Annotated in this window: 56 protein-coding genes (2 of these 56 running past the window's edge); 36 read left to right on the top strand and 20 right to left on the bottom strand. The window is 49.8% G+C overall.

Annotated elements, in window-relative coordinates; translation table 11 throughout:
• Positions 1 to 1,195: the 5' portion of an O-antigen ligase family protein gene (locus tag A5320_RS15530; protein WP_068066893.1), read on the bottom strand. Its footprint begins 164 nt before the window's first position; the window shows 1,195 of its 1,359 coding nt (coding positions 1-1,195); its start codon is at positions 1,193 to 1,195; the stop codon falls past the left edge of the window.
• Positions 1,196 to 2,137: 942 nt separating this feature from the next.
• Here A5320_RS15530 and A5320_RS15525 point away from each other — a divergent pair.
• The 7 genes from A5320_RS15525 (at position 2,138) to A5320_RS22375 (ending at position 5,155) form a co-directional block, all read left to right on the top strand.
• Positions 2,138 to 2,596, top strand: a complete 459-nt coding sequence (locus A5320_RS15525; RefSeq protein WP_068066614.1) for an SRPBCC family protein — start codon at positions 2,138 to 2,140, stop codon at positions 2,594 to 2,596.
• Positions 2,597 to 2,660: 64 nt separating this feature from the next.
• Positions 2,661 to 3,068: a YybH family protein gene (locus A5320_RS15520; protein ID WP_068066611.1), complete on the top strand. Its 408-nt coding sequence runs from the start codon at positions 2,661 to 2,663 to the stop codon at positions 3,066 to 3,068.
• 37 nt (positions 3,069 to 3,105) lie between these two features.
• Positions 3,106 to 3,483: a GFA family protein gene (locus A5320_RS15515; protein ID WP_068066607.1), complete on the top strand. Its 378-nt coding sequence runs from the start codon at positions 3,106 to 3,108 to the stop codon at positions 3,481 to 3,483.
• Positions 3,484 to 3,563: 80 nt separating this feature from the next.
• Complete coding sequence (locus A5320_RS15510) at positions 3,564 to 4,076, top strand: hypothetical protein (protein WP_068066604.1); 513 nt, start codon at positions 3,564 to 3,566, stop codon at positions 4,074 to 4,076.
• A gap of 64 nt (positions 4,077 to 4,140) precedes the next feature.
• Entirely contained in the window at positions 4,141 to 4,539 is a 399-nt protein-coding gene (gene fos / locus A5320_RS15505; RefSeq protein WP_068066600.1) for a fosfomycin resistance glutathione transferase, read from the top strand.
• A 57-nt stretch (positions 4,540 to 4,596) separates the two neighbouring features.
• The gene (locus A5320_RS15500) at positions 4,597 to 5,001 is read left to right on the top strand and encodes a GFA family protein (protein WP_197490133.1); all 405 of its coding nucleotides are present in this window, start codon (positions 4,597 to 4,599) and stop codon (positions 4,999 to 5,001) included.
• 19 nt (positions 5,002 to 5,020) lie between these two features.
• Positions 5,021 to 5,155 (top strand): hypothetical protein, encoded by a 135-nt coding sequence (locus tag A5320_RS22375; RefSeq protein ID WP_269454649.1) that lies wholly within the window; start codon positions 5,021 to 5,023, stop codon positions 5,153 to 5,155.
• A gap of 29 nt (positions 5,156 to 5,184) precedes the next feature.
• Here A5320_RS22375 and A5320_RS15495 read toward each other — a convergent pair whose 3' ends face one another.
• The 4 genes from A5320_RS15495 to A5320_RS15480 all read right to left on the bottom strand — a co-directional run bounded on the left by A5320_RS15495 (position 5,185) and on the right by A5320_RS15480 (position 10,355).
• Positions 5,185 to 6,507 (bottom strand): sensor histidine kinase, encoded by a 1,323-nt coding sequence (locus A5320_RS15495; RefSeq protein ID WP_068066594.1) that lies wholly within the window; start codon positions 6,505 to 6,507, stop codon positions 5,185 to 5,187.
• Positions 6,504 to 7,247, bottom strand: coding sequence for a response regulator transcription factor (locus A5320_RS15490; protein WP_068066592.1), 744 nt, complete (start codon positions 7,245 to 7,247; stop codon positions 6,504 to 6,506). The genes A5320_RS15495 and A5320_RS15490 overlap by 4 nt, the downstream gene beginning before the upstream one ends.
• Positions 7,247 to 7,636: a DUF3019 domain-containing protein gene (locus tag A5320_RS15485; protein ID WP_068066589.1), complete on the bottom strand. Its 390-nt coding sequence runs from the start codon at positions 7,634 to 7,636 to the stop codon at positions 7,247 to 7,249. The genes A5320_RS15490 and A5320_RS15485 overlap by 1 nt, the downstream gene beginning before the upstream one ends.
• Positions 7,637 to 7,742: 106 nt before the next feature.
• Positions 7,743 to 10,355, bottom strand: a complete 2,613-nt coding sequence (locus A5320_RS15480) for a TonB-dependent receptor (protein WP_068066586.1) — start codon at positions 10,353 to 10,355, stop codon at positions 7,743 to 7,745.
• Positions 10,356 to 10,625: 270 nt separating this feature from the next.
• Here A5320_RS15480 and A5320_RS15475 point away from each other — a divergent pair, with 270 nt between their 5' ends.
• The 6 genes from A5320_RS15475 (at position 10,626) to A5320_RS15450 (ending at position 15,631) form a co-directional block, all read left to right on the top strand.
• Entirely contained in the window at positions 10,626 to 11,252 is a 627-nt protein-coding gene (locus tag A5320_RS15475; RefSeq protein ID WP_068066583.1) for a c-type cytochrome, read from the top strand.
• Entirely contained in the window at positions 11,249 to 12,478 is a 1,230-nt protein-coding gene (locus tag A5320_RS15470; protein WP_068066580.1) for a cytochrome-c peroxidase, read from the top strand. The genes A5320_RS15475 and A5320_RS15470 overlap by 4 nt, the downstream gene beginning before the upstream one ends.
• Positions 12,475 to 13,971, top strand: a complete 1,497-nt coding sequence (locus tag A5320_RS15465) for a parallel beta-helix domain-containing protein (protein WP_068066577.1) — start codon at positions 12,475 to 12,477, stop codon at positions 13,969 to 13,971. The genes A5320_RS15470 and A5320_RS15465 overlap by 4 nt, the downstream gene beginning before the upstream one ends.
• A 146-nt stretch (positions 13,972 to 14,117) precedes the next feature.
• Complete coding sequence (locus tag A5320_RS15460; RefSeq protein WP_068066575.1) at positions 14,118 to 14,732, top strand: DUF6151 family protein; 615 nt, start codon at positions 14,118 to 14,120, stop codon at positions 14,730 to 14,732.
• A gap of 31 nt (positions 14,733 to 14,763) precedes the next feature.
• Positions 14,764 to 15,099: a 5-carboxymethyl-2-hydroxymuconate Delta-isomerase gene (locus tag A5320_RS15455; RefSeq protein ID WP_068066572.1), complete on the top strand. Its 336-nt coding sequence runs from the start codon at positions 14,764 to 14,766 to the stop codon at positions 15,097 to 15,099.
• A gap of 22 nt (positions 15,100 to 15,121) precedes the next feature.
• The gene (locus tag A5320_RS15450; protein WP_197490132.1) at positions 15,122 to 15,631 is read left to right on the top strand and encodes a GNAT family N-acetyltransferase; all 510 of its coding nucleotides are present in this window, start codon (positions 15,122 to 15,124) and stop codon (positions 15,629 to 15,631) included.
• Positions 15,632 to 15,731: 100 nt separating this feature from the next.
• Here A5320_RS15450 and A5320_RS15445 read toward each other — a convergent pair whose 3' ends face one another.
• On the bottom strand, positions 15,732 to 17,384 hold the full coding sequence (locus tag A5320_RS15445) for an amidohydrolase family protein (RefSeq protein ID WP_082971803.1): 1,653 nt from the start codon (positions 17,382 to 17,384) through the stop codon (positions 15,732 to 15,734).
• 227 nt (positions 17,385 to 17,611) lie between these two features.
• Between A5320_RS15445 and A5320_RS15440 the strand changes: the two genes are divergently transcribed.
• The 8 genes from A5320_RS15440 (at position 17,612) to A5320_RS15405 (ending at position 23,925) form a co-directional block, all read left to right on the top strand.
• Positions 17,612 to 18,037: a VOC family protein gene (locus A5320_RS15440; RefSeq protein ID WP_068066566.1), complete on the top strand. Its 426-nt coding sequence runs from the start codon at positions 17,612 to 17,614 to the stop codon at positions 18,035 to 18,037.
• 172 nt (positions 18,038 to 18,209) lie between these two features.
• On the top strand, positions 18,210 to 20,105 hold the full coding sequence (locus A5320_RS15435; protein WP_068066563.1) for a DUF885 domain-containing protein: 1,896 nt from the start codon (positions 18,210 to 18,212) through the stop codon (positions 20,103 to 20,105).
• Positions 20,106 to 20,235: 130 nt separating this feature from the next.
• Entirely contained in the window at positions 20,236 to 20,649 is a 414-nt protein-coding gene (locus A5320_RS15430) for a VOC family protein (protein WP_068066560.1), read from the top strand.
• A 160-nt stretch (positions 20,650 to 20,809) separates the two neighbouring features.
• Positions 20,810 to 22,276: a carbon starvation CstA family protein gene (locus tag A5320_RS15425; protein WP_068066557.1), complete on the top strand. Its 1,467-nt coding sequence runs from the start codon at positions 20,810 to 20,812 to the stop codon at positions 22,274 to 22,276.
• Between the two features lie 10 nt (positions 22,277 to 22,286).
• Entirely contained in the window at positions 22,287 to 22,661 is a 375-nt protein-coding gene (locus A5320_RS15420) for a gamma-glutamylcyclotransferase family protein (RefSeq protein WP_068066553.1), read from the top strand.
• Positions 22,662 to 22,835: 174 nt separating this feature from the next.
• Positions 22,836 to 23,243, top strand: a complete 408-nt coding sequence (locus A5320_RS15415; RefSeq protein ID WP_068066551.1) for a cupin domain-containing protein — start codon at positions 22,836 to 22,838, stop codon at positions 23,241 to 23,243.
• A gap of 25 nt (positions 23,244 to 23,268) precedes the next feature.
• Entirely contained in the window at positions 23,269 to 23,511 is a 243-nt protein-coding gene (locus tag A5320_RS15410) for a hypothetical protein (protein ID WP_068066548.1), read from the top strand.
• 153 nt (positions 23,512 to 23,664) lie between these two features.
• Positions 23,665 to 23,925, top strand: a complete 261-nt coding sequence (locus tag A5320_RS15405; RefSeq protein WP_068066545.1) for a hypothetical protein — start codon at positions 23,665 to 23,667, stop codon at positions 23,923 to 23,925.
• A 207-nt stretch (positions 23,926 to 24,132) separates the two neighbouring features.
• Here A5320_RS15405 and A5320_RS15400 read toward each other — a convergent pair whose 3' ends face one another.
• The gene (locus tag A5320_RS15400; protein ID WP_068066542.1) at positions 24,133 to 27,108 is read right to left on the bottom strand and encodes a TonB-dependent receptor; all 2,976 of its coding nucleotides are present in this window, start codon (positions 27,106 to 27,108) and stop codon (positions 24,133 to 24,135) included.
• Between the two features lie 361 nt (positions 27,109 to 27,469).
• Positions 27,470 to 28,330, bottom strand: coding sequence for a hypothetical protein (locus tag A5320_RS15395; RefSeq protein ID WP_157605923.1), 861 nt, complete (start codon positions 28,328 to 28,330; stop codon positions 27,470 to 27,472).
• A 240-nt stretch (positions 28,331 to 28,570) separates the two neighbouring features.
• Between A5320_RS15395 and A5320_RS15390 the strand changes: the two genes are divergently transcribed.
• The 4 genes from A5320_RS15390 (at position 28,571) to A5320_RS15375 (ending at position 34,779) form a co-directional block, all read left to right on the top strand.
• Positions 28,571 to 30,676 (top strand): S9 family peptidase, encoded by a 2,106-nt coding sequence (locus A5320_RS15390; protein ID WP_068066538.1) that lies wholly within the window; start codon positions 28,571 to 28,573, stop codon positions 30,674 to 30,676.
• 197 nt (positions 30,677 to 30,873) lie between these two features.
• The gene (locus A5320_RS15385) at positions 30,874 to 32,415 is read left to right on the top strand and encodes a sensor domain-containing diguanylate cyclase (RefSeq protein WP_068066535.1); all 1,542 of its coding nucleotides are present in this window, start codon (positions 30,874 to 30,876) and stop codon (positions 32,413 to 32,415) included.
• Between the two features lie 41 nt (positions 32,416 to 32,456).
• Positions 32,457 to 33,725, top strand: coding sequence for an MgtC/SapB family protein (locus A5320_RS15380; RefSeq protein ID WP_068066532.1), 1,269 nt, complete (start codon positions 32,457 to 32,459; stop codon positions 33,723 to 33,725).
• Between the two features lie 127 nt (positions 33,726 to 33,852).
• Complete coding sequence (locus A5320_RS15375) at positions 33,853 to 34,779, top strand: pseudouridine synthase (protein WP_068066884.1); 927 nt, start codon at positions 33,853 to 33,855, stop codon at positions 34,777 to 34,779.
• Between the two features lie 65 nt (positions 34,780 to 34,844).
• On the opposite strand, the gene A5320_RS15370 is transcribed toward A5320_RS15375, so the two are convergent.
• Positions 34,845 to 35,486: a DUF2799 domain-containing protein gene (locus A5320_RS15370; RefSeq protein ID WP_068066529.1), complete on the bottom strand. Its 642-nt coding sequence runs from the start codon at positions 35,484 to 35,486 to the stop codon at positions 34,845 to 34,847.
• A gap of 157 nt (positions 35,487 to 35,643) precedes the next feature.
• On the opposite strand from A5320_RS15370, the gene torT reads away from it, so the two are divergent.
• The 4 genes from torT to A5320_RS15350 all read left to right on the top strand — a co-directional run bounded on the left by torT (position 35,644) and on the right by A5320_RS15350 (position 39,522).
• Positions 35,644 to 36,681: a TMAO reductase system periplasmic protein TorT gene (torT, locus tag A5320_RS15365; RefSeq protein ID WP_068066526.1), complete on the top strand. Its 1,038-nt coding sequence runs from the start codon at positions 35,644 to 35,646 to the stop codon at positions 36,679 to 36,681.
• Positions 36,682 to 36,826: 145 nt separating this feature from the next.
• Entirely contained in the window at positions 36,827 to 37,756 is a 930-nt protein-coding gene (locus tag A5320_RS15360; protein WP_068066524.1) for a transporter substrate-binding domain-containing protein, read from the top strand.
• Positions 37,757 to 37,814: 58 nt separating this feature from the next.
• The gene (locus A5320_RS15355) at positions 37,815 to 39,059 is read left to right on the top strand and encodes a class I SAM-dependent methyltransferase (RefSeq protein WP_068066521.1); all 1,245 of its coding nucleotides are present in this window, start codon (positions 37,815 to 37,817) and stop codon (positions 39,057 to 39,059) included.
• Positions 39,060 to 39,081: 22 nt separating this feature from the next.
• A complete protein-coding gene (locus A5320_RS15350; RefSeq protein ID WP_231916745.1) occupies positions 39,082 to 39,522 on the top strand; it encodes an acyl-CoA thioesterase in 441 nt (146 codons plus the stop codon).
• A 31-nt stretch (positions 39,523 to 39,553) separates the two neighbouring features.
• On the opposite strand, the gene yjjX is transcribed toward A5320_RS15350, so the two are convergent.
• The gene (gene yjjX, locus A5320_RS15345) at positions 39,554 to 40,066 is read right to left on the bottom strand and encodes an inosine/xanthosine triphosphatase (RefSeq protein ID WP_068066518.1); all 513 of its coding nucleotides are present in this window, start codon (positions 40,064 to 40,066) and stop codon (positions 39,554 to 39,556) included.
• Positions 40,067 to 40,143: 77 nt separating this feature from the next.
• The gene (locus A5320_RS15340; protein ID WP_068066515.1) at positions 40,144 to 40,845 is read right to left on the bottom strand and encodes a YebC/PmpR family DNA-binding transcriptional regulator; all 702 of its coding nucleotides are present in this window, start codon (positions 40,843 to 40,845) and stop codon (positions 40,144 to 40,146) included.
• Between the two features lie 313 nt (positions 40,846 to 41,158).
• Between A5320_RS15340 and A5320_RS15335 the strand changes: the two genes are divergently transcribed.
• Positions 41,159 to 41,593, top strand: a complete 435-nt coding sequence (locus A5320_RS15335) for a cytochrome b562 (protein WP_068066512.1) — start codon at positions 41,159 to 41,161, stop codon at positions 41,591 to 41,593.
• A 61-nt stretch (positions 41,594 to 41,654) separates the two neighbouring features.
• On the opposite strand, the gene A5320_RS15330 is transcribed toward A5320_RS15335, so the two are convergent.
• The 5 genes from A5320_RS15330 to A5320_RS15310 form a co-directional block, all read right to left on the bottom strand.
• Positions 41,655 to 42,050, bottom strand: coding sequence for a ribonuclease E inhibitor RraB (locus A5320_RS15330; RefSeq protein ID WP_068066509.1), 396 nt, complete (start codon positions 42,048 to 42,050; stop codon positions 41,655 to 41,657).
• Positions 42,051 to 42,103: 53 nt separating this feature from the next.
• Entirely contained in the window at positions 42,104 to 42,706 is a 603-nt protein-coding gene (locus A5320_RS15325) for an acyl carrier protein phosphodiesterase (protein ID WP_068066506.1), read from the bottom strand.
• Entirely contained in the window at positions 42,703 to 43,422 is a 720-nt protein-coding gene (locus A5320_RS15320; protein WP_157605920.1) for a transporter substrate-binding domain-containing protein, read from the bottom strand. Before A5320_RS15320 ends, A5320_RS15325 begins: the two co-directional genes overlap by 4 nt.
• A 127-nt stretch (positions 43,423 to 43,549) precedes the next feature.
• Positions 43,550 to 44,434: a DMT family transporter gene (locus A5320_RS15315; protein ID WP_157605917.1), complete on the bottom strand. Its 885-nt coding sequence runs from the start codon at positions 44,432 to 44,434 to the stop codon at positions 43,550 to 43,552.
• Between the two features lie 81 nt (positions 44,435 to 44,515).
• Positions 44,516 to 47,014 carry a hypothetical protein gene (locus tag A5320_RS15310; RefSeq protein ID WP_068066495.1) on the bottom strand — a complete coding sequence of 833 codons (2,499 nt, stop codon included), beginning with the start codon at positions 47,012 to 47,014 and terminating at the stop codon, positions 44,516 to 44,518.
• Between the two features lie 310 nt (positions 47,015 to 47,324).
• On the opposite strand from A5320_RS15310, the gene A5320_RS15305 reads away from it, so the two are divergent.
• Positions 47,325 to 47,510: a DUF6435 family protein gene (locus tag A5320_RS15305; RefSeq protein WP_068066492.1), complete on the top strand. Its 186-nt coding sequence runs from the start codon at positions 47,325 to 47,327 to the stop codon at positions 47,508 to 47,510.
• Positions 47,511 to 47,544: 34 nt separating this feature from the next.
• Here the strand turns inward: A5320_RS15305 and A5320_RS15300 are convergent, their stop codons facing one another.
• Genes A5320_RS15300 through imuA form a run of 3 tightly spaced genes read right to left on the bottom strand, consistent with a single transcriptional unit; the run spans position 47,545 to position 53,115 of the window.
• A complete protein-coding gene (locus A5320_RS15300; RefSeq protein ID WP_068066489.1) occupies positions 47,545 to 50,808 on the bottom strand; it encodes an error-prone DNA polymerase in 3,264 nt (1,087 codons plus the stop codon).
• Positions 50,808 to 52,427 (bottom strand): Y-family DNA polymerase, encoded by a 1,620-nt coding sequence (locus A5320_RS15295; RefSeq protein WP_068066486.1) that lies wholly within the window; start codon positions 52,425 to 52,427, stop codon positions 50,808 to 50,810. Before A5320_RS15295 ends, A5320_RS15300 begins: the two co-directional genes overlap by 1 nt.
• 13 nt (positions 52,428 to 52,440) lie before the next feature.
• Positions 52,441 to 53,115 carry a translesion DNA synthesis-associated protein ImuA gene (gene imuA, locus A5320_RS15290; RefSeq protein ID WP_068066483.1) on the bottom strand — a complete coding sequence of 225 codons (675 nt, stop codon included), beginning with the start codon at positions 53,113 to 53,115 and terminating at the stop codon, positions 52,441 to 52,443.
• Positions 53,116 to 53,526: 411 nt separating this feature from the next.
• Between imuA and A5320_RS15285 the strand changes: the two genes are divergently transcribed.
• The 3 genes from A5320_RS15285 (at position 53,527) to A5320_RS15275 (ending at position 56,108) form a co-directional block, all read left to right on the top strand.
• A complete protein-coding gene (locus A5320_RS15285) occupies positions 53,527 to 53,910 on the top strand; it encodes a DUF3718 domain-containing protein (RefSeq protein WP_068066480.1) in 384 nt (127 codons plus the stop codon).
• A gap of 255 nt (positions 53,911 to 54,165) precedes the next feature.
• Positions 54,166 to 54,753 (top strand): HAD family hydrolase, encoded by a 588-nt coding sequence (locus A5320_RS15280; protein WP_068066880.1) that lies wholly within the window; start codon positions 54,166 to 54,168, stop codon positions 54,751 to 54,753.
• 95 nt (positions 54,754 to 54,848) lie between these two features.
• Positions 54,849 to 56,108 (top strand): HD-GYP domain-containing protein, encoded by a 1,260-nt coding sequence (locus tag A5320_RS15275; RefSeq protein WP_068066477.1) that lies wholly within the window; start codon positions 54,849 to 54,851, stop codon positions 56,106 to 56,108.
• A gap of 50 nt (positions 56,109 to 56,158) precedes the next feature.
• Here the strand turns inward: A5320_RS15275 and A5320_RS15270 are convergent, their stop codons facing one another.
• A complete protein-coding gene (locus tag A5320_RS15270) occupies positions 56,159 to 56,497 on the bottom strand; it encodes an MGMT family protein (RefSeq protein ID WP_068066474.1) in 339 nt (112 codons plus the stop codon).
• A gap of 42 nt (positions 56,498 to 56,539) precedes the next feature.
• Here A5320_RS15270 and A5320_RS15265 point away from each other — a divergent pair, with 42 nt between their 5' ends.
• Entirely contained in the window at positions 56,540 to 56,746 is a 207-nt protein-coding gene (locus tag A5320_RS15265; protein WP_082971800.1) for an oxidoreductase-like domain-containing protein, read from the top strand.
• Between the two features lie 86 nt (positions 56,747 to 56,832).
• On the top strand, positions 56,833 to 57,671 hold the 5' portion of the coding sequence (locus A5320_RS15260) for a GGDEF domain-containing protein (protein ID WP_068066471.1). Its footprint extends 394 nt past the window's final position; only the first 839 of its 1,233 coding nucleotides appear in the window; the start codon lies at positions 56,833 to 56,835; the stop codon falls past the right edge of the window.

Raw genomic sequence — 57,671 nt, 5'->3', positions numbered from 1 at the left:
GATAAAGCGCAATTAGAAACACCAACATCAATTGCGTTATTGGCATCACAATTACCCCGGACAACTGCGAGTAACACAACGCCGATAGAATTGAGAACAATACAACGGTATCCGTTTCCCGATGTAAGTCACTGTCGATTTTTTTCAGAGCAATGTGTAGAGCTCTCGTCACCCATATCAGCAACACTAAAAAAACCAAAAAGCCATATTCATAAAGTATTTGCAGCGAGGAGTTGTGAGGGTGTGCATTAAACAGCGGTTTTCCTTCTGCCCAAGCGAAACTCATAGGCCCTAAACCTAGCCAAAAATTATCCCGAATTGAATTTAGTGCGTATAGCCATAATTCGGCACGCCCGGAACTGCCAGTTCTAAACCTTAAATTGGTCTCGCCAATCAGCAGGTAAGGTATCACGACAATCAGAACAGCCCAGAGTGCTAAACCTACCAATATGGATTGTGCCAGGGGTTTTAATATGGTTTTTCGATCCGCTGCGCGGTTGAAATATAAAACAAGTGCTCCGGCAAGGGTTAACGACAAAATAGCACCTCTTGCTTCAGTCTGAATCATGGCCATCCAATGAATAGCCATTAAGAACACGGAAAGCCGCTGATATTTTGCTAAGGATAATGTGATAAAAGGCAATAGTAACAGTGGCAGTAACATGACTTGAAGTTGATTTAAGATCCGTGGATTGTCAAAACCCGAGATCAAACTAAACATGCCCGGCTTTTTTGCCTCCAGCATATGGATCAACAGCTTGATGACAAACTGCATTAAGAACAACAACGAAAATGCCGCCACAAAAATGTACACGCCACGAAACAGTGATCGTTTTGAGACATAATTCATACAGATACAACAAGTAAAAAATGCAATCAGCAGCAATCCGCAATTCGCCAGTTCGACCATCCCCCAATAAGGTTTCGCACTGTTGATTGCTGATATCATCCCAAGTATGAAGAACGTCAAAAGCGCCACAATGGATGTCGGTTGCAATCGAGCACCCCGCAGTTGTCGCGGGGATGCCAGAATCAACACTGAACTCAAAATAACGCTGATTGCCAGAAAGCGTTTGAAATCAAATAGATTACCAATATCAGTGATGCGGGAAATGCTGGACGCTAATAATGTACTGGCTAAAAATGCTGCGGCATAAAGGAACAAAGAAAAAACAGCATGTAACTTTAGAAACACCAAAAATCCCTTGCTGTGCAAAAGCACATCGATATCGTGAATAAAACAACCAAACAAATCGCCAAGCAGGAAGATTCTTTAAGGTTTTATGGATACGGTGACAAACCGCGGCAGCATTATACTATTGCTGCTGAGTTGCGAAACATAAATGTGATGAATTTGCAATTTTCGATGAAAGCAGTTAGCAGTTGAGATACAGAATCGACGTATAAAAACTAGCTTCGGGTACCTAACTTAGCGAGATGTAAATCATTAAACAGCAAAGTTTCGTCTGCCAGACATCATTGCCTGTAGCTAAATCGTCGCCAAAGTTTATTAAAGATGTACCAGTCAAGTAAGTCTGGATGTCTAGATAGCAAACAACTTGAAATATATGCAAACTGCATGTTACAACAGGTGTTGGAAGGCCTTTGCAACAAGGGAGTTGAGAAAAGGTTGTCTTATGTATTTGATTTATATAAATATTAATAAAAATTAAATTTCCTAAAAATCGTATTTTGTTTTGCTGTTTAAAAGTATTGGATATGGAATTTTGGCATTTTCTATCTTCATGGGAATTTTGTCATTATTTGGTTGTGAGACCGTGAACCGGAATGATGCGGCGGTTATCAGAGTCACCAGTTTGTTTGTTTCCGTTCCTATAGGTCTTTTGCAGTCCTTTTTACAGGGATGATGTGGTTATTCAGCATTGTGGGTTTAAGGATCAATCACTTTCCCAGCGAATAGCTATGGCTAAAATATCTGGTGTACACAGCACATTTTTAAGACAGTTTTGAGTGTTGTTCATTAAAAAGTTTAAGAGCTGTTGTCGATTCTACCCGAATCAATTCGATTATGGCCGTCGAAAATGCGTTGTATTAAAAACTCGGTATCAGTGCAACGGCATTCACCGCATGGTCGGGCTGACAACGAGAGTAAATATACCAAAATAAGGAGCATAAAATGTCGAATGAAACAGGTACAGTGCGGTTACACCGGGTGTTAAGAGCACCAGCAGCGCGGGTTTATAAAGCTTTTACCGACCGGGGAGCGTTGGAACGTTGGGTGCCACCTTATGGTTTTATCGGTACTATTCATGACATCGATGTTCGGGTCGGTGGTGGTTACCGGATGTCATTCACCAATTTTGGTACCGGTAGCAGCCATTCGTTTGCTGTGACTTATCTGGAACTGATTCCGGATACGCTGATCCGCCATACCGATGTGTTCGACGATAGCAATCTGCCGGGTGAAATGCAGGTCACGGTTCAATTGAAAACGGTGCTTTGCGGCACTGAAATCAGTATTGTGCAACAAGGGATCCCGGCCGTGATCCCAACCGAAATGTGTTATTTAGGCTGGCAGGAATCGTTGGAACAACTGGCTAAACTGGTGGAGCCGACCATTCCGGACCATGGTTGACGTTGCGGATTGTCGACGGCTGGATATATGAATCAGTTGATAGTTAGAAAAAGTAGGATCTGCCATGACCGCAAATTTTGACCAAGCGCTACATCAGCATTTTGCGGCTATTGCAGCGCGGGATATTGAAGCCTTTAAATCCCACCTGACCGACAGTGAAACGCTGTACACCATAGTCCAGAATGGTCACGCTTTTACCAGCGTTGCAGAAACTGTCGAGTTGCACCAGCAGTGGTTTTTGGACCCAAACTGGACCTGGGAAGCCAGCGTGGTGCATAAAGTCGTGGGGGAGGATGTGGCAATGGCACTGATTAATTACCACTATCGGCCTCATAAGGCAGCCGAAGGTTTTCATAGCTGGCTGACGTATGTTTTTCAGCTGCAACAAGGCCAATGGCGAATTGTCCATGACCAGAATACTGCGCTGAATTACGCTGCTTTTGCCCGGGCAGCTGGTATTGAAATGAAGTAGTCATCTTGTCACTCACCGCCAGGAAGGAACACCAATCATGTACCAGGGTAGTTGTTTATGTGGGCAAGTCCGGTTTCAGCTAACGACGCCAATTCGAGCCTCCCATTGTCATTGCCGGATGTGTCAGAAACAGCATGGCGCTGCTTTTGCAACTTACGTCAGTGTGAAACTTGCTGATTTTCAACTGCTTGCCGGTGACGACCTACTGGTGCAGTTTCAGTCATCTGCCGGGATTTACCGCGGTTTTTGTCATTGTTGTGGCTCCAGTCTGTTTTGGCGTGATAGCAGCAGCGACGAAATTGCTGCGGCGCTGGCTAGTTTTGATACGCCGTTGGTGCCCGAACATATTCCGGATATTTATACCCAAAGCCGCGCGCCCTGGTGTCCGGGCGCTCAGCGTGGTACGCCAGGTTGAATTCGTGCACAGCCGCTAATCATCAAACGCCAGCCTTAGGATTGTTATCGTTAACATAAAGTCCTCACCAAGGAACTCAAATGCGACAGTTTTTGTTATTGCTAGTACCTATGTTTGTAATGCCATTTTCCAGCGGTGCGGCAGAGAATTCACCAGCAGAAACGGTCGCGGCACTGTGGAACGCGATATCCAATGATGCCGGTGCCACAGCAGATGCGGCAACGCTACAACGTATTTTCCATCAGGACGCAGTGATTTTTGGTGGGCGTTACAAAGATGGCAAGCCAGTGGTGCGGCGCAGCTTGCTGCCAGATTTTCTGAAACCATTGGCAAAGGTGCAGGAAAAAGGCTTTTACGAGTGTGAAATTTCCAGAATGGTGCAGTCTTATGATCGTTTCGCCGTGGCCTACAGTGTGGTTGAATCCAGAACCGAAAAAACGGCAATAAAGCCAGATTTTGTCGGTGTGAACAGTGTGCAGCTGTACCAAGACGGTGACCAGTGGAAGATTTTATCATTGTATTATCATGTTGAAAAAGCAGGTCTGCCGATTGCTGAACAAGGGGCAGTTTCAGGCAAATGCCTTAACAAATAATGCCGTAACGAATAATCTCCTGTCTGTGGTTATCGAGCGTCATAGATTTTGTAAAGGTGGCAATGTGCTTAGCGGACTCAATCATATAACTATCGCCGTCAGCGATTTATCAACATCGTTGGCTTTTTACACTGAACTACTTGGGATGAAAGCGCATGTGCGCTGGGATGGCGGAGCCTATTTAAGTCTGGGCGGGTTCTGGTTCTGCTTGTCTTGTGATGAAGTATCACCAAGCCATGATTATTCGCATATTGCGTTTGATATAGCCAAACCGGATTTCCCGGCTTTGGTGGCGCGATTAAGGGCGTCCGGCGTCCGGGAGTGGCGACAGAATCGTAGTGAAGGCGAGTCCTGTTATTTTCTGGATCCGGATGGACACAAGCTGGAAATTCATTGTGGCAGTTTACAAAGTCGTTTAAATTCACTAAAAACAGCGCCTTACTCTGGACTGGTTTGGCTTTAACGGCAGCTGTTTAGTGCTAAAACCTTCGTCTGCACTTCGCTAACAGAGAGAATAATCATGTACTTCGGAAGTTGTTTATGCGGTGGCATTCGTCTGGAAATCACCGGGCCTATTACTTCGATTATCCACTGCCACTGTTCAAAATGTCGCAAAAGTAGTGGCACTGCATACGCCACCAACGGTTTTGTCGCGGTTAACGATTTGAACATAACTGCTGGTGATCAGCTATTGGCAAGTTTTGAAAGTGCCCCTGGCAAACATCGCCATTTCTGCAAAATCTGTGCATGTCCGGTATTCAGTACCAATGCTGCCGTTCCGGAGCAAGTTCGGTTACGGCTTGGTATTTTGGATTCACCGATCAACGAGCGGCCAATGTCACATAACTTTGTGTCATCAAAAGCAAACTGGGATGATTTGGATGCACAGCTGCCACGCTCCGATAGTTATGAGCCAGGGCGTTAACCCTATATAAGGATTTTTTATGCTGATTGTTGCGGCCATTTTACTGCTGTTATGTGGTGTGGTGCATTCGGTACTGGGCGAACGTTATCTGCTGAGCCGCTTGTTTAAGCGCGATAACATGCCGCATCTGTTTGGCAGTATTGTGGTGGCCTAGCTAGAGGATCTATCTTTAGTTTTAACTGCTTACCAGCTTTGGTCTGCCGCAGTATTTATATTAGTCGCTGTTTCTGATACCGAGTCCGATCCCACCGGCAGCCGTAACCTCGCGATAGCGCCGCCTTCTGGCCGATCGAGGCGAATAAACTCACCGCCGTGTTGATGCGCTACTCTGGAAACAATCGCAAGTCCAATGCCATGGTGCGAGACGCCATCGGTGTGCTCACTATTGGTTGAACTTGCGGCCGGACTTATCGGATTTATTAGATTTGCTGGATAAGCTGCGCTGCTTTCTTTTACCGGTGGCTGTTGCCAGCCACTGCCATCATCACAAATATCTATCAAAATATCAGTGCCTTGAATACTGAGTTCAATCCATACTTTATCGCGACAATAGCGCAGCGCATTACTAAGTAAATTCGAAAGCGCCCGTTGTAATAGTTTTTGGTCGGCCTGGATCATCAACATTGGGCCTGGCAATAAGGCCAACTGATGCTCGGAATTGGCGGCGAATTTATCAATCAGTTCCTGCACCAGTTGCGGTAAATCGAGCTGACTGAGCTGTAAATCTGCGCGAAAATCCTGTTGTGCCAGTCGCAGGTAGTCATACACATTCTCTTCAATTTCCAGCAGATTGCGGTGCACCTGGGCGTAATGCGCCGGGCTGATCTGCGCTTCGATGCTCAGCATAATAAAACGCAGCCGTGCCAATGGCGTTTTGATGTCGTGGCAAACCGTATCCGCCATTTCCCGCTGCAATGAATTTAAGTCGGTAATACGTTGATTCATCCGGCTTAATGAGCGGGCGAGCGGTTGCAGATAAGATTTGGCGCTGAGGCGAAATGCCGGTAAATGGCCGAGTTTAATTTCCTGCAATGCACTTTGCCGTAGCGTTTCAACATCGCGAAACACATTGCGGCTCAGCCAAAACATACAGAGCAGCAACAGCAGAATAAACACATGGGCAAGATCAATACTAAAATCGGTGCCGTCGGGTAGGTTGAGCTGACTTAAACACAGTAGCTCGCCGCCGGCTACTTCGCTGCACATCGAGGCATGGCCGCTGGCGTCACGCATCACTTCAATGGCGTAATAAAAACCCGGTTGCGGCTGCCACATGCCGGATGGGTAAGTGACAAATAACGCATCCAGGCAATCGTCGGTATCAGAAATGCGACAACTAAGCCGGTGCTGCGATGTATATTCATTGACGTGCAGCAGCATACTTTGTGCGGCATCGGCGATATCGTCACGCTGATAGACCCAGCTATAGAGCTGATTCAGACTGAAAAATAGCAGCAACACCACCAGCACGATGCCCAGATAAAACCGCAGCAGCGTTGATCTCATTGGCTTGGCTCCGCTGGGTCAGGCTTTTCTGTCTCAGTTTCCCTCACCGTCTCAGCGGGTGGGACATCGGCATAACTGATGCTATAACCCTGGCCCCACATCACCCGGATATTCCAATGCGGATCAATGGCTTGTAATTTACGGCGCAATCTTGAAGCGCGGCCGTCCATGGTGCGGTCTTCGCCGTCATATTCGCGGCCCAGTTGTTCGCGAAACAGCCGCTCGCGGCTAATCGCCATGCCGTAATTATCCAGCAGTGCCAGCAGTAACTGATGTTCGGCGTTGGTCAGGCAAATATTCTGACCAGCCATACTGACCAAGCCGCTGATCCGATCGACCGTCAGATTGTGGTTTTCCAGCACAGTGTTGGCTGCAATTGGATCCGTGGCGCTTAGAAATATTCTGATTTTTGCCAGCAAAATGCGTGGATCCAAAGGTTTTAACAGATAATCCTGTGCTCCCAATTCCAATCCCTGCAGCTGGGCACCGACCGAGGTTTGCGCCGTCATAAATAAAATCGGCCCTTTAAATTGCTGGCGGATCTGCCGCACTAAGTCAAAACCACTGCTACCCGGCAACATCACATCACAAACAATTAAATCAAAACGTTGCGCCAATAACAGCTTTTTGGCTTTTTGCGCATTACCACAGCTGGTCACCTGATAACCTTCGCTTTGCAGGAAATCGGCGACTAACTTTGCCAGTTCTAAATCGTCTTCAATCAACAATAACTGGTGCATTATGGGTTGCCCCAGCTGGCGCGGCTGCGTTTTAACAGCTGATCGCCGGCATTTAAATCGACCTGCAGCACTCGGATCAAACGCGAATCCAGCACAACGCCATCAGGTTGTGAACGTAGTTCAAATTGAGTGTGAGCGGTTAAATTGAGAGTGAGTAGCTGCTCTTTGCCATCACCACAAAGCAGTGGCTGTTGCGCGGCTTTTTGGTATAGACAAGCTGGCTCCTGTTGTTGCCAACTTACCTTGACCTTGAGTTCACACTGTTGTTGTGGATAGTGCAGGCACAATCTGGGCTGCAATTTAAACTCTGCGGCTGCAAGCGGCTGGCTGATACAACCAAGCGCCAACCACAGGCCAGCCGAAAGTACCATCAACAACCTGCCAATCATGGTTTGCTCCTGTGTTCAGTGACCCGGTATCACACCGGGCTTTGCCTGTAACAGATACTGCCGTGTTCCTTGCCAGAGGTAAAGCGCGGCAAAGCACCCCATTTGGTCAGAACTGATACCGCACTTCAGCGCCATAAGTGCGCGGTGGATTGAGCGAAGTGATAGGAGTACCTAACACATCCGCTGCCCAGCCACCAATACCGCCGGTGGTTTCACTGTCGGTCAGGTTTTTACCCCACAGCGCCAGCTCCCATTTTTGGTCAGCACTAGCCCAGCTCACTCTGGCATTGACGCTTTTGCTGTCGGCAAAATAAGCCGGAATGGTTTTGGCAACTTCTAATAAATCCGGGTCGTCCGCACGGGTATTTTCTTCAAATACATAATCCAGATGCAGTTTGATATCACCGGCCAGCCATTGCTGCACCGGAGTCCAGTCGGCACTGAGGGTATAAGAATCGGCGGTGGACGATTTTTCGACATCGGTCACTAAATTACCTTCGGCGTTGTAGAACTGCTGCCACTTGGATTCGGTACTGCGATATTCGGTCACCAGACCCAGTTTCAGCGTGTCGGTCGCCTGGTAGTCGAGGATCATTTCCACGCCGTTGATATCCTGATCGCCGTTAATCACCACCGGCACCGCCACACCAGAGCCCGGCTCTTTGCTATTCACCGAGCGCTGGCGGTTGGTTAAATCCATCTGAAAGCCAACCAGTTGCAGCCGCACTTTGCCCCATAAATCAGCTTTGTAGCCCAGCTCTAAGTTGCCGACTTCTTCCGGCGCAAAGGGGGTGAGCGCTGAACGTGGGTCTAACGAATCGTAACCTCCTGATTTATAACCGGTTGAATAAGACAGATACAGCATGCTGTCTTCATTCAGATGATAACGGGTCACCGCGCGGCCAGTGAGTTTGCTCCAGCTATGACCGGCATCGAGGCGTGGCATCACCGGAAATAAAAAGTCGGTCAGGCCAGGCATCGCCGCGCCAAAAGAACGCTCTTTAATTTCCCAACTGAAGTCTTTGTCATCGCGGCTGTAACGTAAGCCTGCGGTGAATCCCCACTGGTCATTGAGTTGATAATCGACGTCGGAATAGATGCCATAAGAGGTAAATTTGCCGCTGTTGATGATATCTTCCGCCCAGAGTTTTCCGGCATTGGATGGGCCAAAAATCTCGTTGATGCCAAGACCGGCACCGATTGCCTGATAGGTTAAATCGCCGGTGGCAGCGATTGCACCCACTAACTCCGGGCTAAAAGGCGCTGCGCCTAACATTTGCAATAACTCACCGACGCTGGGATCAACCATCGCCATCACACTTAAAATGCTGGCCCAGTCTTGTGGGTTCCACAGGTGATCGGCCGGCAGACCCATTTGCGCAATCATTTCATCTGGCAAGCCAGCACCCTGCAAAGCGCCGATCAGCATGCCATTGAGATTGGCGGTGGTAAGCCTGGCGACAGTGTCGGCCATAATATTCAGGCTGGTTTTCTGGTAGACATTTTCGGTGCTGTAGGTGATGCCGCCGACATAGCTCAGCCGATCTTTTTGATAGTTAATTTGCAGTTCGTTGTAGAAAATATCGGAGTCTTCAAAGTTGATGGTGTCCAAATAACGGGTTTTATCGGCAGTGCCGTCTGAATCATCACGGCCTGACACTTCCCATTGCCGTTTGCTGCTAATCAGTTTGCCCGACCAGTCGTCGTTAAAATCGTGGGTTATTTTCAGCGACAACGCGCTCATATCACGGCGTTCATGACCGTCAATCACATCGTTTTCAATGGTGCGATCAAGCGGGTTGGTGCTGTAAGCGTAAGGACTCAGGCCAATCGACGGTGCATAACCCTGATTCACATCGTCCCAGTCGTAACTAAATTGCACTTTGGTGGCGGAGTTCGGTTGCCACAAAGTGGCCAGGCGTGCTGCCTGATGATCGGTGTTACCAAGCTCTTCGCCCTGGTAGTTCTGATAAACGTTGTCTAAAAATGAATCACGCTGATTGCTCATTAAATTCAAGCGCAGCGCAAATTCATCACTCATCGCGGTATTGGCCATCGCTTCATAACGGCGCAGCGCATAGTTGCCGACCGTGGCTTTTAAAAAGGCTTCGTCTTCTTGCGACGGCGCATTTGGGATCATATTGACCACACCGGCAGCGGCGTTTTTCCCAAATAGCGTGCCCTGTGGGCCTTTCAGAATTTCAATGCGCTGCATATCGGAGAACATCACACTTTGCGCGGCGCGTGGCAGGTAAAAATCATCGAAAAAAATCGCCACCGACGGGTCGCCGCCGGTGCTGATATTGCTGCTGGAAATACCGCGCATAGTGGCACTGGCCTGAACCACCGCGTCTTTGCTGAATTTAAAGCCTGGCGTGTAATCGGCAATATCGCCGAGCAGCACCGAGTTGGTTTCTTTTAAATCGGTGGCGGAAATGCTGTCGATTGCCACTGGCACATCCATCACATTCTGCACCCGTTTTTGCGCGGTGACGGTGATGGTTTCGATGGCGGCATCTTTATTGTTATTGGTGCTGCTGGTTTGGGTGGCAGCGGCGCTTTCCTGCGCCAGCAATGGGGTGCTGTAACCGGCCAGCAGCAAGGTGATGCAAAGGGCTAATGGCTGCGCTTTGAATGTCAGCAGATTGCCGGTTGCATGAAATGCGGGTTGATTTGACCTGGTAGGCGCAGCGCTTCTGGACTTAGCTGTTGTTGACATCGCTCTCTCCGTTTTTAGTACCGGTTTTTTTACCGTTTGTTGTAATTATTATTCGTTGTTGGCCCTGGATCTGAATTTGGCTCTGCTCATTTGCAACCTGCTTTTTCGCAACCTGTCAGAGAGGGTCCTGGTCGCATTGATAGTAACAATGCAAAGCGCTAAAGAAAGCCAACTGGACAATTTTGCACACTTTTCGGTTTGAACCTTGAGTCTCAAAAAAGCAAGCTACAGCCCATGTCCAATAGCACGAGCAGCGTCTGCTGAAGTCTGATGCCAACACCAAAAGTTCTGCTGATCTCAGCCAGATTGTTGTTTTTATTGTGTTTATTATTTAACGCTGAACGAGTGTTTGCCGCGACAGCTGACACCTGCAACGCCTGTCATGCTGATGGAGTGCGCCAGGCGAGTAAAGCTCCACAACTTGCCGGGCAGTCGGCTTCGTACCTTAAAAAGCAACTTTTGCAGTTTCAGTTGGGCGAACGGGGTGCAGCCGCCAATGATCTGACCGGACAACAAATGGCCGCGATGGCCAAAACGCTGACGGCGGCTGAGATTGAAACTCTGGCGATTTTTTACAGCCAGCAAACGGCGACAGCTGAAACTGTAGCAGGCGACAAGCTTGATGCAGCGCAACTTGACCAAGGCCGCCGGTTATATATTGGTTCTTGTGGTGCCTGTCATGGCGCCAAAGCTGAAGGCAATCCAACGTTAAATGCACCAGCGTTGCAGCAGTTGGACGCTGGTTATTTACAATTGCAGCTGCAGCATTTTCGGGGCGGAGTAAGGGGAAGTAACAAAACCGATAAACCGGGCCGGCAAATGGCGTTGATGAGCCGCCAGCTGACGGATGCGGATATTGCCGCCGTGGCTGCTTATATCGGTGCGGGATTACCATGATGCTGACTTTGCTGTTGGCGCTGGCCACATCCGCTGCGGCTGCAGCTCCGATCACCCTGAATTCCAACTGTCCGCCCAGTTTTGAGCGCACCGCGGCCAATACTTGTCAGCTGGTGACTCGTTATGACGCTTATGATTCGCTGCATAATAAGGGAGTTGGCGGCACCCAAACCGCATTACCCAAAACACGTGATGGCTTTAGTCCACAGCAAATTGATTTGGGACGATATTTGTTTTTTGATCCGCTGCTGTCGGGTAATCATCGCCAGGCTTGCGCCAGTTGCCATCAGCCGGGGCAAGGGTTTACGGACGGTAAAGCGCTCAGTACCGGCACCCATGGTGACGTCGGGACGCGCAGTGCGCCCAGTTTATGGAATGTCGGTTTTCTAAAAAAACTATTCTGGGATGCCCGCGCTGATTCACTGGAGCAACAAGCCTTGATCCCGTTATTTGCCCCGCACGAAATGGCCAATACCGCAGAGCAGTTATTGACTGATTTAACGGCAAGTAGCGCATATCCGGCGTTATTTCGGCAAGCATTTCCAGAAGCGCAGCAGTTGGAGTTGTCGCAGGTGGCTACTGCGCTATCGGCTTTTCAAAGCTCGTTGATTTCGCTGAATAGCCGTTACGATCAATACGCCCATGGTTATCACGAAGCGCTTGATCCAGAAGAGATTAATGGGCTGAACGTATTTCGCTCTTTTGTCGCGCGCTGCGCCGAATGTCACACACCGCCGCTGTTTACCAATCAGCAAATAGCGGTGATTGGTACGCCCGAGCCGGCCGGTATGCCCTTTGATCAGGGCGCTGGCAACAACAGTGAAAAGACTAAATTACGCGGCGCCTTTAAAGTGCCGAGCTTGCGTAACGTGGCCCGCACCGCACCATATATGCACTCCGGCCGTTTTGCCACTTTGGATGAAGCCGCAGAGTTTTATACCAAAGGTCGCGGCCATGCAGTGGCGGATCAAAAACTGTTGTTGCACTGGCATATCTGGGAGCCAAAACTGACCCCGGAAGAGATTGGTCAAATCAGCAAGTTTTTGCACACCTTAACTGACGAAAGCCTGTTGCCGGCAGTGCCAACCAGGCTGCCTTCGGGTTTGCCGTTGCCAGCTGAAATTCAGGTGGCTGAATCGCCGACAGCCACAGTTCAGAACTCGGATATTAGCTCCACAACGACTACAACCTCAGCACCATCTAATAATCAAAGGATCCAACCATGAAAAAAACGACGATTGCGCTGGCGTTACTGGTGCCCGTGGCATTTTTTGCCGGTAAGTTTTTAAGCGCCAAAGCACCGGTGGCACCCACTTACGCACCGGAAGTCAGCTACAACGCCGGCGGTGCAACAACATCTGGCAATGTGAAAAAGTCGGTGATTAACGCCGCGCCTACCGGCAAAGTGCATCAGGTGAAAGACGGTCAGCTGATTATGGACGCGGTGAAAGCGGCCAATCCGGGCGATGTGATTGAGGTTTGGCCCGGTACTTATACTGAAACCGTGTATATCGATAAAAACAATATCCGGTTAAGCGGGGTGATTGTTGAAGGTAAAAGGCCAAAACTGTTTGGCGACGGTCACTTAAACGATGCCATTTTGTATTCGGGCAACAATATCGTGGTCGAGAACTTCCTGATCACCAAATACAAAGGCAACGGCATTATGGGCCAGGCCGGCAACAACTTTGAGATCCGCAACAACATCATCGAAGACACCGGCGTGTATGGCATTTTCCCGCAACTGGGCGAAAACGGCATCGTCGAACATAACGTGGTGTCGGGCATTGAAGACGCCGCCATTTATGTCGGCATGAGCGATTATATCCATGTCGCCAACAATGAAGTATTCGACAGCGTGGCCGGTATTGAAATTGAAAACAGCCGCCATGCTGTGGTCGAAAATAACTTCGTGCATCACAACACTGGCGGCATTCTGGCCTTTGTGACGCCAGGGTTGCCAATCAAAGACACCGTTGATGTGATTATCCGCAACAACTGGATCAGCGACAACAACACCAAAAACTTTGGTGCGTCGGGCAGTATGGTGGCGGGCATCCCGGCCGGTACCGGTATTCTGATTATGGCGGCGGATAAGGTCATCGTTGAAGACAACCTGATCCTCAACAATAAAACCGCCGGTATTATTATTACCGACCATCAAAATGCGCCGAATACCACCTTGGATCCGGGGTCTGATCCAACACCTGATGAAATCATGATTTTAAATAATATGATGTATAACAATGGCTATGACACCATTGCCGAAGCTAAAGTGCTGCTATCGACAGAGCTGAAACAAGGCAACCCGGACATCGTGCGGGTCGGTAATACCAACAACAGTTGTATTAATAATGCCCAGCAATATGTGACTGTCGGCGTCAGCAGCTGGCCAGCCTGTAGCTTTAGTAACACCGATTCAGTGGTCAGTTATTTGCTCGACACCCCAGCTGCACCACGTTCAGTGGCGGCAGCTGATAAAGGTAAATATGCCTATCTTGGCATCTGTACCGGATGTCACGCCTACACTGGCCGGCTGATTGGTCCACCAGTGCAAGTGATCCAGTCGTTATACATGGACGACCCGCAAGCACTGGCTGATTACATCGCCAATCCGGTGAAAAAACGTGAAGACTATCCGCACATGCCAAAACAAGATTACCTCGACGCTGAAACCCGGCTGGCAGTGGCGAAGTATTTGTTGGAAGTGAAAAACTAAGTAGATTGAGGCCGATGGCAACTGGAGTTAGTGACGCCATCGGCCACCAAATTGTTCCTGCTTAGACGAAATAAATAGATGACATAGCAAGGTACATTCATTAAATTATCGTTAACATCGGTAAGCTTAATGAATGAAGGCCAATCATGCATCAATTACAGTGTCAATGTGGTTTGGTTCGTGCTGAGGTCGATTGTCGCGGCACGCACAATCGGCTGATTTGTTATTGCACCGATTGTCGGGCCTTTGGACGGTTTGTGGTTGGATTACGCGAAACAGCTGCCAACTCAGGCTCTGACCATCCGATACTGGACGCACAAGGCGGTACAGAACTTATCCAAGTCGCGCAGTCAAAGCTCAGGTTCCTGCAAGGTGAAGATCAATTGCTGGCGGTACGACTCACGGAGCAAGGCATGATCCGTTGGTATACCCGCTGTTGTCACACGCCGATTGGTAACACGATGGCAAGTCGTGGCGGTGCTTTTATAGGACTGATCCACAGTTGTTTGACCCACCCGCAACTAAACGCCGATTTTGGCGACAAAGTTGCACAACTCAATACCAACACCGCATTGGGGACACCCAAGCCACAGCAACATGGTTTGTTCAGGGTCATTAGCAGCTTTTTGTGGTTACTCATCTCTGAGCGGGTGAGTGGCAGGTATCTGCAATCCCCTCTATTTAATGCTGATGGTTCGCCAAGATCGGTGCCGCGGGTGTTGAATGCAGCTGAAGTGACGGATTTGAAAAAACCAGTCTGATAACTGGTGATGTTTTTTAGCGGAGTTGTCTATGCCCCATTGTGTGATTGAACATTCAGCCGCCTTTGAAAGTGCTGTAGTGATGGACAAAGTCTTTGCCGGCGCTTTTCAGTCACAGCTTTTTGAAGAAGATGGCAGCGATATTAAAGTTCGGGCTAGGGTGTTTGAGCATTTTCGAACCGGCAACACGAAGGCCGATTTTATCCATGTGTCGTTAAACATTTTATCTGGCAGAAGCGCCGCGCAAAAAGCCCATTTGGCAGAAACCGTGCTGCAACAACTCGCAGTGCTTGCGCTAGCACCAAGCTCCATTTCAGTTGAAGTGATTGATATCGACCGCGCTAGTTATCGCAAAATAGTACGTTGAAATGTCTGCTCCAGAGAACCCTATGCTGCATAGCGAAAGATTAACCCTACGACGTTTTACCAGCGAGGACGCCGAGGTATTTTTCCGGATTAATTCCGAACCCGAGCTGGTGAAATATACCACCAGAGCGGCGTTAACTTCATTGGCTGAGGCCGCGACGACGTTGGAAAGTGCTGATTTTCGCGCTGATGAAAGCGTTGGTCTTGGCCGCTTTGCTTGTGTTGAAAAGTCGACCGGGCTGGTGGTTGGCATTGCCGGATTAAGACCAGCGCCGGAGCACGATAGTTTTGCTTTTGGTTATCGGATTTTGCCGGAATACTGGGGACAGGGCTTTGCGACAGAAGCTGCAACGACGCTGCTGCAATATGGTTATGAAAAGCTCCAACTCGACAAGATAGTTGCCACGGTTTTTCCGCAAAATACCGCCTCGGTGCGGGTGTTGGAAAAACTCGGTTTGGTGTTTGAAAAGGAAGTGTCGTTCGCTGAAACCACGCAAAAGTTGTGGTTGTATCAGGCGAGAAATCCAGTCTGATAGTTTGCACAGCGCCGGGCTTAATCCCCAATTGTTGTTTGTTCAAGCTGTTTGATGCTTAAGAGAGTAACGCTAACGGCGTTACTCTCGTCCACCTTGTTTATTCATCCTTCGCGGCTGACGCGGTTTTAATTGCAGGCTCAGCTAATTTCGCCTGCTCAACCATCTTCCTAACATCACTCAACAACTGCTGCGCATCATAAACCACACCGTCTTTAATGGTGTAGCGCACGCCTTTGCTGCGTTCTGGCTGGTTGTTGGCGTTGAGCTGATAATGGCCGGTGCCGTATAACACTTTAAAATTGGCCAGTGGGTTTTCGGCGACAATCAGCATATCGGCTTTTTTGCCGGGTAACAGACTACCTATCTCATCAGCTAAACCCAGCGCCTGAGCGCCGTTAAGCGTCGCTGCCTGGATCACTTCCAGCGGGTTAAAACCGGCTTCACGCAGCAGTTCCAATTCCTGAATATAGGCAAAACCATAAATTTTATAGATATAACCGGCGTCTGAGCCCGCGGTGATGCGGCCGCCATGGTTTTTATAGTCGTTTAAAAACTGCATCCATAATCGGTAATTTTCGCGCCATGCGATTTCCTGATCGGTGGTCCAGTCAAACCAGAACGAACCGTGGGCGTAGCGATTTGGTTTAAAGAAATTACTTAAAGTTGGCAGGGTGTATTCCTGATGCCAGCTGGCGTTACGCTGTGCTTCGGCGTCGCGGGTGGCCTCATAAATTGTAAGCGTCGGGTTGATGGTAAAATCGAGTTGGATCAGTTCATCGCGCACCGCATTCCAACGCTCGGATCCCGGCGCTGCTGCTTGTTTCCAAAGCTCACCGGCGGCGCCAAACCGGTCTTGTTCATTCTGATAATTGTAGTGCGCCGGATAATTCTGAATGGTCTGTCCGGTATAAAGTGCCTCTGGCAAGCCATACCAGTGTTCCATTGAGGTTAAACCCAAACGTGCGCTGTCGAGCACATTGGTACGCAGCACATTCAGCTGTGCATGGTGCATCATGGTGCCAAGCTTTTGCAGTTTGGCTTCGTCCAGTGCCGCCGCGATAATAGCTGGCGGCGCGCCAAAAAACTTAATACCGGAAGCGCCGGCTTTTTTAATCTCTTTCACCCATTTGCGCGCCTGATCCGGGCTGAATACCGGCTTGCTTAAGCCCTGACCAAAACCGACATAAGGCACGATACGGGGCGCGACAATACGGTTGTCGGCGGCAGCTTTGACGTGGCGCATGGTCCATTCCACACCATTAAAACTGCCGGGTTCGCGCACTGTGGTAATGCCATGCGCCAGCCACAGTTTAAACACGTATTCGGCCGGAATGCCGTTGGCCGAGCCACCAATATGGCCATGCATATCAATAAAACCGGGCAGAATATACATGCCGCTGACGTCCAGTTCCTGATCGCCTTGAGCAGCTTTTGGCCGGCCTTCTGGCAGAATGGGCACCCCAGGGTTACCCACAGCAGTGATTTCGACAATGCGATCGTTTTCAATCACGATATCCACAGGCCCCAGCGGCGGCGCGCCTTCGCCACTGATATAAGTACCACCACGCAAAATTAACCGGGCATAAGGGCCATCACCGCGATCGCGCTCTGGCGCTGATGTCGTTCGTTCCGGTTTTTTCGCCGGACTGGCGCTCTCCACACGGTCAGCAGTATTGCTTAATGCCAGCACCGGACTGGCGTGCGTGAACAATACCAATAAACAACAACTCAGCAGTGCGCGTTTGAACATGATTTTCCCGTTTTTAATTATTGTGAAGACCTGATATCGCAGTGTCGCAAGCAAGGGCTGCGGCTGCAACTGGATCCGTTTAATGGCGGGGTTCCAGCGGTAAAATGGGATTGGGAATTGAATGCGGTGCTATTAGATTGGGATTGATTGTATTTGTAGTAACTAATGAGTAAATTGCCGGTTAATGAATGACTTACCCATGTTTCTATCTTCAGGAGTACAGCTAGGTGCTACATCATATTTCGTTTGGCGTGACAGATATGCATCGTTCGGTGCGGTTTTATGATGCGGTACTGACGAGCCTTGGTTATCAGCGGGTGTGGACGGATTTTGATGAGGGGGATCCGGACGCCGCTGTGGGCTACGGCCATGCTGGTGGTGGCGATAAATTCGCTCTAAAACTTCGTGCCGGGCAGCAAGTGATTGCTGGTGCTGGTTTTCATCTGGCCTTTGCCGCGCCAAATCGGGCGGCCGTCGATGCATTTTATGCCGCGGCTTTGGCCAATGGTGGGCTCGACAATGGTCCGGCCGGGTTACGTCCGGATTATGGTGATCACTATTACGCGGCTTTTGTGCTGGATCCGGATGGTTATCGGATTGAAGCTGTGCTCAATCAGCCGGACGATGGCACGCAGTCCGGCTGTCACTGCTGATATACCTCAACACAGCACAGCGATAACAACTGCAAATGCTACCAATCTACAAACAAGTGCTACCACTGACTGGGTCACTGTCTTGCAGATGCGTGACACAGCCTGCACTATGGAATGAATTTACGAAACCGAGACATTGGTTTTTTTCCATTCTATTTTAAGGATCTGCCCTGTGCGATATTCATTATTAGCGTTAAGTCTGGCCACTGTGCTGGCGGGTTGCCAGCCTGCAGCAACACCCGAATCGGCCGCGCCGGCTGCAGCCCCAGAAACAGCAATTGCTCCGGTAACCGTTGCTGCTGAATCAGAATCGGCTAAGTTAAACCAATGGTTTGAGGCCAAATACGAAGAGCAATTGCAGATGAGTCCGCTGCAACTGACGGCGCAAGGACGCAAAGACAAATACGATCAGATTGATGATGTAACCTCGGAAGCGGAAGAACAGCAATTGGCCTGGCTGGCAGCGACTGTTGAGCAGCTGAAAAGCCAGTTTGATTACAGCAAACTCGATATCGAAGCTAAAACTTCATACGATTTATGGATTTATCAGTACCAGCGTAGTGTAGACGCGGCGAAATTCCGTGACCACAATTATTGGTTTAATCAGATGCGCGGTATGCATTCGATGTTGCCGCAGATGCTGATGAACTTTCATAAAGTTGATGAAGTTGCTGATTTAGAAGCCTACATCAAACGGATTGGTGGGATTGCTAAAGCCATTGCTGATTTACAGCAACGCGCCGCAAAATCAGCCGAACTTGGCGTGCGGCCACCGCGTTTTGCTTATGAAGGTGTCTTAGTTCAGTTAAATAATTTGCTGAGCGGTCAGCCGTTTAGTGATGATGGTAAAGTGGGGGCTGATCAAAAAGAAGCGCCGCTCTGGACTGACGTCAACAAAAAAATCGATGCGCTGATCAAGGCTGATAAGCTGACCGACGCGCAGGCAACCCAATTGCGCAATGACGCCAAAACCGCCTTAACCAGCCAGTTCCAGCCGGCGTACACTGCACTTCGAGATTTTTTACAGTCGGAACTTGCACATACCAGTGCGCAAGCTCAGGGGGCATCAACGCTACCAAACGGCGTTGAGTTTTACAATTTACGCTTAAAACAGTCGACCACCACCACTTTAACTGCCGATGAAATTCATCAGATTGGTCTGGACGAAGTAGCTCGTTTGACCCAGGAAATGATTGCGATCAAAGACAAAGTCGGTTTTAAAGGCGACTTAGCGGCGTTTTTCCAATTTATCAAAACCGATCCGCAGTTTTTCTACCCGGATACCGATGAAGGTCGCCAAGCTTATATTACTGATTCAGAAGCGTATTTAGCGGTGATTGCCGACAAGTTACCGCAGTATTTTGGTATTTTGCCTAAAGCCAAACTGGTGGTAAAACGGGTTGAAGCCTTCCGTGAACAACCAGGTGCGGCGCAGCATTATTCCTCCGGGACTGCCGATGGTTCGCGCCCAGGCGTTTATTACGCGCATTTGTCCGATATGAAAGCCATGCCAAAAAATGAAATGGAAGCCATCGCTTATCATGAAGGCAGCCCAGGCCATCATATGCAAATTTCGATTGCGCAGGAGCTGACCGCAGTTCCTAAATTCAGAACTCAGGCGCGTTTTACCGCTTATTCTGAAGGCTGGGGGTTATATTCGGAAATACTGGCCAAAGAAATGGGCGGTTATCAAAGTCCGTACAGTGATTTTGGCCGGCTGATCACCGAAATGTGGCGTGCGGTGCGTTTGGTGGTCGACACCGGCATGCACGCTAAAGGTTGGAGCGAACAACAAGCCATTGATTATTTTCTGGAAAAAACGCCGGTGGCTAAAACAGCGGTGATTTCCGAAGTGCGCCGTTATTTGGTGACTCCGGGTCAGGCCACTTCTTATAAAATCGGTATGCTGAAAATTCTGGAAATTCGCGCCAAAGCGCGTGAGCAACTGGGCGACAAATTTGATATCCGTGGTTTCCATGACACGGTATTAAACGGCGGCGCATTGCCACTCGAATTGCTGGAAAAACGGGTGCAGCAGTGGGTTGATAGTGTCAAAAGCGCAAGCTAATGTTGAGGCTGGACACCAGTTCTGATGAACCGCAAAAACTAAGCTAAAAGCTGCAGTTGTATTGCAATTGTGGCTTTTTGTTTTCTGGGATGGCCTGATGAACATCCCTCGGCTATATGGAGAAAACCCGATGCAATTATCTGTTTATGCGTTGTATGACGGCCAGTGTCACAGTGCGATGAGCTTTTACCAGCAAGTGTTTGGCGGTGAACTACATCTTATCAAAGTGAAAGATTCGCCAATGCAGCCGATGTTTCCGGAAGCGTTGCAGGAGCGGGTGCTCAATGCCAGATTGACTTCAAACGAAGTGGATATCTCAGCGTCGGATTGGTTACACCCAACCGAACAACCAAAACCAGGCAATATGCTGTGCCTGTATCTGCGTGGCGGCAGTGTCAGCCGGACCCGCGAAATTTTTGCCTTGTTAGCAGCACAGGCCATAGTGACCGATCCGTTGACGGAGCAGCCTTTTGGGCTTTATGGCGCGCTGAATGACAACTTTGGTGTCCGCTGGATGTTTCATGCCACACTTGATCAGGCCTGAGCCCTTGCTGCTATTGATGCATGGTCGATTAGCAGGACTTAACCAACTCAGCGCATAAAAAACCAAATAAACTCCATGCACTTGTCGGTGGCAGAATGGTAGATTAACCCCCTGAGCTGCCACGGACTTTCATCGGAACCTTTATTATGTTGAATTTATTATGCTGATTTTTTTCATCTGTATCACCTTGCTGGTGTTGGGCTACAAGTTTTACAGTCCTTTTGTCGAAAAGCAGGCCGGCATCGATAGCAATGCCAGTACGCCACAAGCCAGATTTAGCGAAGGCGTTGATTATGTTGCCATTTCACCTTCTAAAGCCTTCCTGATCCAATTTCTGAATGTTGCGGGGGTCGGTCCAATTTTTGGTCCTATTCTCGGTGCTTTATATGGCCCGGTGGCGCTGGTGTGGATTGTGATCGGTAATATTCTGGGCGGTGCGGTGCACGATTATTTCTCCGGCGTGATGAGCATTAAGGAAGATGGTAAAAGCCTACCGGAAATTGCCGGGCATTATTACAATATATTTTTCAAAGGCTTAATGTTGGTGTTCACCGCCGCACTGCTGTTTTTTGTCGGGGTGGTGTTTATTATGAGCCCGGCTGGGCTACTGAGTAATTTATCGTATTTTGAAGGGACTTTTCTGGCCGGTAACACCTTTTGGGTGCTGGTCATTTTGGTCTACTACTTTTTGGCAACCTTATTACCAATCGATCAAATCATCACCAAATTGTATCCGGCCTTTGGTTTATTGATGATTGTGATGACGGTATTGATGGCTGGTGCCTTATTGCTGGAAGCACCAAATTTACCGGTGGCGGGCGATTTTTTTGCCTATTTTACTGACGAGCACCGGCACGACTTTTTAGCGCCAAATGCCGATGGCCTGCCGGTCTGGCCATTGCTATTTTTAACCATTACCTGCGGTGCCATTAGCGGTTTTCATTCGACCCAGGCGCCGATTATTGCGCGCTGTCTGACCAACGAAAAATACGTGCGGCCGGTGTATTACGGCGCCATGACCTGCGAAGGCATTGTTGCTTGTGTCTGGGCACTGGCGGGTATTGCGGCCTTTCCGGGCGGATATCCTGAGCTAAAAGCCATGCTGGATCAAGGTGGGCCAGGGCTCGTAGTCAATCATATCGCCACCGGTTATTTAGGCGTCTTTGGTGGCGTGATGGCCATTATTGCAGTGGCAATTTTCCCTATTACCTCGGGGGATACCGCCTTTCGCTCACTGCGGTTGACCATCGTGGATGCCTTTAAAATCAAACAAAGTCTGCGTAACCGCTTGTTGTTGTCGGTGCCGATTTTATTGATCGCCTACTTGATGACGATGTTGGATTTCAGCCTGATCTGGCGCTATTTCGCCTTCTGTAACATGTTGTTATCGACCAGCGTATTGTGGCTGGCAACCAAATATTTGTTCGATCGCGGCAGTTTTCACTGGGTGGCCAGTATCCCGGCGGTGCTGGGTAGCAGCATGACGCTTTCTTATATTCTGACCGCCAGCATTGGTTTTAATTTACCGATGACGTACGGCAAACCCGTTGGCATTGTGGTGGCTGTATTAGGCCTGCTGGCGTTAGTAGTGATGCATCGGCGCCGGCAGATGCAGGCAGATTCATAGTGAAATCTTGATGAAAGGAGGCAAAGTGGAACCGGCGCAACAAACTGAATTTTTGTTTTCATATGGCACCTTGCAACAACTGCAAGTACAGCTGGATACCTTTGGCCGGGCGCTTGCCGGCAAGGCTGATGCGCTGGTCGGCTATCAGCTGGCGCAAATGCGGATCACGGACCCAAAGGTGCTGGCGAGCAGCGGTCAGGAATATCACCCTATTTTGCGTTACAGCGGTGAGTCATCAGATCAGGTGGCAGGCACGGTGTTTGCGTTGAGCGCGGCCGAACTTGCGGCAGCGGACAGCTATGAAGTTGATGATTATCAGCGGGTGGCAACGACATTGTTGTCTGGCCAGGCGGCCTGGGTTTATGTGGCTGCTGATAGCAAGTGAACTGACTTAGTCAGGAAAAACACAAATAGCTTATATACCCGTCATCCTTGAAGATTCGGGGTTGTTGGCCGCCTTCACGAACCCCAGTCACATAGGACTACTATTCTCCTGGGGATTCGTTCAGTTGCCGCCTACCCGAATCTTCAATGATTTTGGGTATAGACGGAGGTGTTGATGCAAGTTTCTCAAATCACAGAGCATTATTTACATCTTTCGGCTGAAGGTCAGTTTGGCGCTTTGCTCCCGGCTGCCACCTTCTGGCAAGAACTGGCGTCGGGCCAACATCCGCAATTAGAGCAAGGTATGTTGTGCTCGGCTTTTAGTTTTGATGCGCCATGGCCAAGCTGGGAGCGGCATCCAACCGGAGCTGAACTGGTGTTATTACTCAAAGGCGCGGCCACGTTGATCCTGGAACAAGATGGCATCGAATCGCGACAATTGTTGCAACAAACCGGAGATTTTGTGTTAGTGCCGGCGGGTGTCTGGCATACTGCAGACCCGATTTTAGACCACAACGACCTTTGTACGTTGTTATTTTTTACCCCAGGCGCCGGCACTGAACACAAAGCACGGTCGCTGTAGGTATTTGATTTACAGGAATAACCCGATGAATTTACCTTCGTATATCTCGATTCAAGCCGTTGTCATGCTGTTTCTGTTTGGTACCAGCGTCAGTTATTTATTGGGGCGGCGTAAAACTAACCGGCCTTTTTTAATGGCGCTGGTCGGTGGGGTGCTGGCAGTGATGCCACCGTTATTTGTCATTTATCTGGTGCTGTTACTGCTGAAAAAAGATCTACCATCTGCAACAGCGACTGCTGCGGCTGACCTTGACGAACCAAAACCCTAACGACATCCGTAGTCTTGTCTTGTCTGGTTTGTCTCTGAAATACAACCAAACCACACAGGACTGGGCGGCGAACGTTGATGTTTTGCTGTAGCAGCACCGGCACACGGAGCTCTAACGCCACTTGTCGATATTTACTTGAAAGGAATCAATTTTTTGGAACACATTTTTGAAACACTGTGGTCGCTGCTTGTCCGAACCATTCGTTTTTTGCTGATCGATATCCTGATTGATCTGGTGTTACAGGGGTTGGGATATGCTGGGATCAAACTGTTGAAACTTATCACCGGCGGCCGTTATCCGGCAGGGCCAGTGGCTGAACAATCCGAAAGTCTGAAAGTTGGTTGTGGTGTGGTGATGCTGCTCCTGCTGTTTATGGTGTGGCTTTGGTTGTGGTCGGCCGGGATCCTGCACTAAGGTTTTGAACAAGTCTTTTGCAATCAAAAGTAAGGTGCAATGCAGCTGCAGGCTAGCCCGCCGTCAAGCTCATCGGCATCAATTGACCATCTGGCGCACTGCCGCTGACGCGGCGAGTCGCGCACTACGGTAAATATCTGTTTATATGTGGAAAAGTTGGGCGGACTCAGCCGAAGGCTAGTCCGCCGCTATTGGATCTCAGTTCAATCAGAACTGATAACGTACCACCAATGACATGGTGCGGTTTTTCTGGAGACGAGTGGCGACACCCCAATCCGGGTTGGCGGCAAAACTGCCATCTGCTTTGGTAACCTGAGCCACTTCGTTGACGCGCAGCGGCGTATCGAAGTTAAACAGGTTGTAGATGGTGCCTTTTACCGTCAGATCACCACCGGCCACGCTGGTCAGGTAAGTCAACGACAAATCGACTTCATATAACCAGTCCAGGTTACCGGCTGAACCGCGTGGTGCTGGTTTACCATCCCAATCGTAGAACGAAGCTTGATCATACCATTGGCTGGCACACCAGTCGGCCCAGAGGCTTGGCGCTTTACAAGTATCCACGCCAGTTGGGTGAATACTGAAACGGTTCAGCGGCTGGCCTGCGGTAGCGCGGGTCACTAAACCGACTTTCCAGTCGTCATTTAAATCGTAAATACCACTCAGTTTTAGCACGTGACGACGGTCGTTTGGCAGGTTACCAGCACCATGGTCCATTAAATCGGCGTAATCGTAAGAAGTGGTCCAGCCCGGATCAGCCTGGCCGTTATCGGTTCGCACCAGACCTTCGGTCATGCCCCAACTATGTGACCAAACGTAAGATCCAAATATCTGCAAATCTTCGGTTGGCCGGCCTTCAAGGGTAAATTCCCAGGCCAGATAACGGCGTTTTGGATCTGGTAACGCCAGATCTGCGGCACTTAACTGCACATGTTCTTTTTTGCCATCTAGGTCAAAATCGTAGAAAAAGCTGACGTCTTTGCCCGGGTTAATCAGAGTGTAGAAGTAACTTTCGTTGACCTTGTTCTGCACGTTATTTTTCGTCAGCCACTGCGCCACCACCGGGCCTAAGTCTGAGTCTTCAATCGATTGTTTTAAATCGCGATAAACAAAACGCACGCCACCTTTGAGGTTATCCCCAAGCTCCTGCTCGTAGCCTAAAGTCCATTCGTCCGAGTACATTGGGCCTAAGTTATCTGACGCAATCCGCTCCACATCCACCGCGCCACTTTGTACTGTGTTGGTCGCAACGAGGGCGCCAATATCCGGCGAGCCGTCAGGTTTGAGTACCGGGCTGCCATTCGCGGCCAGTTGGCCTGGTTTGTAATAAAAATGCAGATCTTTCTGGCCACTGGCCTGTTTAATATTCATGTTGGCGGCGATTGGCTGGAAGTAACGGCCAACAGTAGCAAACACTTTTTTATCGCCGTTACCAGTTGGATCCCAAATCAGCTGCAGCCGTGGTGCCAGCTGGCGTTTGAGTTCTGCGTAGGCTTCGCCGGTCGTGGCGGTATTTTCAAAGTTGCTGTAGCGCAGGCCGGCATTGAGCACCAGTGAATCATTAATTTGCCAGCTGTCTTGCAGGTAAACTGCAGCAGAGTTCACTTCAGTCTCGCCGCCGGTATCACGCTGCCGTTGGCGAATGTAAGTACCGCCTGGCAGGTTAATGCGTGGGATCGCAGGATAAGTGCGGTACTCCCACCAGCCACGGGCCGCGCCAACACCATTTTGATATTCCAGATAATCGACTTTCAGTTTTTCACTGTCCAGACCAAACTGTAAGGTGTGCGCTTCGAGTTGCCATGTCAGGTCAACCCTGGCCTGATCACGCTGATAAGTCTCGCTGATCAGGTTGTTGGTGGTCCAGTCGCCGATGCGCTCGCCGTTTAGATTGACATAGTCCCAGACGCCGGGTAAGGCATTGGTCGGAACTGTGTCGCGGGTATCTTCGACCCGACCGATAGTGGCGGAAATCGATAAATCATCGGTTAAAAAGCCCTGGTAGCGCGCCGAATACATGTTGCCACCGGCCGAACCTAAGGTCGTTCCGGTATGATCGCCGGTGCCTTGTTCGGTATTCCACTTGTAACTTTGCCAGCTTTCATCAGCGCTGTTATCCAGCGCGGTGACGGTAAGGGTGTGATCTTCGGTGATGTACCAGTCGAGATTGACAAACCAGCGGTCTTCTTTTTTCTCATGTTCGGTAAAAGCCGTGCCGGCCGAGTTGGCATATTCTTGGTTGAATCTTCTTGGATTGAGCAGCGCATAGAAAAACGCTTTGTCTTCTAAAATGGGGCCGCTGACCCAAACATTGGCTTCACGAAAATTTTCATCAGAAGCGTGATTGTTAATCGACATACTGCCATTTGGGTTATATACGCTGTCATGGCCGCTATAAAGCGCCGATGGATCCAGCCGCACTTCACCGCCATATCGGAATTCATTGGTACCTGATTGAGAGACGGCATTTACGACACCGCCGATAAAACGGTCATATTCAGCCGAAATACCACCGGTTTTCACCTGCGTCTGGGCAATGGCTTCCCAAGGCAAATTAATTGAACCAATACCGGTACGCAGTGCGCTGATATTCATACCGTTTAAGAAATAGCCGTTTTCAGCAGCAGAAGCACCACCGAAACTCGACGCATCAAACTGCGAGCTTCTGGCGACGCCAGGTGTCAGTAACGCGACGTTTTCAAAACCGGTGTTGACCGGCATTAAATCCAGGGTGTCGGCGTCAAAAGTCAGACCGGCGGTGGAGTCGCCGGTGTCAATTTGCCGCATCGCCGCAGCGGTTACACCAATTCGTTCGATGTCGCCACTATCTGGCAGTACCGGTGTAAACACCTGCGACTGACCGAGGCTGATTTGTAACTGTTGCAATTCTACCGGCGTTTGCCCGTTGCGACTGGCGAGTACCTGATAACGGCCAACCGGCAGACCACGCAACACGTATTCACCTTTGCTATTGGTCTGCACCGAGCGGCTAAAGCCTTGTTCCAGATGCTTGACGGTGATGGTGACATCCGACAGTTGCTGGCCACTGGTGGAGCTGACGACGCCGCGCAGCAGGCCTGAAGTATTGTCTTGTGCCAATACCGGCGCCGAGTGCAGCGCAACGGCCAGCGCACTTGCCAGTAGGGACAAACGTAAGCTGTTGATTTGGTGACTGTGTTTCACTCTACATTCCTTATTATATTGTATGTAATATATTGTATACCATTTAAGGTGGAGACCATCCTAGATTAAAAATTCAACAGTTGTAAAGAGGCAATTCGGGAATTTGCGGCGAAGGTCGGCTGGGCAAGTAAAGTTAGTTGCAAAGTGTAGCTTCAGTTGCGAAGCTATATTTAATGTAAAAATGATTTAAATCATATGGATAGAGTATTAGTGCCGGCGTTGGGTGGCCCCAAAAGTGCCGCCATTGTGGTCGTATTTTTTTTGGTCAGATGAGGGCGCATAGAGCTGGATCAGGATGCCTTTTTTATTTCAGAGACATCCTGAACTGACCGTTGCGTGGGAAGGTTGCACTAAAAGCGGCTTAAAACGGACAAGCCGGATGTTGTTGTAAGCTGGCCGAAGCTTGTTGGGCCAGCCGTTGTTGCACTGAGGCCGATAGACCAAGGTCGGCGATATAGGGCAGTTGGTCGGCTGGATTACCGGTGATCACCTGATAAAACAACATCGAAGTTAGCACCGCACCTGACAAGCTGGCGTGGTTACCATCGTTCAGATGCAGATGTATGTCCGGCCACTGTGCCAGGGTGCTGGCCCAGGCTTGCGGCACCGGTGTCAGGCAAGCTGCTTGCTGTTGCACTATCGATTGATGGAGCTGATAAACCCGGGCACCTTCAGTATTGTTGCCCAAAGTGGCATGTTCCGGAAATAGAATAGGCGTGCCCTGGCGTGATTTAATCAGCGCCACCCAGTAGAGCGCGGCGTCGATGGGGTAGGAGTATAACCCGCTGGTCGAGTATTTTTGCCCTTGCAGGATCACATGAGTCCAGTTTTGCTCTGTTAACAATGGCAAGGTAACATTGTCGTTGAGTCGTTCATCCAGATAACCCCGGCCACCAGCCGTTTGGGTAAACACCTTTGCCTGCGGCCGACCGGTTTGCAGCAATTCTTTTAACAGTCCGGCGATATTCTGATTGGCGACGTGACTGTTGCCAAGCAACGCTACCCGGAACTCGGTCACGGTGCGGTTGTCTGGCACGGCGAGATTTACCGGCGGCTGAGTTGCGGGTGGTGGATTTTGTGGCACCGTTTGAACTGGTGTGGGAATAACGACGCTGTCCGGGCTGCCGGAGCCGCCACAGCCGGTTAATGCCGCGCCTGACCACAGCAGAAAAATCGTGGTTAGCCAGTGATTATGGCGTGTCGTCATAGATTGGATGTGCATGGTGGAAATACCCGTCAGGTGGAAAGTTGATAACCCTGAGCCTAACCATGATAACAGCCAGCCACCAGCGACAGTCGCTGATAAAAAAACGACATTTAACTTACTAAAAGCTTAGCGGACCTTTTCTACCTGCCGCGTGCCGTTAAATCAGGGTTATTGGTCGCGACAAAATTGTGTTGTTGCAGGCACCGTTGTAGCTTGTTTACCATGCTAAAAATAAGAATTCACTAAGGGCTTTTGATGAAACCGACTTTCCATTCCCGGCGTTTATGCCAGCTTGCTGCCGTATTATTGTGTAGCCAGTTGCCGCTTGTCGTACAGGCAAATGCTGCCACCACCAGTGCTGTTCAAACTGCTGCCCAGACTGGCGTGTTACCAACAAGCTATTTTAACGCCGAAGATATTTTTGCGCTGGAATACGCCAGTGAACCGCAAGTGTCACCGGATGGTAAAACTGTGGTTTATGTGCGTAATAGCAACGACATTATGACCGACGGTACTCACAGCACTTTATGGCTGGTCGATGTAAAATCGGGTCAACAAACACCGTTGTTTGTTGACCAGTTTAATTACAGTCAGCCGCAGTGGTCGCCGGATGGCAGTAAAATAGCCTTTATTTCCGACCGGTCTGGTTCAAGACAAATTCATTTGCATTGGCTGGCTGAAAATCGCACCGCGCTGTTAAGTGCGTTGCCAAAAAGTCCTGCTAACCTAACCTGGTCACCGGATGGCGAACAACTGGCGTTTAGCATGAGTGTTGCTGGTGCAGCGGCCAAATTGGCGCAGCTGACCAAAATGCCAAAAAAACCAAACGGTGCCAAATGGGCAGAACCGGTGGTAGTGATTGACCGCGCGCAATATCAGGCCGATGGTCAGGGTTTTTTGAAACCTGAGTTCCGGCAAATTTTTGTGCTGCCTGCCATGGGGGGCAAAGAGCGTCAGCTGACACAAGGCGAGCGCCACCATGGTTCTGATTTAACTTTTACGCCGGATGGTCAAAGCCTGGTGTTTTCCGCCAATCTGGATGCGGAATGGGAATACCAGCCACGGGATAAAAACCTGTATCAGCTGAATTTACAAAGTGGAGCTTTAAAAGCGCTGACGACAATGCCCGGGCAGGAAGAATCGGCGCAGTTTTCCCCGGATGGCAACAAGCTGGCCTTTATCTGGGGCAATAATGCCAAGGTGCCTTTTACCAATGGCAAACTCAAAGTACTGGATCTGAAAAGCGGCGCTATTGCTGATGTAGCGAAAGATCTTGATTTGGATCTGGTTTCGCCACAGTGGCTGAATAATTCGGAGCTGGTGGTGCAATATGACGAACGTGGACTGCGCAAACTGGCGAAAATAAACTTAAAAGGCCAGCGTGAAGAGCTTACGGCCAGCCTTTCCGGCACGGCATTACCGCAACCCTATTTAAGTGGTGATTATCATTTAAGTAACGGCGTGATTAGCTACACCCACGGTAACAGCCAACGTCCAGCCGATATCGCGGTGATTAGTCAGGGCAAAAGCCGGGTGTTAACGGCGTTGAATGAAGATTTACTGGCGCATAAAAAACTGGCGCAGGTGCAGGAAATTAATTACCAGTCGTCGTTCGACAACGAACCAATGCAAGGCTGGTATTTAACCCCACCAGATTTTGACCCCGCGAAAAAATACCCGCTGATCCTGGAAATTCACGGTGGCCCGCATCTGGCGTATGGCCCGCATTTCAGCGCTGAAATGCAGCGTTATGCCGCCGCTGGTTATGTGGTGTTTTATGACAACCACCGTGGTAGCACCAGTTACGGTGAACGCTTTGCCATGCTGCTGAACGGCAAATACAGTTCCGAAGAAGATTATGCCGACCACGATTCTGGCGTTAACGCCATGATTAAACTTGGTTTTGTTGATGAAAACAACCTGTTTATCGCTGGTGGTTCCGCCGGGGGTATTGCTACAGCTTATGCGGTGGGGTTAACAGACCGCTATAAAGCCGCAGCCGTCATTAAACCTATTATCAACTGGCTCAGTAAAGTGCTGACCGGTGATAGTTACCTGTATCAAACCTATCATCAGTTCCCTGGCGTGCCTTGGGAAAACGTTGAGCATTATTGGAAACGCTCACCGTTGTCACTGGCGGGTAATGTCAAAACGCCGACCTTGTTGATGACAGGTGAAGAAGACCGTCGCACGCCAATCAGTGAATCAGAACAGTTTTATCAGGCGTTAAAACTGCGCAAAGTGGACACTGTGCTGGTGCGGGTGCCTGGCGCGCCGCATGGAATTTCCAATAAACCAAGCCGGATGATTGCCAAAGTTGAAACGATGCTGGCCTGGTTTGAGATGTACCGGACGAAATAACTGCCTTGATTAGCGTTCAGACTGGAGCAGGCCGTAGTTAAGATCGTTATAAAAATGGCCGGTACCATCACACCGGCCATTTTGGTTATTTATTTGACTGTCCGCCGAAACCAGCAATGCTTAAGCGACAATCACAATAATAATTTGGGACGTTTGAGTTGACCGAGTCTGAGTTGCCACGACAGCGCACAAAAAAGATGCGGATCGGCTTTCTGGAAAAACCGAAACGTCAGCCACTGTCAGTACTGTTATTACTGATGTTTAGTCTGTATCTGGTCCTTGCGCTCATCACGATGTTTATCTTCGAAACCATTACCGTCTGGCCTTCGACCGGTGTGGCGCTGGCGGCGTTTTTGCTGTGTGGCCGGCGGATTTGGCCGGCTATCTTTATCGCGTCGCTGGCTGTGATCCTGATTTATTTAGCCAGCCTCGATCAGCCTTTTTCTGTTACTCATAGCCTGTTGATCATGTTGGCAACCGCCACAGGTAATACTTTGTCGGCTCTGTTGGCGTTGTATTTTTGTGGTCGGGTGACCTCGTTACAGCATTCTTTTGGCGATTTGCAGTGGGTGCTGAAACGCTTTTTACCGGCCACTGCCATTTGTGGCGGAGTGGCCTCGTTATTTGGCATCGGCGTTTATTGGTTGTTAGGGTTGTCCTGGGGTGAGCATTATGTGACTGGCATCGCCAACTGGAGTGTCAGTAATATGGTGGGGGCACTTATTGGCACTCCATTGTTGATCAGTTGCTGGCTACAACCGGGCTGGCGGCGGATGCTGGATAAAGTCCGCTGGAAATATCAGGCAGTGTGTTGTCTGCTGTTGCTGGCGTTTTTTTTGTTTGGTCCTGGTCAGATTTGGTTGCCACCGGGTTTCCAGCAACCTGCCTTATTACTGATGCCGTTATTGTTTGTAGCTTTAACCGCTAATCAGAGTTTTATCTTTATCTTTCAAGGCCTGACGTTTTTGTTGGTATGGGTCGGCACTACGATGGGTTACGGGCCTTTTATCACTGAACATGCAGCTGAAACAGCGACTGCCATGCAGTTGTTCTGCGGATTTTTAGCGGCGGTGGTGCTGATTATTCAGGCGTTATTATGTGAGCAACGCAAACTTCGCAAATTGTGGACTTCAGATTTACTCAGCAGCAATCGTAAATTAGAACAGCGTGTGCAGGAGCGCACGCGGCAATTGTCTGATGCCAACCGGCAATTAGAACAACTCAGTGTCACCGACGGCTTAACCCAGCTCGCCAACCGGCGGCGCTTTGATGAATATCTGCAGGCCGAATGGCAACGCGCCAGTCGCTTGCAGCAGCCGCTGGGGCTGATGATGCTGGATGTGGATTGGTTTAAAAATTACAACGACTGTTATGGCCATTTACAGGGCGACGAAGCCTTGCGTCAGGTCGGGCAACTGCTGCGGCTTGGCGCCAGACGCACCACCGATTTAGCGGCACGTTATGGCGGTGAAGAGTTTGCTTTGGTCGTACCGTTGGCCGATGCTAAATATCTGAAACAACAGGCAGACATGTTGCGGATGGCTTTTGCCTCACTGAATATCGCGCATCAAACGTCACCGCTGGGCCGGTTGACGGTTAGTATTGGCATTGCCGTGCTGGTGCCACAAGCGCACGAAACCAGCATAGTGCTGATTGAAAAAGCCGATCAGGCCTTATATCAGGCGAAAAATAATGGCCGTAATCAAGTAGTTATTGCCCAAAGTATCTCACTGCAATAGGCTGAAACAACGGCATAACCGACAAAACTGAGACTTTGGCAATGATGGAATTGGATGGTGTCGTGGTACGCAATTTTTTGCTGGCATTGGCCATTGGCGCATTAGTTGGCATTGAGCGGGAAAAACACAAAACTGCTGAACATCCGGGCAGTTTTGGTGGCTTGCGGACCTTTATTCTGCTCGCTCAGGCCGGCGCCATCAGTGCCTGGTTATCGCTGCAATTAGCAAGTCCATGGCTATTTTTGGTCACGGTAATGGCCGTACTGGCGCTGGTGCTCAGCGCTTATGTGCTGGAAAATCGGCTGCGGCCGGCACTTGGTTTAACCACTGAAATCAGCGCGGTGACCGTCTGTTTACTCGGTGGCGCCGTGATGTATGACCAGGCGGAAATTGCGGTGGTGCTGGCGATTTTAACTTCGGCCATTTTAACCTTTAAGCAGCCGCTGCACGGGCTGGTCAGTAAAATCGACAGCAGCGATTTATATGCCGCCATCAAATTATTACTGGCGACTTTTATCATCTTACCTTTGTTGCCCAATACCAGTATTGATCCCTGGCAAGCGCTGAATCCGTTTAAGTTATGGTTGTTGGTGATCCTTATTTCGAGCCTGTCATTGGCTGGTTATCTGGCGACCCGTTGGTTGGGCGCAGCGCGCGGCACCGCCATTGCTGGTTTTAGCGGTGGCTTGGTATCGTCGACGGCGGTCACGTTAAGCTTTGCCCGACAAAGTAAAACTGCAGTGGATCCGGCAGCCGGAGCCATGCTGGCCAGTGGCATTTTATTAGCCTGGCTAGTGATGTTATTACGGATGATGGTGATGGTGGCGCTGGTGTATTTTCCACTGCTGGCGGGCATTTGGCTGCCGTTGAGTCTGATGGCGTTGGTGACGCTTGGTTTTGCCGGTTATTGTTTCTGGCAGGGCCAACAGCGACAGCCGTTGCAGCAAGATCCGGTGCCGCTGACCAACCCTTTTAGTTTATGGGAAGCCAGTAAATTTGCCTTGTTGTTTGGTGCTGTACTGCTTGCAGTCAAACTGACGGAACATTATCTGCCGACGCAGGGATTGTATTGGCTGGCAGCGATTGCCGGTATGACCGATGTCGATGCTATTACCTTGTCGATGACCGAACTGGCGCGCCAGGGCAGTGCGCCAGCGCTGGTGGCTACTGCGGTAATTATCGCCGCGTTAAGCAATACCCTGGTGAAATGTGCTTTGGTACTGGTGATTGGCAGCCCGGCGCTGCGCCGTCATTTGCTGCTGAGCAGCCTGTTGATTAGTGTGACTGGATTGCTGGCGCTGCTGTTTTAAAGCGCAAATAGCCATAGGACAAAGTCTGACTAAACTGCTGTGGTCAATGCCCGCTGATGGCTGCGATCATAACGCATATGGTATGCTGCGGCCCATTCAAGCCTGTTGTAAAAGTCCGGTTATTGTTATGGCCATTGCCAATCGTCCTTCTGAAATTACCTTGCCAGCCAGCAATCAGGGCTGGGTCAATTTGTATGAATTTTTATGCTGGCAGTTTCCGCGGATTGACGCAACAATCTGGTTAGAGCGATTGCAGGACGGCAAGGTGTTTTGGTTTGGTGGTGAAACTGTCAGCCGGGAAACGCCGTTCAGCCCCAGTCGAAGGCTGTGTTATTTTCGGGAAGTCAGCGCCGAGCCGCAAATTCCGTTTAGTGAAGAATTGGTGTATCAGGACGAGCATCTGCTCATCGCCTGCAAGCCGCATTTTCTACCGGTGATCCCGGGTGGCGAATATATCAACGAATGTTTGCTGGAGCGGTTACGACAAAAGTACCAAGCGCCTGATTTAGTTGCAGTACACCGGCTGGATCGGGAAACCGCCGGGCTGGTGCTGTTTAGCAAACAAGTGCAAAGCCGCGCCGATTATTACCAGCTATTTGCCAGCGGTCAGATTGATAAAAGTTATCTGGCATTGGCGCAGATTGCCGATCACATTCCGGCGGAACCTGGTCAACAATGGCAAGTGCACAACCGGCTGGAGAAATCACAGCCGAAGTTTTTAATGCAGCAGGTTGAGGGCGAAATAAATGCCCGTTCGAGCATCGAATTGCTGCAGCGGCAGGGCAATTTGGGCTTGTTTAAGTTGACGCCGCACACCGGCAAAACCCATCAGCTACGCGTGCATATGCTGGGGCTCGGCATGCCGCTGCTCAATGACAAATATTATCCGCAGTTGCAGCCAAAAACGGCGCTCGATTTTAGTCAGCCGCTGCAATTATTGGCGGCTGAACTGAGTTTTATTGATCCGTTGTGTGGCGAAAAACGAGAGTTCCGCAGCAGTAGGCAATTAGCCGGCTGGCCGGTTTATCCAAAGTCGATTTATCCAAAAGAGTAGGGCATCACTTACTGCGTCAGCGGCGGTGCGGCGGATAAGACGCTTTGCCGCGATGAACACTTTGTTTAGCGCTGCCGCTGATTTTGCCGCTGTTGTTGTTCCACTTGCGAATACGCATGTTCCGCCTGATACAACTGGACCTGTAACCGGCCAACTTCGGTATTCAGCTGCTGCAACTCGGCGCTTAAATGATCATTGCGATATAACAACTGTGCTCTGACGTCAGCGTTTTGTTCCCGCGCCAGCCGTTGGTTGTTGGAATAAATCAGATCGCGGTGTTGTTGGATCTGACGAAAACGTTGATCAAGTTCGAACTGCAGATTATTCACCGCTGCTTTCACCTGATACCAACGATTGCCGCGTTCATAACCCTGCCGGAACTGGTGCTCTAATCTGCCACTGCAAGCGGTGTTGTAGGAAGCGCCGGAGCGGCCATGTGCTTCACCGTGGGCAAAGTCACAATAGAACACTAAACCTTGCTCGTAACCCTGTTGATAACGTGTATAGTCGGCTTGAATCCCATGGCCAGCGCATTCCTTTTGATACTTGCGGTATTGTTTGCTGTCAGCACCGGCTTTACCGTCGTTGACGCCGATACTGTACCAGTCACCAATTTCACATTCCTGCTGGCTGATACTGCTGCAACTACTCAGTACCAATGCCAGCGCGACCAACCGAAGTAGTTGAAAAATCCTGGTGAAGTGCATCAAAAAAATCCTGTGACAGCCTTGGGTTGTTGCTGCGTATGCTAATACCTGGACAGGTTGCTGCCAAGTGAATTGTCGGCGCTGATTCTGTTGACTATAGTCGGATCAGGGACTTCGCCGCAATTCGCAACCACTCGAAACAAAAAAGGACGGTGCTATGGGCAAATTAATTGCAGTGCTGTTGGTATGGTGGCCGTTCATGGCGTTTAGCGACAACTGGTTTCCGGTGACGGTGCAGGCCGATGGGGTAACGCAGCAATATCAGCCACTGGCAAAAGCCAGCAAAATCTGGCGGATTTGCGCCTTATTACCCCACGGTAAAGATCATTATTGGTGGGGTGTGGCCAGGGGGTTGTCAGAGGAAGCCAGCCGGCAAGGCGTCATGCTCGGCATTTATGAAGCCGGTGGTTATGATCAGCCGGACAAACAACGGGCGCAATTACTGCAGTGCCGGCAGAAAAAGGCTGACGCTTACATTATCGCTGCCATTGCTGCCGATGGCCTCAGTCAGGAATTACAGCAGCTGGCACAAGCCGGTATTCCGGTGATTGATTTAATTAATGGCATTGATGGCAATGCCGTCACCAGCCATTCGGTGGTGTCTTTTACCGATATGTCAGCCACCGCTTTGCGGTATATCCTGCAACAATCGGCCAAACCAATCCGGCTTGGCTGGTTTCCAGGTCCCAAAGGTGCGGCCTGGGTACGTGATGCTGATCTTGGCGTGCAAAGCCAAATCCAGCACGGCAATATTACCTTATTGAATGCCGGTTATGGCCCGCCCGATGCTTTTCATCAGGCCGGGTTAACGCGACAGTTTTATCAGGATCACAGCGCCGTGGACTATGTTCTGGCCAATGCCGTTGCGGCCAAAGCTGTGGCACAATACCAGCTTCGAAATCCGGTCAGCCAAAGCCCGATTGTGGCTTATTATGCCAATCCGGCAGTGATTGAAATGTTGCAGATGCAACAGCTTGCGGCAGCTGTGACTGATTCACCGGTACTGCAGGCGCGGATTGCCGTCGATTTAGCCGTGCGCAGTTTGCAAGGCGAAAAAGTGCCGAAACGGGTATCACCGCAAATTGAAGTGCTGACCCCAGCGACGTTGGCCGATTTTGATTTAAGCCGGCTATTGCCGCCGGATGAGCAATGGATCATCCGCCGTGAGTTGCTGGATATTCCGGCACAGGATTAAAACCATGCTGCAAGCTGCCCTGTGCTCAGTAGCAGTCGGGCGTATTTTTAACCAATAGCTGAGCTAGCCCGACGCCAGGATTTCCTCTATGCTGGTTTTATCAGAGGGTGGATGTGGTTATTGCTGAGTGCTGCGATTTAACAACATGAATCGATTAACAAGAGTCGTTACAGCGCGTTGGATATTGTTGACCTTTATCGCTGCGCTAAGCGGCAAAACGCTGGCGGCGGATGATGTACAGTATATTCATACGCTCGGGCAACAATCGGTTCAGGAAGCCAGCCACGCTTATTATCAGGATTTACTGGCGTTGGTCCTTAAAAATACCGAAGCTGAGTTTGGCAAAGCTGAAATCCGCGAATTAAAACCACCCGCTCAAGGCGATATGCATTATTTGCTGATGAAAGGTAATTTCATCGATTTACATCGCTTTGGAACCGATTTAAAAGTAGAGCAAGATTTACTACCGATCCGGGTACCGTTACTGGCAGGCGGCCTTGGCTGGCGCGGCTTGCTGATCCGCAAAGCCGATGCAATGGCTTTTAGTCAGCTCGATAGTTTGTCGCAACTGAAAAATCTCACCGCCTGTCAGGGCCATATCTGGCCGGATTCGACCATTCTGGAATATGCCGGGTTAAAAGTGCTTCGCGTCGACGGTTATGATCAGATGCTGCAAATGCTCAGCAAAAAGCGCTGTGATTATTTTCCGCGCAGTATTTTTGAAGGCCCTTCCGAAGTGCGGCAGTTCAGTAAATATTATCCGGATTTGTATTTTGATACCGGCATTTTATTAAAGTACCCCTATGCCATGTACTTTTTTGTTAAAAAGGACAATCTCGCGCTCGCCGCGAGACTAGAACGTGGTTTGTCGGAATTGGCGTTGTCAGGGAAATTACAGCAGTTTATGCAACAACATCCGGTAACCCGCCATGTGTTCCCGCTGAGCCAGTTTAATGACTCGCTGGTGTTTAATTTGGTGAATCCGATTTTGCCGGAACAAACACCGGTCAATCAACCTGCCTACTGGCTACAATTACCTTCGGCAGCGCGGGTGATTAGCGTGAAGCCCAAATAGGTGAAAGTCTTTGTTATAATGCGGCACTTCTTCCAAGTGCCATCCCCTGAGACTGCCGATGACTGCTGCAATTAAACCAACGCTTCAAACCAACACCCTTGACGATCCTAAGCTTTTGCAATTCCTGCAGCTGCTGACAGATGCTTTTCAAAACGCGCAATTAGTGCGGTTGGTGTTATCAAAGTATCAGGGATCGGATCCGGAATTGCAGCGCTTGGTGATCCGGCCGGTGCTGTTAAAAAATGAGCTACAGCTGTCATTTTTAAGTCAAAACCGCACCTTTGATCAAACCCATAATTATCCGTTATCCGATGCATTATCTTTGTTAAAACAACAGCTTGGCCAGCAGTTTTTCAGTGCCCATTTACAAACCTCCAGCCATGAACAGCAGCTAAGCTTTAGCAAAAAAGGCAAAGTGTTGCTGAGTAAACATCCGGTGAAATCGGCCGTAGCTACTGTGGAAACCGCGGTTGATCTAACGCACAACAAGGCCAAACAGCGTTATGTGGAACAAAGCCGGCCCTATCTACAGGCACTTGGCATTACGGATGCCAAAGGCGACATCATTCCAGCGATGTCAAAAAAGTGGAAGCAAATCAATAAGTTTATTGAAGTGCTCGCCAAAGCAATCCAACAAACCGGCCTGACACATTCGCAGCAACTGCATGTGGCGGATTTTGGTTCCGGCAAAGCTTATCTGACCTTCGCGGTATTTGATTATCTGACCAGCACGCTGGCCCTTGCAGCCAAAGTCACAGGTGTCGAACTGCGCCAGCCGCTGGTTGATTTATGCAACGAAGCCGCGACCCGGTTACAGTTAAGCGGCTTGCAGTTTGAACAAGGTGATGTGAAACACTTTCAGGCCCGCGGCATCAATGTGATGATTGCATTGCATGCCTGTGATATCGCCACCGATTACGCTATTGAGATGGGGATCCGTACCGGCGCTGAAATTATTATGTGTTCGCCTTGTTGCCATAAAGAATTACGGCCGCAATTACAAAGCCCGGCCGTGTTGTCACCGTTGTTAATTCACGGTATTCATTTAGGGCAGGAAGCTGAAATGCTGACTGACGGCCTGCGCGCTTTATTATTGGAAGCTCATGGTTATGACACTCAGGTGTTTGAATTTATTTCGCTGGAACACACCAGCAAAAACAAAATGATCCTGGCGCAAAAATGCAAGAAAGCTGGTGATAACGCTGCAGTGTTGAAGCAAATTGCTGAGTTAAAAGCATTTTATGGCATTAAGCAGCATACGCTGGAAACGCTTTTGGCAAACTCAGCAGTGACGGCAGGGTAGTTAGACTGAAGCAGCGCAGCCGGTGTTATTCATCCAGCAACATCGGCGTAGCCAGATTAGGAGAATTGGATTGTTTAGTGTCGAATTTAAAGTGCGTGATTACGAATGTGACATGCAAGGCATCGTCAACAACGCGGTGTATTTTAATTATTTAGAGCATGCCCGCCACGAATTTCTGCACAGCCGCGGTATCGATTTTGCCGCTTTGGCACGCGATAAAGTGAATCTGGTGGTGGTACGCAGCGAGATGGATTACAAGAACTCGCTGACCAGTGGCGACCAGTTTGTAGTCACCGTCGCCTTTGAAAGCATTTCCAAACTCAGATTTGGCTTTCGCCAGCAAGTCATTCGCCAACCCGATGGTGCGGTGATGCTGCAAGCGCTGGTAATTGGCACTGCACTTAACGCTAAAGGCCGACCTTTTGTGCCAGCGGAGTTGGCTTTACTGGCAGATCCGGTTTAGCTGTATCCTGGATCTTCAAGGTGAAAAGGGCTTAAAACCACTGTGGATTGAGCATTGGAATGAGCGCCAGCAATAAGGCTTGTTGATACACCGACGACCGGCTCAGCCGGTTGTGGGTTAATAAACCAATAGCGCCGCCGGCTTGTTTGATATTGTCGGTGCCAAACAGCTGATCCATCACGTCACCCAGTTCCTGTCCCTGCTTGATTAAATCCAGCGCTGCAGGCGGTAGCATCAGACTGGCCGAGCGCGCCATCCCTCGTTGCCCCTGATGTTCAATCAGCATCCAGGCAAAAGTAAAAGCACCATCTAATCCAGCTTCAATACTGACGTAAACATCGGCCTGCTTCAGTTGCTTTAGCGCTTCGATGCGATTTTTTGCGCCGAGTAAGGTTTCATCGCTGCACATCGGCTGCGCTGCCACGCCTGAAGGCACGGCATAGCCGGTGATCTGGAAGGTTTTGTCTGGGAAGGTGTCACTAAAACACTGGCGCACGGCATTAATTTTCGCCGGATTGGCCGAGGCAACGGCAATAGTCCACATCAATAACTTCTCCATAGCAGGAAAAAGTAAGGCAGCCGCAGCTGCCTTGAGATCATAACAATGGAAACGTTATAGATTTAGCCGGCTAAACCAACGTAAACATGTTGCACGTCGTCATCGCCGTCGATCGCATCTAAAAAAGCTTCAACTTCAGCACGGGCGGCATCGTCCAGCGTTACCGGGTTTTTCGGCTTATAAATCAGCCGGGCAGAACTTACGCTAAAACCAAATTCAGGTAAGGCTTTTTGCACTAAATCTAAATCAGTTGGTTCAGTGTAAAACACCACGCCGCCTTCTTCGTCCTGCTCAAAATCCTGGGCTCCGGCTTCAATGGCGGCAACTTCAACGTCGGCATCTTTGGTTAAAGCAGTGGCTTCAATGGCACCTAAATAGTCAAAATCCCAAGACACTGCGCCTGAACTACCTAATTGACCTTTGCGGAATAACACGCGGATACTTTGCGCTGAGCGGTTTTTATTGTCGGTCAGACATTCAACAATTACCGGCACCTGGTGTGGTGCAAAACCTTCATAAACCACGTGCTCGTAGTTGACCGGGCCGTCCAGTAAACCGGCGCCTTTTTTGATGGCACGTTCCAGCGTGTCTTTTGGCATCGATGCCTTACGCGCCGTTTCAATCGCCAGCCGTAATTTGGAGTTCATCGATGGATCAGCGCCATTTTTGGCGGCAACCATAATTTCTTTGGCCAGTTTGGTAAAAATCTTACCTTTGGCGGCGGCGGTATCGCTTTTGTGTTTATTTTTCCATTGTGCGCCCATGGCTGCAGTCTCGCTATATGCTGAAAATTGTCTGAAGAAATAGAATGAGAAAACCGCCGTAGTCTAGCCAATGGCCTGCTTTGGCGCAACAGGCGGGCTCAGCGTTGCGCCAATTATACCCGTCATCCTTGAAAATTCGGGGTTGTTGACCGCCTTCACTCACTGAAGCGTCAGTCCGACCCAGTCACTTAGAACAGCTAAGCTCCTGGGCCGGGCTGGCGTTCCAGATTCGTTCAGTTGTCGCCTACCCGAATCTTCAATGATTTTGGGTATATGTTAGACTGGCGGCCTTTTCAAAGATAGTGGTGCAAAAATGACGTTGTTGAAGAGTCTAAGTTTAACTTTATTACTGCTGTGTGGTGCGACTGAGTTTTCTGCCAAAGTGTATGCTGAAGAACCGGTGGCGACAGTAACGGCCAGCACCGATGTAGAAGCCACCATGAAAGCCATGGCCTTTGCCTATAAAAAAGCCATGACAGCCGCCGATGTGCCGCAGATGCAGCAGCAGATCAGCGAATTGCAGCAGCTGGTTGCTTCAGTGCAGTTGGTGCAATTTCCGAAGGAGAAACAGGCTAAATTTCAGCAAGGCTTGACAGAAGTGCAGTTGCAACTGGATTTGGTACAAGTGAGTCTGGTTGCTAACAACCATGAACAAGCCAAACAACAGCTAAAGCAGGTTGATTTGCTTAAAAAACAATATCATAAAGAACGTAGTCCGAGTTTCTGGCAGTTGTTGTTCGGGAATTAACTCATCAATATGTGAAAAAAAGGCAGCTCATTTAGCTGCCTTGTTCATTTTACGGTGAGGATTAATGGTGATGCCCGCAATGGTCATCACAATCATGATCATCATCATCGGCAAACTCGTCGTCGCCGTCCTGATTTTGCATCACGCCCCAACCATCGTTATGACCACCAAATTTCTTAGCAAACTTATCCAGTTCAGCTTCTTTGGCGGTTACGGTTGCGTGCTCTGGCACCATGGTCAGGCTGACAATCAGCTCCCACTGTTCCAGATCGTTAAAATTCAGTTCTACTTCACCAGGCTGGTCTAAGGCCGTCAGCGCGTTTAATGCCATTTCGGCTTTGTCGCGGTTTGGAAACACCAGATAAAAATCCAGCGCCAGACTTTGGGTTAAATCGAGGCCAGCATCGGCCATTGCTTGCAACATATCACCGTTGCCATCATCCGGAAATTGACTCATAAAAAAGCTCCCGTCGTGAAAAATCAAAGGCGCTAGTTTAGCAAGCTTCTGCGTTATCGGGCAGGCTTTTCTGCGGTTAACCAGTGCTGTTGCTGCACATGCTGTTGTAATCGCGGGAAAAACTGCAAAAACAACTGCTCAAGCTCAACGTAATGCGCCTGAATATCAGCGGCGGCACCGGCAAACTGATTGGCAAAACGGATGCGCTGCGCCACCCGATCCAACGCGTGACCGAGTTGGTTGATGTCGGCATAACTTAAAAACCAATCTTGACGAATAATAGCGCTCACTGTTGGCTGCATCGAAGCTGGCATCTGCGGCAGGTCGGTTTGAAGTTTTTGATACAGCTGCTTGGTATATAAATTAAAAGGTTGTGGATGAAAGGTCGCCCAATGCCGGATCAAAAAATGGTCAAACAACATATCGATGGCGATACCAGCAAAACGGCGGCGCTCTGCTGAAAAGTATTGTTTAGCGGCCAGCACTTCTGCACTGTGATCGGTAAAAGCATCGACAGCCCGGTGTTGGCGCAGCCCTAGTTGCACTGCCTCGGGCAGACTTTTGATATCCACACCACGGCAAAAGTCGCCTAATAAGTTGCCAATGCGCGATTGCGAATTGTCGTCAGCAAAAAATAAGTGCGCCAGGTAATTCATGGTTGTGGCAGACAGTGGGCTAAATACAAACAACGATGTTTTTGGGCAAATTGGGTAATTGCCTGTTGCATCGCGGCCTGATGTTCTGATTGCGCCGATAAAATATAAAAAGTATCGATGCTGGTGATGGGCTTGCGCTGTAACTCTTTGAGTAATTCGGGCTGCTCTTTATTGAGAAAGCTGCGAAAGGGGCCATCGTAAGTGATCAAATGTTGACTGCGCTGGTGCAGAAAAAACTGGCTGGCGCTGACGCTATCGGGCAAGTCGACAAAAATATAGCCCCGCAGCAGTAACTGCTGCCGTTGCCCCTGATAATCAAAAGCGCGGATCGCCGCCACACTATCATCACGCGGCGCTTCGCTGCTGTGGTTGTGACTGTAAAGCACTAACTGCAGCTTTGAATAAGGCGGCTCGACCGGCAGATGCTGGCGGGATAGTTTTAGGGTGCTTTTAATATTGATGGAAAAATCGATGTCGCCGCTGTCGAGCAACAAGTACATGCGGGCCGGGGTAATACAGCGGGGTTCCACCTGCATGCCAGCCGCTTCGAAAATGTCCCGGCTGAGTTCGAGCGCTGGCCCGCCACAACGGCCATCGGCATGTACAATTATATTTGGTGGAAAGTTGTGAATGCCCATTTTCAGCACCACTGGCGCTACTGCCGGCTGTGCAGTACAGATCCCGGAAAATAGTGCAGAACAGAATAACTGCAACAAAGCACACTTCAGTGCCGAAAACCGTAAGCCGCAGTAAAAAACTGTTCGAGACATGACGGTGCTCGCCGATGAATTTCCACTTCCAGTATGCAAAGGCTTGGCCGGTCTGGCAAGTGGTTGGGGATGATTACGCAGCGGATGGTCTGGCAAGTGCGGCCTGCGCCACACCACAACCTAAAATCAGCAGCACGCCGGCCAGCTGCACTGGCATCAACACTTCCTGAAATAACCACCAGCCGGCCAATATCACGGTTACAGGTTCGATATAGGCTAAGGTGCCAAACACCCGGACCGGCAAATGCTGCAGCGCGACGATGGCACCAACAATCGCCAGGAAACCGGGGAAAATACCTGCAAGTAAAATCCAGGGTAATTCGGTCACCGGTGGCAGGTGGCTGTTAGTTAAAAAAGGTACTACACAACAAGCGCCGAGCAATAATTGATAAAAACTGCGCTGATAAGCGGATGGCGCCGATGTTGCCGATGTTGTTGATTGTGCGGATAGCGGTTTGCGGTTAAGTAATAAAAACCCAGCGTAAGTCAGCAACGAAAACACCGCAAAGCCAAAACCAGGTAATTGCGCAGGCGTCAGCGCTAAATCGAGTTTAAATTGCTGCAGCATGGCAAAACCAAGTACCGACAAGGCAATAAACAGTAAGCTCAGCAAGGTGAGTTTTTCGTCATAAAGAAAATGAGCAACCACCGCAGTTAGCGGTGGTGCCAGATACACCAGCATAATAGCGTTGGCCAGGCTAATGCTTTGAATGGCCTGTAAAAACCCCAGCATAAAACTGGCCAGCAAGATGCCGTTGATGACAACAATTCGGTCTGGCCAGCGTGTAAGTTGTTGGCCTTTGCCACTGAGTAACAAGAACAAGCCAAGGCACAAGGCGCCAACAGCGAGCCTGCAGAAGGTCAGTTCGGCGGCGGATAATTGGCTATATCTGGCAATAATACCGCTGCTCGCCATACAAATCGCTGAGAACAACGCTAACAACAAATACCGGTTCAAAACTGCTCCTGCAAACGGCAGCCAATGACTGCAGGCGGTCATTGGTGAGCCATTTGATTAAAATTTTAATGTCGTGTGTTGTTAATCTGCTGCCGGAACTATGCTGGCTGCATGGATAACTGCCTGATTTAACGGGCCACTGCGACCACCTTTGCCGCCGGTGTAAAGCTCAAAATGCTGTAAATAACTCATATTAAAACCATCCTGGATGGTGATGGCACAGCTTTGGCTGGCAGTCGCCTGAAATTCCAGCTGTGATGAAACACCTTGTTCAGTGGCAATCGACAAATGTGGCATGACGAGGGTGCCTTGTTGCGGTTTAGCTTCACCACATTGGATCCGGGCGGTTTTAACCACTGCCGTAATGCCGGTATTAATTGGACCGTTGTCGATAAAATATTGCAGTTGTAAACGGTGCGGGCCACTATGTGCCGCGTTGAAAGTCAGCTGTAATTGTTGCTCGGGCAAGCCCCAGTTTTTAAAGACATCCAAACTCAGATGTTTACTGGCGACAAGATCCGGGCTTTGTAAACCCTGACCTGCGACAAAGATTTGCTGGCCAGGCGTAGTACAGAGGGTTTTGCTCGGCAATGAGGTTAAATTGCTGTTATGAGGTTTGCTCTGGTAACTCTGCACCAAAGCATAACACTGACTGACCTTGCTGCGATCGGTGTCGGTGTAATCGGTTTTTCCCCGTTTTAACGTCACCTTACTGCCATTTTTGTACAAGGTGAAGCGGGTTTTTTCTTCGCCATTACTATCGAAGGTCAGTTCAGTCTGGCCTTTGCTGTTTTGTATAAGGCTCAGCAGCGGCTCTTTCGGCGCAAATAAGGTGTGTTGCTCTGTTGCGGTTAGCTTGGCTGGATTGGCAGCTTTGAGCCGCGTCAGGTTTTGCCGTGGCATGTCAACCGCGGTCAGTTCAAGCTCCAGCTCGTTTTGCTCACCGGATAAATCATCCACTTTCAGCGTCAGCTGATGTGTAGCGGTTAATGCAGTTTCGACGCCGTTTAGCAGCGCTTTTTGTAAACGGTAACTTTGCGCGCGGCTAGCGCTGCCATTGAGTTTTAACGTGACATTCAAGCGGCCTGCAGCAATCGGCAGTTGTTGTAATTTCAGTTCTTTACCTAGTTGCAAAGCTTGTTGGGTCAGCGCCGGAATAAAGGGGTTGATCCGAAGTTCGCGGGCGTTAATCTCGATACCAAACAAACTGTTCGCAACAAAATCATGATAAGCCGCCACGGACCAGAGCTGACGCTCGGAATTAATCACCGGACCGGATAACTCACCGTCATCGACATGCTCTTGCTGGGTTAACCATTCCAGGTTTTCCATATTCGACAGATTAAAGGCTGCGCCCTGAAACAACGACATGGCAATTAAATGAAACAGCTCGGTATGTTGCTGCTGTTTGGCAGCGCGCAGCGCATAACTGCTGACAAAAGGCCAGATAGCGCGGTTATGGTAAATCGGGATTTGTTGCCGTGCCGGAAAAATCACCGGAGGCCCGGCCGGGGTCAGCGGGTAATTGGCCAGAATTTGCGACGCCTGGGCACTGTTTGCGACCTGATGGGTGATGGCCAAGGAAAGGCCAAGTAAATCAAATTGTTGCACTGGTAGCGGGTTATATTCTTCGCCAATATAACTGGCATATAACCCTTGCTCAGCCAGCCAGAACGACTGATTGATGGAGATTTTAAGTGCCGCAGCCCACTGACTGAACTGTGCGGCCATCGCCGGTTCCAGTACTTTAGCTGCAGCTGCGGTGCGTTCCAGCGCGACATAATGCAGCACGTTGGTAGAGAGTGCATAAGATTCAGCAAGATACAGCGTATCTTTTGCGGTCCAACCTGGATAAGTTTGCTCACGCCAGTCTAAAAATGAAGTTTCACCACGGTATAAACCGAGCTTGTTGCTGAAAATATGCTGGCGGTCTTGCAACAAGGTTTGTTTGGCAATGGGGTACCATTTTTCCAACCAGGCTTGTTGCGCGTCACTGCTGGAACCTTCATCTGCCGCTTTGGCGGTTAAGTTGCTAGCGGCTAACACCCAAACGACCCGATCGGAACTCACCGGCCAACTGCCGCCGGAGCCGGTGTCCTGCAATGCGACTTCGGTCGGCGCCACGCCACGGGCAATCAGCTCTGGCCGGACTTTGGATGTTTTGAACATTAACGAATTGGTAGCGCGTTCCGGGTCAAGATAACCCAAGCCTAAATCCAGACTGTAGGATAAATCGCGGGTCCAGACATAATGCCATTTGGCGCCGGTTTCAAAACAAGGACAGGGCACCGGTTGCTGATCGTTAAAGCCCCAGTCGGTAATTTCGCTGACACTGTTTTGTGCACGTTCCTGTTGTGTCAGGCTGAACAGTGCATCAAATAACGCATTGTTGCTGTGAACCTGTAGCTGCGTTGCATCAACATCGATAGTTTTTCGCTTGCCGGCGGTTTGTAATTTAAATTCGCGCTGACCGTCGGCTTGTTGCAAGGCTTCGATCGAGACCTTACCAAACTGATGGGCATACTGGCGTTGTTGCAAACTGCCTTCGCTATTGGCCAGCAGCGGTGCTGAGAAAAACATAACCACACATATAGCGGTAGCAGATTTGGTGAAGGAGAGGGCAGCGCGCATCACAATAGGTATCCTTGTCCACAAAGTCGGTTTGAGTTTAACAGTGTCCGGCTCCGGAGTGTAGCGGCTAAAGCGCAGACTTTTGCTAAAGGGTGATAGTCTGCAAACGTATGCAGTTATATCGCTGAATTACCGCTGCCGTTTTGCGCCTGGGTGGAGGCTGCTGCCGGATTATCGCGGTATCAATGAACTTTGTTGCCCTTGGTTGCGTAGTTAGTCTTAAGCCTATGGTTTAGATTTTCGTAATTTGGAGTAAGTGATGTTTGGTTTATTTAAAAAAGACCCGGTCAAAAAACTGCGTCAGCAATACGATCAAAAACTGGAGCAGGCAATGCTGGCGCAGCGCAGTGGCAATTTGCGGTTATTTGCTGATTTAACCGCAGAAAGTGAAGCTTTATGGCAACAGGTACAACAACTTGAGCAACAACAAAAATCTCAGCCATAAGTGAGTTACTCTCAATGTTGGTTCGATGCCTAGTTTAATGGAAATTACGGCTGGCACTTTGCAGCTCTGGCAGTAAATGATCCAGGCTTTGCAGCTGACCAGCGATCACATGAATGACCTCACCTTCGCGTTGTAACATGCCATGCACCCATAATAATCTGGCGGTTAAAAAAGGCGTTTTTTGTGCGATGGCCGTGGCGCGCCACACCAGCAAATTAACATTGCCGGTTTCATCTTCCAGCGTTACAAAAGTAACACCACCCGCAGTGCCCGGGCTTTGTCGTGCAGTCACCAAACCCGCCACCTGCACTGCGGTTTTATCATTCAGGCTATTCAGTTGCGCAGCTGTTTTCACCTTGTGTGGTAAACCCGCCTGGCGCAGCAATGCCATGGGATGTTGATGAAGACTTAACCCCAGCCTGGCATAATCTTCAATTAAATCATCAATAGGCGCTGGGGCTGGCAGGGTAAACGCTGCTGAATCTAAGTCCGGTGACGGTGCCGGATCTTCGGTGAGCAGTTGCAGATCCCCGGCTTTGTGCTGAGGCGGCAATGGCGCCACCGACTGAGGTTCTGCGAGCAGTTCCAGCTGTTTGCTACTGCGGTAGGCGGGCGCGGTTTGTGCGACAGCTGCCAGCGCCATATCAGCAAATAAGGGTAAATCGGTCAGACTGTCCTGTAACTGCCAGCGGCTTTGATATCGATGGCCACTCAATAGTTGCAAAGCACCGCTGCTGGCCAACAGGGCTAAATCGTCTTTGCGCATGCCGCTGTGGCTTAATGCGGCGAGGTTGGCAAAACCATTGGCGGGCCGCATCGCGACCATGTGCTGGCAACGTTGCTGATTGAGCCCTTTAATTTGCCGAAAACCCAGTCGTAATGCCCGACCGGTAGTCGCTGTCTGACTGGCATCGGGCAACTGGCTCACCGGCAAATGTTCTAGCTGATGATCCCAACCAGAATGCTGAATACAGACCGGCAGGATCCGCAGTTGCTGGCGTGTGGCATCTTGCACCAGCTGCGATGCCGAATAAAAGCCCATTGGTAAGCTATTGAGCAAACATGTAAAAAACTCCAGCGGATAATAATATTTCAGCCAGGCCGAGGCATAAGCCAACAGTGCAAAACTGGCAGAATGGGACTCCGGAAATCCATATTCGCCAAAACCACAAATTTGCTGAAAAATCTGTTTGGCGTAGGCTTCGGTGTAACCCCGCGCCAGCATACCTTGTTGCAGCTTGGGCCAGAACTGCGTCAGCTCGCCGGTTTTTTTCCAGCTGGCCATCGCCCGGCGTAGCTTATCTGCTTCGCCACCACTAAAACCAGCCGCTACCATCGCCAGTTTAATCACCTGCTCCTGAAAAATCGGCACGCCCATGGTGCGGCCTAGTACTTCCTGTAATGCAACCGAAGGATAACTGACCGCTTCCAGGCCGCTGCGCCGCCGTAAAAACGGATGCACCATGCCGCCTTGAATGGGCCCAGGCCGGACAATCGCAATCTGAATCACCAAGTCATAAAAGCACGCCGGTTTGAGCCTGGGAAGCATACTCATTTGTGCCCGCGATTCAATTTGAAACAGCCCCACGGTGTTGGCATGCTGGATCATCTGGTACACCGCCGGATCGTCGCCCATCCGGCTGATGTCGGCCAGTTGCAACGGCCGCTGATGCTCCGTGGCGACCAGCTGCAGAGTTTTTCGCAAGGCGGTGAGCATACCCAGCGCCAGAATATCGACTTTTAATAACCCCAGGGTTTCCAAATCATCTTTGTCCCATTGAATCACAGTGCGCTCTGCCATTGCCGCATTTTCCACCGGCACCAGTTCGTACAAAGGACCGGCAGAAATGACAAAACCACCGACATGCTGCGACAAATGCCTGGGAAAACCGCGGATTTGGTTCACCAGTTGAATAAACTGCTGCGCTATTGCCGATTGCAAATCGAAGCCGACAGCAGCCAACTGCTGATACCAGGGCTGATGGGGATCCCGGCGGTTGATTTGCTGCAAAAAGTGTTCAAGCTGAGTTGGATGGAAACCCAAGGCTTTACCCACATCGCGCACACTGCTGCGTAGCCGGTAACTAATCACCGTGGCCGCCAGCGCCGCACGTTGCCTGCCATATTTCCGGTAAATGTACTGAATAATTTCTTCGCGGCGTTCATGTTCAAAATCGACGTCAATATCCGGCGGCTCGGCACGTTCTCTGGAGATAAACCGCTCGAACAACACCGAAATTTGCCGAGGATCCACAGCAGTAATTTCCAGGCAATAACAGACCACCGAATTAGCCGCAGAGCCGCGACCCTGATACAGGATCTGTTGGTTTTGAGCAAAACGGACAATGTCGGCGATGGTCAGAAAAAAATAGGCGTAATGAAGTTCTTCGATGAGTTGCAGCTCTTTGGTAATCAGTTGCTGAATATCCGCCGGCACCCCGGTTTTAAAACGTCGCAGGCAACCTTCAGCCACGAGTTGTTTTAAATACTGCATGGCGCTTAGTCCTTCAGGCACCAGTTCGGCCGGATATTCATATTGCAGCGAGTCCAAATTAAACTGGCAGCCATCGGCGATAGCAGCACTTTGCTCCAGTAATGCTTTTGAAAACAAAGGTTTCAGCTTGGCAATTGGTCTTAAGCTGCGCTCAGCATTGGCTTCCAGCGCTAAACCAGCTGCGGCAACTGTAGTTCCCAGCCGAATAGCGGTCAGCACATGCTGTAGCGGTAATTGGGCGCTGTCATGCATCAGCACCGCGCCTACAGCGCAGCATTTAAGGCTAAAACTGTGGCCAAGTTGCTGCAGATATAGCTGGTTTTGGGCATCATCGGCTTTGAGCAAGCGCTGCTGCGCCAGATACAGCCGCTGGCCAAAGTGTTTTTGCAGCCACTCGCCCCAGTGTTGGTCTGTCGCGGTTTCACCGCAAGGTAACCACAGCGCCAAGCAATGGCGGCAACTTTTTAAATCCCATAATTCCAACAGATACTGGCCTTTTACTGCGCGGCTGCGGGCTTTGGTAATTATGCGGCACAATTCAGCGTAGGCTGTCCGATCCGGGCATAACAACACCAGCTGCAGTGAACTTTGATATTGGAAAAATGCGCCGACGATTAACTTTAACGGTAGTTGCTGCTCTTTGATCTGACGATGTGCCCGAACCACGCCTGCTACCGAACATTCGTCTGTCAACGCCAGCGCCTGATAACCCAGACTGGCGGCAGTGCTGACCAGTTGCTCCGGACTGGAAGCGCCGGTCAAAAAGGAGAAGTTGCTCTGACAAAACAATTCGGCGTAGCGCATCAGGCAAAGTACCCCTGTAAATACCAGCCACTGGTATTCTTAAACGCCCAGCACCACTGCCCCTGATTATTTCGGCCGATGTAATAATCACGCTGCACCTGGTTTTGATCCCACCAGCCGGTCTGGATCCGCTCTAATCCGGGCTGTAATTGCAGTTGCATCCTTAGCGGCACAGGGCGCGCCAGCAACATGCCTGGTCGCAGCGGTAATGTCACTGGTGGTGATGGATTTGCGGCCTGTAGCTGAGGGGGGAGGTACAGCCGATTTTGCCGCAGCTGCTGTAAGTCGCTTGGTATGTGATTGGACTGGTGCTGCTGAACATTGGCCGCCAAAGCGCCAACCCCAGTAATCAGATCTGAGCCGTGAGCAGCATTAGCCAGTTCAGGCCGGTGATCGGCAAACAGTTGCGGTTGTTGTACCCGTTCGGCCCCGAGCTTGGCCGCCAGTAAAGATCGTAGGCGCAAGACCTCAGCTTTGGTCACTGTGGTTCCTGCATCGGCTGTAGCGCCTTGAGAACGGGCTCCAAACAGCAGCAGATTATCCCCATCCCGGGCCGTCGTCTGGCCGGCGCTCAGTTGCATTTTCAGCAAGGGTGCCGGTAATTTCAGTTGTTGCAGTTTTAACTGAAATAACGTCAACCAGCGCCCTTGTTGGTATTCACCACAAGCCGACTGCAGACTCAGTACCAGAGGTGGGTGATCACGCAGTTCCAGTCGCAACTGCAGTTGATAACAATGCTGATCCCGCAGTTGCAGGTAGTTTTGCAGCAGTTGCAGTAAATACCCTAAGGGGGCCTGCAGTTGCTGGCTATGTTCCAACTGATACAGCAGTTCCAGTGACTGGCAAAATTGCTCCGGCGGTTGGTAAAACTGGCTCACTGTTGGCCTGTCACCCGTTAACTGATCCAGTATGATGATGACTTCTGCACTAAATCGTCGGCTTAGTTCAGACCTTGGAATGGCCAGCAATTGGCCAAGACTGTTGATGCCCATTGCCTGCAGTTGCTGCAGGATTTTCTGGCCAGACCCTGTGGACTGCAACTGACAGTGGTGTAGCGGACAATGATGCAAGGCTGCAGTAATCAATGCCGGGTCGTCACTGACAAACCCCGGCTGGCTAAAACATAATAATTGCGCCGCGGCCGCGCTATGGGCCACCGCCATCCTGGTCTGAAGCTGTAGCGCCGTTATGTGCTGCGACAAGGTGCCCAGATAAGCTGCCAAACCGCCGTACAGCGCCAACATCGGTTCAATTCTCAGCCATAAAGCACAAGGTGGATCTAAGGCAATATCGGCACTGATTTGGTACAACAAGGCGGCAATTTGTTGTAAATATTGCAGTTCCTGCTCTGCCTGATAAGGCAGTACCTGCAGATCATGGCAAAGGGCGCTGGCCATGCTCAGGGTCATCCCGGCTTTAATGCCTTGCTGCTGCGCGGCAGTATTGAGCTGTTTGATCAGGAAAGTCCCTGCGTCCAGTAAGCACAGGGGGGGAGGAGATGGTTCGGGTGCGGCCAATGGCGGGTGAGATAACTTCTGCGGCGCTGGCTGGTGCGGTGACTGAAACAGACTGTCGAGCTGCAGCGCTGGGAAATGCAGATATAACCATAACGAAGCCATAACTCTGTTCTCCTCAGGCACTGTGACTCAGAACCAGCGCAGAGTTTGCGGCTGCGTTTTGCACCGCCAACCTGGGCCAGCGTGCCGTCATATCAACCAACACCGGCGCCATTGGCCAGCCACCACGGCGTTTTAGCACCTGAACTTTGACCCCTTGTAATGCCGGACTTACTTGCAGACTTAGTGCTATCGGCAGTAATAATTGGCTTTGTTGCTGGCCGCGGAAAATAAACAAACTGGCCATGCCATGCTGCGCGCACAGTTGCAGTCGTTTTAGCTGGGCAATCGAAAGGGTTGATTGCCACAGCACCACAGAACCACAACAGCCGCTTTTCAGGCATTGTTCGGCTGCCCAGAGTGCGTCTTGTGCTGACGCTGGCTGTAATACTAAAACCTGTTCCACAGCCAAACCGGCTGCTTGCAACATCTGGCTGCCAATCAGCATCGGTGGATTGATCAGTACCAGTAATTGCGAGCTGGCTTGGCTTCTGGTTAAACAAGGCAACAATAGCCGCAGCTCGCCGATGCCAATGGGGCTGTGTAATTCGATCACGGTATGCGCCGGAAAACCACCGGCCAGCAGTTGGTCAAGTTCAGCAAAACCGGTACTGAGCACAGTGCCGGGGCTTGCTTGATCATGCAATGACCAGATATGGCCACTGGCCTTCAGTTCGGACACAGTGCTCATCAGCTATACCTCTATCTATAATGTACTGTAATTATATACAGTATATAGTGTTGGTTTCAGGCGGCAAGCTCATTCCGGAAAATTGTGCTCCAATCGCGTTAACCCTGCAAAAAGGCTGATGATTTTTTTGTTGTTGTAACAGAAAATGTGTTCCAGAAGCTGAGTGAGGTAAAAATCCCATATTAAATCAATGGATTAAATAAAAAATATCTATGCGTTCACCGTAGAGTTGTTACAGCCGTAAATCTGGTATTTACAACCTTTTTTGCCAATAAGCCCACTATTAATTCAGACCTGCAAGCATCAGCCACTGCAGACGGTGTCAGGCAATATCAGACAGTGTCCGGCGGCTACAAGTGCCAACAGATCAGGCGCCAATCCGGCGATCTATCACTTTCTGGAGATACAGCAATGAAAAAATTTCAACTAGTTAGTTGTGCCGTCCTGCTGGCTATCACTGCGACTGCGACTGCAGCTCATGCCGTTGAATATGTTGCCGCTGACGATAACCCGGCCAGTAAACTTTGCGTCAGTGCCGCAATGGACCGGCCGATCAAATTTATGGTGGAAATGCGGGATAACGGTGTGTCAAAAAGATATGCCGCAAACAAGATCACCTGTAATGGCACTAATATCACCAGCTTTGCGCAGCAAGCCGGCAATGAAGGTAATTACAAGATGTTAAACCGCCATCGCCGTGGCCACGTTGAAATCAGTGATCTGGCGCAGTTGCCAGCAGCTAACGGGCAGATAATGACGGTCAGTAGTCAGGTAAACGAAGCCGCCAGACCGTAGTCCGTTATGATGTCAGGGCTTCAAAGTAACCAACAGAGCCATTTACCGAAAGGGCAGCAGCCAGAGTGATCCAATCCGTCAACGACGTTGGCTGCTGCTTTTGCCTGTTATTGTGCGAACTTTATGGTTTTTAACGCCTGGATAGCGTTTTTACCGGCAAGCGCAGTTTTGGTTGATTTGCTATTGCTGCCAATCGGAAAGAATGTGCAATAATTGTCGCTAACGATGGCTTTACAGACGAACCTTCAAAATCCGATGACAGTATTAGGCACACATCAAGGTATTATTTTTGATCTGGATGGCACCTTAGTCGACTCCAGACTGGATTTTTCACTGTTATGTCAGCGCTTGGGCTGGCCGGCGGGTACCCCGATTCTGGAGCATCTGGCCACTTTAAACGATCCGGCGGAAGTCGCCGTGGCAGCGCAGATTATTGAACAATTTGAACTGGAAGGCGCAGCCACAGCCTGCTGGATGCCAGGCGCAGCAGCTTTATTACAGCACCTGCAACAACAAAAAATCCCCACGGCGATTTTAACCCGCAACATCAAATCGGCGACCGAACTTTGCATCAAAAATCTACAGATTAACGTCGATCTGGTGTTAACCCGCGAGGATTGTACGCCAAAACCTGATCCGGCCGGTTTGTTGCACATTGCCGGAACGTGGCAACTGGATTGCCGGCAGTTGTTGTTTGTCGGGGATTATCTGTTTGATTTACAAACAGCTGCCAGAGCCGGGATGCCTTCTTGTTTGTATCGCACAGCTGATAACGCGCATTTTGCTGAACTTGCCGATTTTATTATTGACGACTTTTCTGAACTACAGCAACACTACCGCTAGTGCGGTGAATTTCAAAACAGACAACTGCATGTGGTATTGCTAAACTAATCCGGCAGACTCATCAATTAGCAGACCATTGATTTTAAAGGTGACGGGTGTCAGTAGCAAAAATAAGTCCCAGTCAGGTAAAAATAGGTTATTTCATCCAGTTACCGGTGAATTGGATGAAACATCCATTTATTTCCAATAAATTTAAAGTCGACAGTTACGAACAAATTGCCATTATCCAGACGCTGGATTTGGACTTTGTGTATTTTTTTCCCGATAAAAGCAGTATTGACCTGAACCCGGAGCCGGAACCGAATGCGATTGATTTAAATCAGCAGGCGGCCCAGTTGAGGTATGAACTGGAACGGGAGAAAAACGCCCGGATTGAACAGGCAAAAGAGCAGCGCCGACAAATTCAGAAGACCGAAAAAGCCTTTGAACAGTCGATGGTGCAGGTGCGGAATGTGATGGCGAAAATTGGCAGTCGTCCATTGCAGGCTGTGGATGAAGCTACCGAGCTGATTAATCGGGTTGCCGATACCATCATCAATGCCGACGCCTTGGTATTGCATTTGATTTCCCAGGCAGGCAAAGATCAGGAAAGCCTTTATTATCATGTATTAAACGTGTCGGTGTTGTCGATGATGCTGGCAAAAAATCTCGGGCTCAGTGATGAGAAAATCAAGCTGACCGGACTTGGTGCTTTGTTCCATGACATGGGAAAACTAAAAATCCCGACGCAAATATTGCGTAAGACCGAGCCATTAACTGCCCCCGAAGCTAATTTACTAAAACTGCATACCAAGTACGGCGTCGATTTATTGCGCCTGACCGAAGCATTTCCGGTTGAAGCTTATCCGGTGATTTTGCAACACCATGAAATGTTAGACGGCAGTGGTTATCCGGCGGGTCTGAAAAGCGAACAAATTGATGAACTGGCCAAAATCGTGGCGGTGGTCAACGAATTTGATAACTTATGCCATCCGGTAGATCCGAGCAAAGCCCGCTCGCCGCACCACGCGATGTCTTTTTTGTTTAAAAGCATGAAAGGGAAATTAGGCGCAGCGCAAATGGCGCAACTGATCAAAATGATGGGCGTTTATCCACCAGGGACAGTGGTGATGCTGACTGATCAGCGTGTCGCCCTGGTGATGTCCGTCAATAGCGACAAACTGTTGTACCCGAATGTACTGGTTTACGACCCACAGATCCCAAGGCTGGAAGCGCCGGTCATTAGTCTGGAAGAGGGCAAACTGGCTATTGAAAAAGTGTTGAAGCCTTCCGCCTTACCGCCAGCGGTTTATGAGTATCTGAACCCGCGGTCGCAGGTTAGCTATTATGTGCAAAGTGATAAGCCGGGTAGTTAAGCCGGGTAGTTAAGCCGTTCTCCAGATCAGGCCGGGCATTGCAACAGGCGCTAATATGTCAGCGCAAACAACATCTCGGCTAAATCCGGTTGCCACTGCGCTGTTTTCGCCACGCGTTGCCCCTGAAAAGTAACACCTTCAGCCAACAACAAACTGCGCTGCAATAATGCCTGTGGTGTACCTGCTGCAAAGGCCAGTGTCAGGTTGCTGCGCAGCACCCGATGCCAGGGCAAAGGCATTGATTCTGGAGCCATTCCCAGCGCCTTACCGACTAATCGTGCGCGGCCGGGTAAGCCGGATAAATCGGCAATCTGGCCATAGCTTGCCACTTTGCCTGGCGGGATTTGCCGGACGGTTTGCCAGATTTGAGTGTAATAAGCAGAAGACATTCGCCCCACAGTCCCGTTAAAATAGCTTTCCTGCAGCATGCCATGAACAGAAGTGAAGCTCCAACCATGCCGGTAAAAATCATCGAAAAACCCGAACCGCCCGCCAGTAATGAATGTTGTGGCAGTGGCAGTTGTTGTCCCTGTGTCTGGGATTATTACCGGGATCAACTGAGTCTCTGGCAACAACAGCTGGTTACATCACCAGAGATGGCGGCAAAGGAAACCAGCCCTGAGTCACCAGCCAGGTAAATCTTTAACTGAAATCAAATATTTGCCTGAAATCACATAGTTGACTATGGTGAACTATCGCCATTTTTGAGTCAGGATCGGTACAGGTGCAACTTCAGACCGCAGATATCAATCTGGTGCTATTTAGTATTTCGGTGCTGCTGATAGCAACTCTGGCGTACATCCTGTTTATTCAGTCGTTACCGGTGCAGCCCCATGCCAGCCAACGCACAGCACTGCGTTATTTCAGCTGGTTTTTTGTCACAGGTTTTGCTGCTTTTGTACTGTTTTGTCTGCGTTATTTTGGCTGGTATGCAACTTCAGTCGTCAGTGCCAATTTATTGTACCTTAGCAGTATCTATCTGTTTTATTTCGGTATTCGTGCCAGGTATCAGCAACCAATACACCGGCATTTTTTAGTCTGGCCGCTATTCCATTTAGCGCTGATGTCAGTGCTGATGTGGTATTTCAGTTTTATTCACAACGACATGTATATCCGGTTACCGATCTTTTTAGCGTCGATGTGTTTGCCTCTGTTGCTAAGTTTTTCCACGATCAGGCAATTTGGACTGCCCAGTAATCTTGGTGATCGGATCCTGAAACTTAGCGTGTTAACCGCGCTTTTGACCTTGCCGGCGTTATACCCGCTGTTCAGTTTTATGCTCCGGCCTGATCATTCCAGCCAGATTTTAGTGACGACGCTGGTATCACTAACGCTGGAGACTTTATGCGTGGGAGGTCTGGCGATAAGTTATATCTATGATTTGATTGATAAACTTCGCCATGACGCTCACACCGATAAACTGACTGGAGCCAAAAACCGCCGTTATTTTTTCCGCTTTGCGCCCCAGATATTGCAGCAGATGCGTTTACAGAAAAAACCGGTTTGTCTGGTAATCATTGATATCGACCATTTTAAAAAGGTCAACGATCAGCATGGTCATCA

The organism is Rheinheimera sp. SA_1 (assembly GCF_001669775.1).
Lineage (GTDB): Bacteria > Pseudomonadota > Gammaproteobacteria > Enterobacterales > Alteromonadaceae > Pararheinheimera.
The sequence above is the reverse complement of the archived record's forward strand: the minus strand, read 5'-3'. Positions and strand labels throughout refer to the sequence as shown.

Excerpts from the sequence above, each read along its gene's own strand:
- A5320_RS15510 (WP_068066604.1), top strand. The coding sequence starts at position 3,564 with ATGCGACAGTTTTTGTTATTGCTAGTACCTATGTTTGTAATGCCATTT.
- A5320_RS15300 (WP_068066489.1), bottom strand. The coding sequence starts at position 50,808 with ATGCGCTACGCCGAATTGTTTTGTCAGAGCAACTTCTCCTTTTTGACC.
- A5320_RS15455 (WP_068066572.1), top strand. The coding sequence starts at position 14,764 with ATGCCCCATTGTGTGATTGAACATTCAGCCGCCTTTGAAAGTGCTGTA.
- A5320_RS15385 (WP_068066535.1), top strand. The coding sequence starts at position 30,874 with ATGCGGATCGGCTTTCTGGAAAAACCGAAACGTCAGCCACTGTCAGTA.
- A5320_RS15415 (WP_068066551.1), top strand. The coding sequence starts at position 22,836 with ATGCAAGTTTCTCAAATCACAGAGCATTATTTACATCTTTCGGCTGAA.
- A5320_RS15515 (WP_068066607.1), top strand. The coding sequence starts at position 3,106 with ATGTACCAGGGTAGTTGTTTATGTGGGCAAGTCCGGTTTCAGCTAACG.
- A5320_RS15355 (WP_068066521.1), top strand. The coding sequence starts at position 37,815 with ATGACTGCTGCAATTAAACCAACGCTTCAAACCAACACCCTTGACGAT.
- A5320_RS15340 (WP_068066515.1), bottom strand. The coding sequence starts at position 40,845 with ATGGGCGCACAATGGAAAAATAAACACAAAAGCGATACCGCCGCCGCC.
- A5320_RS15375 (WP_068066884.1), top strand. The coding sequence starts at position 33,853 with ATGGCCATTGCCAATCGTCCTTCTGAAATTACCTTGCCAGCCAGCAAT.
- A5320_RS15390 (WP_068066538.1), top strand. The coding sequence starts at position 28,571 with ATGAAACCGACTTTCCATTCCCGGCGTTTATGCCAGCTTGCTGCCGTA.
- A5320_RS15280 (WP_068066880.1), top strand. The coding sequence starts at position 54,166 with ATGACAGTATTAGGCACACATCAAGGTATTATTTTTGATCTGGATGGC.
- A5320_RS15310 (WP_068066495.1), bottom strand. The coding sequence starts at position 47,014 with ATGTTTTTCTCAGCACCGCTGCTGGCCAATAGCGAAGGCAGTTTGCAA.
- A5320_RS15370 (WP_068066529.1), bottom strand. The coding sequence starts at position 35,486 with ATGCACTTCACCAGGATTTTTCAACTACTTCGGTTGGTCGCGCTGGCA.
- A5320_RS15450 (WP_197490132.1), top strand. The coding sequence starts at position 15,122 with ATGCTGCATAGCGAAAGATTAACCCTACGACGTTTTACCAGCGAGGAC.
- A5320_RS15395 (WP_157605923.1), bottom strand. The coding sequence starts at position 28,330 with ATGCACATCCAATCTATGACGACACGCCATAATCACTGGCTAACCACG.
- A5320_RS15360 (WP_068066524.1), top strand. The coding sequence starts at position 36,827 with ATGAATCGATTAACAAGAGTCGTTACAGCGCGTTGGATATTGTTGACC.
- A5320_RS15525 (WP_068066614.1), top strand. The coding sequence starts at position 2,138 with ATGTCGAATGAAACAGGTACAGTGCGGTTACACCGGGTGTTAAGAGCA.
- A5320_RS15495 (WP_068066594.1), bottom strand. The coding sequence starts at position 6,507 with ATGAGATCAACGCTGCTGCGGTTTTATCTGGGCATCGTGCTGGTGGTG.
- A5320_RS15410 (WP_068066548.1), top strand. The coding sequence starts at position 23,269 with ATGAATTTACCTTCGTATATCTCGATTCAAGCCGTTGTCATGCTGTTT.
- torT (WP_068066526.1), top strand. The coding sequence starts at position 35,644 with ATGGGCAAATTAATTGCAGTGCTGTTGGTATGGTGGCCGTTCATGGCG.
- A5320_RS22375 (WP_269454649.1), top strand. The coding sequence starts at position 5,021 with ATGCTGATTGTTGCGGCCATTTTACTGCTGTTATGTGGTGTGGTGCAT.
- A5320_RS15500 (WP_197490133.1), top strand. The coding sequence starts at position 4,597 with ATGTACTTCGGAAGTTGTTTATGCGGTGGCATTCGTCTGGAAATCACC.
- A5320_RS15305 (WP_068066492.1), top strand. The coding sequence starts at position 47,325 with ATGTTTGGTTTATTTAAAAAAGACCCGGTCAAAAAACTGCGTCAGCAA.
- A5320_RS15380 (WP_068066532.1), top strand. The coding sequence starts at position 32,457 with ATGATGGAATTGGATGGTGTCGTGGTACGCAATTTTTTGCTGGCATTG.
- A5320_RS15325 (WP_068066506.1), bottom strand. The coding sequence starts at position 42,706 with ATGAATTACCTGGCGCACTTATTTTTTGCTGACGACAATTCGCAATCG.
- A5320_RS15475 (WP_068066583.1), top strand. The coding sequence starts at position 10,626 with ATGCCAACACCAAAAGTTCTGCTGATCTCAGCCAGATTGTTGTTTTTA.
- A5320_RS15520 (WP_068066611.1), top strand. The coding sequence starts at position 2,661 with ATGACCGCAAATTTTGACCAAGCGCTACATCAGCATTTTGCGGCTATT.
- A5320_RS15425 (WP_068066557.1), top strand. The coding sequence starts at position 20,810 with ATGCTGATTTTTTTCATCTGTATCACCTTGCTGGTGTTGGGCTACAAG.
- A5320_RS15445 (WP_082971803.1), bottom strand. The coding sequence starts at position 17,384 with ATGTTCAAACGCGCACTGCTGAGTTGTTGTTTATTGGTATTGTTCACG.
- A5320_RS15460 (WP_068066575.1), top strand. The coding sequence starts at position 14,118 with ATGCATCAATTACAGTGTCAATGTGGTTTGGTTCGTGCTGAGGTCGAT.
- A5320_RS15270 (WP_068066474.1), bottom strand. The coding sequence starts at position 56,497 with ATGTCTTCTGCTTATTACACTCAAATCTGGCAAACCGTCCGGCAAATC.
- yjjX (WP_068066518.1), bottom strand. The coding sequence starts at position 40,066 with ATGTGGACTATTGCCGTTGCCTCGGCCAATCCGGCGAAAATTAATGCC.
- A5320_RS15295 (WP_068066486.1), bottom strand. The coding sequence starts at position 52,427 with ATGGCTTCGTTATGGTTATATCTGCATTTCCCAGCGCTGCAGCTCGAC.
- A5320_RS15285 (WP_068066480.1), top strand. The coding sequence starts at position 53,527 with ATGAAAAAATTTCAACTAGTTAGTTGTGCCGTCCTGCTGGCTATCACT.
- A5320_RS15265 (WP_082971800.1), top strand. The coding sequence starts at position 56,540 with ATGAACAGAAGTGAAGCTCCAACCATGCCGGTAAAAATCATCGAAAAA.
- A5320_RS15465 (WP_068066577.1), top strand. The coding sequence starts at position 12,475 with ATGAAAAAAACGACGATTGCGCTGGCGTTACTGGTGCCCGTGGCATTT.
- A5320_RS15335 (WP_068066512.1), top strand. The coding sequence starts at position 41,159 with ATGACGTTGTTGAAGAGTCTAAGTTTAACTTTATTACTGCTGTGTGGT.
- A5320_RS15430 (WP_068066560.1), top strand. The coding sequence starts at position 20,236 with ATGCAATTATCTGTTTATGCGTTGTATGACGGCCAGTGTCACAGTGCG.
- A5320_RS15490 (WP_068066592.1), bottom strand. The coding sequence starts at position 7,247 with ATGCACCAGTTATTGTTGATTGAAGACGATTTAGAACTGGCAAAGTTA.
- A5320_RS15420 (WP_068066553.1), top strand. The coding sequence starts at position 22,287 with ATGAAAGGAGGCAAAGTGGAACCGGCGCAACAAACTGAATTTTTGTTT.
- A5320_RS15485 (WP_068066589.1), bottom strand. The coding sequence starts at position 7,636 with ATGATTGGCAGGTTGTTGATGGTACTTTCGGCTGGCCTGTGGTTGGCG.
- A5320_RS15330 (WP_068066509.1), bottom strand. The coding sequence starts at position 42,050 with ATGAGTCAATTTCCGGATGATGGCAACGGTGATATGTTGCAAGCAATG.
- imuA (WP_068066483.1), bottom strand. The coding sequence starts at position 53,115 with ATGAGCACTGTGTCCGAACTGAAGGCCAGTGGCCATATCTGGTCATTG.
- A5320_RS15480 (WP_068066586.1), bottom strand. The coding sequence starts at position 10,355 with ATGTCAACAACAGCTAAGTCCAGAAGCGCTGCGCCTACCAGGTCAAAT.
- A5320_RS15470 (WP_068066580.1), top strand. The coding sequence starts at position 11,249 with ATGATGCTGACTTTGCTGTTGGCGCTGGCCACATCCGCTGCGGCTGCA.